The following is a 57066-nucleotide window of genomic DNA, read 5'->3' as shown; positions in this document are numbered from 1 at the left end:
ATATGGTCGACAACGTCTCGGAGCTCAAGCAGTCCAACGAGGAAATGCTCAACCGCGTTTCCAACATCGCGCAGAACGTCTATTACTCCGCACAAAACAAACAGCAGACGCCCCAGCAGTAACCCGCGCAATCCCATTGAAACGAATAACGGCCGCACGAGCGGTCGTTATTTTTTGCTTTATTTCAAAAAAACCTGTAAAGTCCTGTTTATGGGACACCGTATGCGCTATCATATACGCGTAAAATAGGCAGGACGGATGAACGGGGGCGGGATATGGACTTTCGCGACATAGACGACAGTATTGACGAAATGTGGGAAATGGAGCAAACGGAACGGTTTTCGCGCAGCGATCCGCCGCGAGGCGGATGTCCCGGCTGCTCCTACGGCTTCTGGAAGTTCGTTGCGATTGCTATTATGGTTTATTGGTTCATCGATCTCATCTTCGGCAAATAGATTTTTATATGGAGGTTGAATTATGATAAGAAAGAATGATGAGAACGGAAAACGCGTGCGCTACACCGAGGATTCCTGCCGCGCGGCGGCAAATATGCTGATCTACGGGATCCTCACTTATTACAACGACGTCCTGGATACGGATGACGACGCCGATTTTTCCGAGCTGGTCGACAGGCACGACCTGCTTGAAGATTTGTTCAACGACGTCAACGGCCCTTCGGAAACGCGCGGCGCGTTCAGGAGGTTCACCCGCAACGCCGACCGCGCTTTCGGCCGCGCGCGCGAAAGCGAGGCCGAAAGGGAAGAACTGACGGAGCGGCTGAACGCCATATTCGGCGAGCTGCTCGACGCGCTCGACTGCGGCGCGGACGGCGAGGATGACGATTTCGATCCGGACTCCGGGGACGGCTCCGATACGGAAGATTACGACGATTTCTTTTTCGGTCCGGACGGCAAGCTGCCGTTCTGACAAACGGTTTAAGGAGGATAATTCCATGGGTTTCTTTTTCGGAAACGGCGACGGGTTTGACTTCGAAGATTTTATCCTTTTCGAGATGATGCTCGACGAAGAGGAAGAGGAACGCAACAAACTCGACGTACTTGATGAGTTTGACGAGTTTGAGGAATTCGAAGACGAGTTCTGACGCGCTATTCGCCTATATAGGTAAAACGCTTGAAGGTCTTTCCGTCGCGCTCGACGGTCTCGTTCCACATCGAGAGCGGTCTCACCCAGTAGCCGCCCTCGCCGTAAAGCGCCTGATAGACGACCTCGTCCTCGAGCGTTTCGGAGTTTTTCGCGACGAAAAGGGCGCGGTATTCCCCGCCCTTGAAGTGTCTGTATCTGCCCGCTTTGAATTCGGGCGTTTTGATTTCGCTGTTGTTGCTTTTCATAGTCATTGGCTCCTTTCCGGAAATTGCCGCCGTTTTACGGCGGCTTTTTCCGTATGCGCTGCTGAATACGGCAAACAAAATCCGGCTGAAGACATGCTTCAGCCGGATTCGTCCGTTTAAGCGTTACGCACGCTTTTTGCTTTTCTTATTCGTCAGCACGAGGCCGCATCCGGAGATGAGCGCCGCGACGGAGAACGCGAAGGTCAGAGTCATGTTTCTGCCTGTATCGCCCGTCTTGGAGTTTCTGTTCATGCCCTCGGGGTTGCCGTCGGCGTCGAGCTTCTGGTACGCCTGCAGGTCGGAGACGTAGATTGAGGTGGAGCCGGAAACGTTGACCGACAGCGTGAAGGCGTCGGGCGCGGGGATCATCGGATGACTGCCGCTCATTATCGCCTGCTCGTTCTCGAGCTGCTCCTCAAAGGAGGCGGTGGGGACCTTCAGCTCGGAATACTTCTCAGCGAGCTCCATGTCGGAGATCTGCCAGTAGTACCAGTCGGGTCCGTGGTAGGTCTTGGTGGAGTTCGTCGCCGAGCTCTCCCAGGTGTAGTTGACGTTGCTCAGAGCGAGCTGCAGGTATTTGCCGCTGGCGTACTCTTCCTTCTCAACGACGACGTACATACGGATGCCGGAGATGTACTTGTACTCGCTGCCGAAGGGGTTGTTGTAAACGGCGTTGCCGTTGTAGTTCGAGAAGGAGAAGTTGGTCTTGCCGCGGTTCAGCTTGAACCGAATCCCGAAATCCGACTCGGTGCTGATGAACGCTTTGTCTTCGGTGACGCTCGCGACCGCGTTCTCAAGGGTGATACCGGGGTTGCCGGTGATGTTGTCCCAGCTCTTGAAGGAGTTGAGGTTGACGTACTTTACCTCGCCCTTTTCAAGTCCGTCAAGCGCGGTGCGGAGCTTCTTGCAGGCGGCGTCGACGTCCTCGACCTCGGCGGAGGAGGAGTTGAAGGTGGTCTGCGCGGAAAGCAGCGCGCGGTCGAGCGCCTTCATAGAGGCGGCGCTGTATTCGTACTCATCGACGTTCTGCGCCTCGCCTATCAGCTGAGCAAGCTCGGAAAGGCTGACCGCGTTGTCGTTGGTCTCCTTCTTGTAATACTCGAATCCGGAGAGATAGAAGGTCGCGCCGTCGTCGGGCATTACGACTTCAAACTGGAAGATGTAGCCGGGGTTGGGCATCTTCTCCTCGCCGGTAAGCTCGGAGAACGGAACGTAAACGTAACCGGGGCCGTCGAAGGTGATGACGTAGGGATCGCCCTTGCCCGCGCCGTCAATGGTTATCCTCTGCTCGCAGGCGGTCGTTATGTTGGCGTTGCCGCCGAGGGTGATCTTGAAACCGGTGGTCGTCTTGGTCATACTGTCGTATCTCTTGAACTTGCCGTAGTCGGGAGAGGATACGTAGAAGCGTATGCCGGTGTAGCCGGTATGCGACTTGGCTCCGAAAATATCGGACGGCATTCTGGTAAAGCTGGTGGTGTTGGGGCGGAAGTTCTGGAATATGACCGAGTTCTCCTTGCTCTTGCCGACGACCTTGATCATCTTCTTTTCCTTGCCCTGCGCGATATCTTCATCGGAGAGCGCCGCGCCGAACTTTTCGTACTCCTCGGGGTTATCCTTGTTGGAGATAAGCGTCGGAGTACCGTTGCTTGTGTACGACTTGGCGAGATCTTCCGCCGTCCAGTTATCGAAGCCGGGCAGTCCCACGCTCGAAATGGTCAGCGGAACGAGCTGGTCTATGGCTTCCTTGAGCTGAGTGGCAAACTTTTCCTTCTGAGTCGCGCTGGTGGCGGCCTTCGCCTGGTCGTAGACCTTCTTGAAGGTCTTCCACGAGCTGGAGGTGTACTCGGCCCAGCGCTTCGTAGCGCCGTCGGCCATTATCTTCGTATAGGATACGCCGCCTTCTTTGCTGAAGCAGGCAAGGTCGGTCATGGTAAGGAATCCGGTGTTGACGGTCGTTCTGCCGACGTCTACGGAGATGTAGTTGACTTCGGCGAGCTGTTCGTCGGTAATGCCGACCGTGCTGTCTTCGCTGTTTACGAAATACTTGTAGTTCTTCCGCTCCTCCTCATCCTCGGGGATGTCGAAGAAGACGTAAATGTTGTTGTTGGCTTCTCTGTCGGCGTACTTGAACTTGACGCTGGCGGTGAAGTCGTGATCGGTGTGCTGAGCGCCGATGGTCAGCGTGATGTTCTGCGTGATGCTCTTTGAATTGAGCTGTACGCGAATGCCGTCGAAAGCGGAGAGGTCAGTGCCGCCGCCGTCCGGAAGCGAGAGGGGGTTGCCGGCAAGAGCGGTGACGGTTTCGTCGAGCGAGCCGTCCGCAAGCGGAGAAAGCGCGGTGAAGATATTATCCTTCGTCGCCTTCTTCGGATAGATGGTGAAAACGCCGGTATCGCTGTTGTTGATGCTGCCGCCGTTGCCCATCGTCATACCGACCGGCATTTCGTCGGTCTTCTCGATCGTGCCCCAGGCGAGGAAGCCAGTGAGCTTCGTGGAAACGAAGGCTTCGTAATACGGCTCGTCTTCGCCTTCAGCGGACGCTCCTATCGGGAAGAGCCCGGTGAAAAGCGCTCCGACCAGGGAAATCACGAGTATGAACGTAAGTATCTTTTTCATAAGTCAGTTCCTCCTTTTCCCGACACGCGCTCAGCGACCGCTGCGCTTAGCGCGGGAGGCCTTTTTGGTCATCATCAGCATGCACGCGGCGAACGCAAGCAGGCTGACGGCTATCGTCGGCAGCAGCGACACGGGAGCCTCGGCTCCGGGCAGGTCGCCGTCGAGCGGGTTGCCTTCGTCGTCGAGGATCTTATACGCCGCTATATCGGACAGGCAGTAGAACGCTTCCTGAACAAGATAGCTGCCCTGAATGTTGATAGCGAAATAATCCAGGAACTCATAGTCGAGCGACAGATCGTTCTTGGAAAGCTTGAAGGCGTTGAAGGGGAAGTAGACGTATCCGCTCTCCTTCATATCCGACGTGTCGACCGTGCAGGTCGCCGTCAGTATCGGCATGAACGCGTTGCAGTTGCCGATCGTCATCGACATACGCGTGGGCGCGCCGCCCTTAGGCATATAGAGGTAAACGCGGATGCCGTCGTAACCGGTGGCGTTTCTGCCGCCGAACGGCGTCGTTACGGCCTCGAGGCGCTTATACTCGGCAGTCTCGCCGGAGTTCGCGTTGGAGTAGCTGTAAAGCTGGATCGCGCCGGACTTGTACTCGATAAGCAGGCCGGCGTCGGTGACGTCGTTGCCGTTCTCATCCTTGGCGAGATACGCCTGGTCTCTCGTGATCGAGAAGTTACCGCCGTTGTTGACCATCTGCTTGAGCTGGTCGGCGGTCCACGGCGCGAAGCCGGGGAAGCGGAGCAGCGCGTACTGCGGCTTCTTGAGGTTTGCGACCGCGGCGGAAAGTTTCTCGTATTCGGCGTCGATCGCTTCCTGAGTGACGTCCTTGGTACCCGCGATCTTGAGCGCGGCGTTCTTTTCTTCGATCAGCTTCGCCCAGGACTGTCTGGACCAGAAGCTCTCTTCGTATTCGTTCTCGATGTCTTCAATGAGATTGACAAGCTTCGCCTTCTGCGCCTTCGTGTCAACGTAGATGTACGCCTTGACGTCGGTGATCGCGACCTCGACGCCGTTTGTGATGTCGTTGAACCTCAGACCGAAGGTGTCGAGCTTATCCATATATTCGGGGAGCAGTTCCTGATTATCGAAGGAGGAGAACGGCACTTCATAGTAGCCGCTGTAGTTTCTCTTCTTCATCTCTTCGTTATCCGGGAGTTCCATATGCGAGGTGAAGATCTGATTGGGCTCCTGCCCGTAGGTGCCGATGATAACGTCGACCGACTTGGCGTAGCTCTCGGGGATGTTGCGGAAATTCATATAGAAGCGCAGGCCGGTGTAACCGCTCATATCCTTTCCGAAGAAGTCGTCGTTGATCGGGATAGGCTGACCGTCTTCCAGCTTCTCTTCGCGGTCGTAGTTCATAAACTCCATCCAGCCCTCGACCTCGGTGCAGACGAGCTTGAGCAGCTTCATGGAAGCGTTGGGACCGGCGACGCGCTCCCACTGCTTCGTGGTGGAGTTGTATTCGAGACTGTAAACGTCCTCGACGTCGTCGTAGTCGTAAACGTAGTCCTTGTGGTTATTCGTGATGAGCGAGGCGTTGCAGTAAAGCTGCTCGTACATCTCGTCTATGTCCTCGGTCTTGTAAGCGCGGAAGCCCTTGATGTCAAACAGCTTCAGCTGCTTCTTTCCGAGCTCTGCGATAGCCGCGTCAAGGGCGTCCTTCTTGGTGTTGACGCTCGCCTTTTTGCCGTTCAGCGTTTCCTTGATATAGGCCTCGTAGGCGGAGGTGAAATTCTCATACGCGGCGGTTTCGTATTCCTCGGGTCCGTAGAGAGCGTTGACGGCTTCCATGGCGTCAAGGTAGGACTGCGAGAAGTTGAACAGACGGAAGTCGCTGATGAGCAGCTGATTCCCCTTCTTCGCGCCGTGAAGAATCACGTCCATACGCGAGAACGCGATCGGGCTGAAGCCTTCGTCGACGTTGAAGTCGCTGAACTTGAAGTACATGTAGTCGCCGCCGTCCGCAACGGAGCCGAGAGCTCCGACGGTCGCAGCGTCCTTCATAACGGCCTTCTTATCGCCGTCGGAAAGGACGATCTCAAGCCAGCAGTTCACCGCGTCCGTACCGAGCACGTTGGTATTCACCCAAAGGCAGATACCCTCGAATTCGCCGCCGTCGGGAGAGACGATGGTGAAGTCCTTGACGTTCTTATCCTCGTTGTAGCGGTTGGTGAAATCAGCGGCGACGGGGTTGCCGTCCGCGTCAAAGTTCGAAAAAGCGGCGTCGCCGTCTTCGACCGCGGTGATCAGAAGGCTCTTCTCGGGATCCCTCTTAGTCGTACCGCTTGTGGCGACGGAAGGCTTTCTTCCTATGTCGAAGGAAAGAGTCGCGTTCGTAGCGGAGACGTTCGCAAGGTCCCCGTCGGTCCAGCTCAGGAGGGCTTTTAACTGCACGTTTTCAATGCCCCAGTCCTGCGCGGCGGAAGCGAGCATCGGTATGACCGCCGTGAACATGGTCATAATAAGCCCGGCAAGCACCGCGACCGCGACCGATTTTTTGATCGATCTCTTAATCATAATTTGACCTCCGGAATCAGGATTTCTCTGTCTCCGCGGGAAAACGGAGACAACTACCCATAGTTGCACATTATAGGTATTATTATTATATTTCCAAAAACGGCGCTTTTCTTGTCGGATTGTGATATTATTACGAATGCGTGATATTTTCAAAAAGTTTTTTATATACTTTCATATGTAATTTATTCCAAACGGACGAAAAGCGGCCTTTGAAACTCCAAACCGGTTGACTTTGAGGCGGCGACGGGGTATAATCTTTTACAGGCAGACACAGCGGGAGGTGAACGCCGTGAAACGAATCGTTACAATAATAATACTTGCGGCGCTCGCTCTGTCGCTGGCAAATCTCTCGGGCTGCAGCTGGCTCGACGGGATATTTCATCCCGAGAGCGGCAGGCTCGATTTCGGCTCCAACGAAGCGGTGGAGACTCCGGACGCGGAGTACGAGCCGCTTTATGACGTCAACGGCGACCGCCTGAGCGACGCGCCGCTGACGAGCATCGAGCTGCGCGCGCGTTCGGTCAGCTCCGCGGAGCATCTGACTTCCGAGCGCATCGCGGGCGGCACGCTCTACGCCGGCAATCTGATACGGCTCGCCCGTCTGCTCAAACGCTGCGAAGCCGCTTTCGCCGCAGAGGAGACCGCGCCGTACTTCTCGAGCGAAGACAGCGCGCCGGCCGCTTCCCGCCCCGACCCGTCGATCGACAGGTCGCCCGTTACCGTAGGCTTCTGCGGCAGCGGAGCCATGGCGGGCGAGGGCGTCGAATACATGAAGGACGCCTACCCGTTTGCGATACGGCGCTGGTTCGCCGACGCGTACGGCAGCGATAATTTCAACTTCCTCTTCAGGGGCGTTTCCGGCAGCGACTCCCGCTACGGAGCGCACGACGTAGGGCGAAACCTCATAAACGACGGAGCGGACGTCGTTTTTCTCGATTACTCGGTCGCGGATATGAAAAACCCCGAGGCGAGAGAGACCTTCGAGGTCGTCGTGCGGCGGCTGCTCACCGCCGAAAAGCCGATCGCCGTCGTGATACTCTGCACGATGGACGCCTCCTGCAACTCCGACTTCGAAACCGAGCTTGAGATCGCGCGCGCCTACGGCTGCCCGGTGATAAGCCTGCGCCACGCCGTCGCGCAGGAGCTTGCGGACGGCAAGTTCTTCTTCTCCTCGCTGACGGACGACGGCTTCAACCTCGGGCTGAACGGACACGCGCTCTTCGGCGAGCTGGTCGCGAACTTCCTCGAAAACGTGCGCCGCCAACTGGATAAGATAAACACGGACGCGGATATCCCCGTACCCGCCGTCGGGCTCACCCCCTGCCGCTATATGAACGGCTGGCTCTTCACGAACTACAAGCGCCCGGTCAGCTTCGGCAGCTTCGTCCGCTACGGCCTGCGCTACGATATCTTCGACCGCGCCGGCTGGGAATGCGCGACGCCGGGCGGCGCCCCGCTCGTATATCAGGCGGACGCGCAGTATATCACGCTGATGTACTGGCGCGTTACCGACCGCACCGGCGGGCGTATGGAGGTCTACGTCGACGGCGCGCACGCCGCGACCCTCGAATGCGACTACATCGACGGCGCCGAAAACTGCGCCGGATACGCCACCGTCTACGCCGGCAGCGAATACGCGGCGCATACGATAGAGATATATATGTCATCGGAAAAGAACAAGGGTTCCACCGGCGAGCGCGTCTGCCTGCTCGCGATCATGACGGCGTAAGGGTTCAAATCCCTTCTACCCTTCTCAAGTAAGCAAAAACGCCTCCCTCGCGGGAGGCGTTTTTATTACTTTTGCGGAAAATCAGAGAAGCATCGGCTTGATGTAATCGACGGTGTACTGTATGCCCTTCTCGCCGAGCTCGCCCTGCCATATGTATGAGTGCGGCTCCAGCGAAACGCAGCCGTTGTAGCCGCCGGCGTAGAGATAGCCCATGAAGGAATGCCAGTCGAAATCGTCGAGCCCCGCGGGCGGGAAGTCCCAGCAGTTATCGCCGAGATAGAGCGTTCCCTTGACGTGGACGTGATAGAAATGCTTCGCCCACTTGCGCATCTCCTCGCGCCAGTCCCTGCCGTGAACGACGGCGTGCGACGGGTCGAACTTGATGCCGAGGCCGGGAACTTCGGGAATGATCCTGCCCCACGCGCCGGAATTGTCGAGGAAGTTGTTCCAGTCGCAGTTGTAGAGGCAGACCTTTACGCCGATCTCGTTGCCGTATTCGACAAGGCGGCGCATATACTTCGCCGCGGCGGCGAAGTCGGCGTCGTCGTCCCAGAGACTCTTTCCGCGGTTGCAGCCGGTGATGTAAACGCCGCAGCCGACGGCGGCGGCGGAGCGCATCAGCTCCTTCTCGATCTCGATCTGCGCCTCGTTCAGCGTCCTGTCGGGCAGGAGACGCTCGGTCCCCCACTGACCGACGGCGGCGACTGAAACGCCGTACTTCTTTATCCACTCGTTTATCTGCGGAACGGCGGCGGTGAACTCGGGAACTCTGTAGTTGTCGTTGATATCGAACTCGAGCGCGGAGATGCCCTTTTCCGCCGCGTTGCGGAAGCTGTTTTCATCAAACCATCCGATAATGCCAAGATACATATCTCTACCTCGCTTTAGTCGTCGTAGGTGAAGAAGACGGGCTTTCCGGTCTCCGCGGACTTATAGATGCCCTCGAGGATGCGGGTGACGACCGCGGCCTGTTCCGGCTTGACCAGCAGCTCGTTCTCGCCGCGTACCGCGCCGTAGAAGGTGTTGGACTCCGCCTCGTCCGGGCCGAAGCCCGCGAAGCCGTCGTAGTAGGCGACGCCGCCCTCGCTGAGGTCGGGCTTCTCGATCGTCATGGCGTCGTTGACGACCTTGTTGATGCGGACGCCGTCGGTGAAGTCGATGCCGCCCTTCGTTCCGCAAAGGGTGCAGATCGCTTCGCGCGTGTCGAGCATATTGAGCGCCCAGGAGGCGTCGATGCTGATGACCGCGCCGTTCTCCATCTTGACGAAGCCGAACGCGGAATCTTCGACGGTGAATTCGGAGGCGTCGAAGCCGCCCCAGATGTTGCCGGTGTTCTTGCCGTCGCGGCAGATCTTCTTGAAGGTCTGGCCGACCGCCATGACGGGACGGTAGTTATTCATATGCCACAGCGTCAGATCGAGCGCGTGGGTGCCGATGTCGATCAGCGGTCCGCCGCCCTGCTCGTCTTCCTTGAGGAAAACGCCCCAGTTCGGGATCGCTCTGCGGCGCAGCGCGTGGGCGCGGGCGAAGTAGATCTCGCCGAGCTCGCCGTTCTCGATGCGCTTGTGAGCGTAGATCTGCTCCTTGGTCTGTCTGTTCTGATAGCCGATGGTCAGCAGCTTGCCGTTCTTCTTCGCCGCTTCGCACATCGCGACCGCTTCCTCATAGGAGGTCGCCATGGGCTTCTCGCAGATGACGTGCTTGCCGGCGTTCAGCGCGTCGATGGTGATGAACGCGTGAGAACGGTTCGGCGTGCAGACGTGTACGCAGTCGATGCTCTCGTCCTTCAGCAGCTCTTTGTAGTCGACGTACTCGGCAGCGCCCGCGATCTCGGGATATCTCTGCTTCGTTTCGGTCATTCTCTCGGGGATGATGTCGCAGATCGCGACGACCTCGACGTCCTTGACTGCTCTGAGGCCCTTGAGGTGTTTGCCGTTGGCGATACCGCCGGTGCCGATTATCGCCGTTCTGATTTTCTGTGCCATGTTGTCAGCTCCTCTTCCGCTTCCGTGGAAGCAAAATTACTTATATATCCAACCCCTTATTTCTCGGGGTCAAGATACGAACCGTAGGCGGCAACGTACTGCCAGCCCGAAATTATCGTCGCGACGACCGCCGCGGCGAGCGTTATGTATCCGATCCAGTGCTCGAAGCACATCAGCCCCCTCAATTCGCAGGCGAACTGCGTTTCGAGCAGGATGCAGATTATCGCTATCATCTGAAGCGTCGTTTTCACCTTGCCCATATAGGCGGCGGGTACGACGACTCCCCTGCTCGCGACGAGCAGGCGCAGCGACGTGACGAGGAATTCGCGCGCGACGATTATTATCGTCGCTATCGTCAGCAGCATCCGCCACGTCGGATCCTCCGTCACGCATATAATACAGAACAGCGCCGCGGTAACGAAGACCTTGTCGGCGAGCGGGTCGAGCAGCTTGCCGAAGTCGGTCACGAGTCCGCGCTTGCGCGCGATCTTCCCGTCCAGCAGGTCTGTCAGCGACGCGATCGCGAAAATCGCGGCGGCTATGAGAAAACGGTACGGTATCGCCGTGACGAATATCACCGCGACGAATATCGGTATCATTATGACTCTGAGTACCGTCAGCTTGTTCGGAAGGTTCATAGTATCACCTTTTGCGGATTATTCAGCCGGCGCGGTCATCCGAGCGCGCGGCTTATCTGGTCGTAGGTAAAGCCCCTGCGGGCGAGGAACGCGGTTATCTTCCCTTTTTGCTCCCATGAAAGCTCGCCGAGCGGGCCGAATTTCTTTTCCGCTTCGGCGCGGGCGCTTTCGGGATAGTCGAAGCTCTCCTCGAGCGCCGCCAGCGCCTCCTCCGCCGTCGCGGAATCGAAGCCGCGCCGCCGCAGCTCCGCGGAGACCTTCAGCGGTCCGCTGCCCGCCGCCGCGTAGTGCGCGGCGACGCGCGCGGCGTATTCGCCGTCGCGAACGTAGCCGAGCTCGGTAAGATGCGCCGCAGCGTGTTCCGCCGCTTTTTCGCTCACGGGCAGCTCGGTCAGTTTCTTTATCAGCTCGCCTGTGGAGTAGTCCCGCCGCGAAAGCAGGAAGTAAGCGTGAGAGCGCGCTATGCGCTTCTCGCTCTCCGCAATCTCCGCCTCGAGCTCCGTCCCGTCCGCTTCGCAGCCGTCGGAAAGCCGCAGCCGCCCCTTGCCCTCGAAGTCGACGAGCCCGAGCGGCTCGCCCTCCTCGGTCAGCACGGCGAAAAACGGCTTTTTGCCGAGGCGTTTGAGAGAGACTCTCATATCATTGATTACTCTTCTTCAACGCCGGCTCCGATCCCGCCGGAAACGGGAGCCAGCGGCGCTTTGGACTCCTCCGCCGCGGGAGAAGCCCCCTCGAGGATCTTCTCGCGGATCTTCGCTTCGACCTCGGCGGCCATATCGGGATGCTCGACGAAGAATATCCTCGCGTTGTCCTTGCCCTGGCCGATGCGGGCGCCGTTATAGGAGAACCACGTGCCGCTCTTTTCGACTACGCCGACGCGCACGCCGATATCGACAAGCTCGCTCTCCTTGGAGATTCCCTTGCCGTAGAGTATGTCGAACTCCGCGTTGCGGAACGGCGGGGCGACCTTGTTCTTGACTACCTTCACCTTCGTGTGCGCTCCGACGAGCTCGAGCCCGTTCTTTATCTGCTCGGCACGGCGGATGTCTATGCGGACGGTGGAGTAGTATTTCAGCGCGGCGCCGCCGGTCGTGACCTCGGGGTTGCCGTAGACCACGCCGACCTTAGAGCGCAGCTGATTGATGAAAATGAGTATCGTGTTCGTCTTGGAAATGACGCCGGCGAGCTTGCGGAGCGCCTGAGACATAAGCCTCGCCTGCACCGCCATGTGCGCGTCGCCCATATCTCCCTCTATCTCGGCGCGGGGAACGAGCGCGGCGACGGAGTCGACGACGATGACGTCGATCGCGCCGCTGCGGACGAGCATTTCGGCGATCTCGAGCGCCTGCTCGCCGTAGTCCGGCTGAGAAACGAGGAGGTTGTCGGTGTCGACTCCCAGCGCCTTGGCGTAAACGGGATCGAGCGCGTGCTCCGCGTCGATGAACGCCGCTTCGCCGCCCGCCTTCTGCGCGGAGGCGATGACGTGCAGCGCCAGAGTCGTTTTGCCGGAGGATTCCGGTCCGTATATCTCTATTATTCTGCCGCGGGGCATTCCGCCGACGCCGAGCGCAAGATCCAGCCCGAGCGAGCCGGTGGAAATGGCTTCAACGTTCATCGCGGGCGCGTCGCCCAGCTTCATTACGGCTCCCTTGCCGCACTTCTTCTCGATCTGCTCGAGAGTGTATTTCAACGCCTGATTCTTATCCATTTATATTCTTCCTCCTTCTTAATATCACTTATTGCGGATTGACCGAATAGTTAGGCGCTTCCTTGGTCAGATAAATATCGTGGGGATGGCTCTCTTTGAGGCCCGCTCCGGTGATGCGGACGAAGCGGCTGTCGCTGTGCAGCGCGGGGATATCCTTGCAGCCGCAGTAGCCCATGCCGGCCTTCACGCCGCCGATGAGCTGGAAGACGGTGTCCGCGACGGGTCCCTTGTAGGGAACGCGGCCCTCGACGCCCTCCGGCACGAGCTTCGTGGAGCCCTGCTGGAAGTAGCGGTCGGAGCTGCCCTTCGACATCGCCGCCATACTGCCCATGCCGCGGTAGACCTTGAAGCGTCTGCCCTGGAAGACTTCGCTCTCGCCGGGGCTCTCGTCGCAGCCCGCGAGCAGCGAGCCGATCATTACGACGGACGCGCCCGCCGCGAGCGCCTTGACGACGTCGCCGGAGTATTTGATGCCGCCGTCGGCGATGACGGGGATATCGTATTTCGCGGCGGCGCAGGCGGAATCGTAGATCGCGGTGATCTGCGGAACGCCGATGCCCGCGACGACGCGAGTGGTGCATATCGAGCCGGGGCCGATGCCGATCTTGACGCAGTCGGCGCCCGCTTTGATGAGGTCCTCGGTGCCTTCGGCGGTGGCGACGTTGCCGGCGATGAGCTGGCAGTCGGGGAAGGCTTCCTTGACCTTGCCGACGCATTCGAGAATGCCCTTGGAGTGGCCGTGCGCGGAGTCGAGCACGAGCACGTCTACGCCCGCTTCGATAAGCGCGCGGGCGCGGTCGAGCACGTCCGCGGTAACGCCGATCGCCGCGCCGCAGAGCAGTCTGCCCTGCGAATCTCTCGCGGAGTTCGGGTACTGCACCGCTTTCTCGATGTCCTTTATCGTGATAAGTCCCTTGAGTCTGCCCTTCTCGTCGACGAGGGGCAGCTTCTCGACCTTGTGTGCGCAGAGGATCTCCTGCGCCTGCTCGAGAGTCGTGCCGACGGGCGCGGTGATGAGGTTATCCTTCGTCATGACCTCCTCGATGCGCATATTGTAGTTCTTCAGGAACTTAAGGTCGCGGTTGGTGATTATGCCGACGAGCTTGCCCGCCTTGACGATGGGCACGCCGGAGATGCGGAACTTCGCCATAAGCTCGTCCGCGTCGTAAACGTAATGGTCGGGAGAGAGGTAGAACGGGTTGACGATGACGCCGTTTTCACTGCGCTTCACCTTGTCGACCTCGTCCGCCTGCTCCTCGATCGTCATATTCTTATGAATTATGCCTATGCCGCCCTCACGCGCCATGGCTATCGCCATACGCGCCTCGGTGACGGTGTCCATCGCCGCGCTGATAAGCGGCGTGTTCAGGCGGATGGCGTTGGTCAGACGCGTAGAAACGCTGACCTCCTTCGGCACCACCTCGGATTTGGCGGGTATAAGCAGAACGTCGTCGAACGTGAGCGCTTCTTTGCCGAACTTCTGCGAGAAATCCGCGTTAATCATTCCTACCATTCCCTTCTTTTGTATATTCGGTGTTTTTATTTACGCTATCGCAGCGAAGAGCCGGCGCGTGAGTTGCGCGGCCTCCTGCGAAGAGACCGTGCCCGACGGATCGAGCAGGAATCTCGCGGGGCATATGCCCGCGGCGCGGAGCGCGGATTCGACGTCCGAAGCGACGACCGAGACCGGCGCGTTCGCGTAAAGCAGCATATCGGAGAGCGTTTCCGCGTCCGAAGGCGAGTCGATCCTGACGCGGATGATCTTCTCGCCCGCGTCCACCGCGTCGAGCAGCGACATCGCGGAGTAAACTCCGCAGGCGGCGAGCTCCTCAGCGGACGGCAGCGGATATATCTGACGCTCGAGCGCGAGGTATTCACCCTCGCCCTGCGCCGTCTCTATCTCGACGTCGCAGACGGCGGCGGAGAGCGCGGAAATGTGCTCCGGAGTCGAGCCGCAGCAGCCGCCCATCGCGGCGACGCCCAGTTCGGCAAGCCGCTTCATATCGGCGGCGAACGCCTCCGGCGCGACGCTGTGCCTGACGCCGTCGGAGTCGGGGTACTCCCCGTTCGGTTTGGCGGTCAGCGGTATCTTCGCGAGCTTTATCAGCTCGGGGAAAAGCGCGTACATCTGCTCCGGCGGGAGCGAGCAGTTGAGCCCGAAGGCGTCCGCGCCGTTCGCCTGCAGCGTCACGAGCGCCGCCGAAGGCGCGCAGCCGGTCAGCGTGCGGCCGTTGGAGCCGCAGGTTATCGAGGCGTAGACGGGCAGGTCGGTGGAAGCCTTCGCGGCGAGCACCGCGGCCTTGACTTCGGTCAGCGACATCATCGTCTCAACGGCGATGAAGTCCGCGCCGCCGCGTTCGAGCGCCTTCGCCTGCTGCGCGAAGACGGAGTAGAGCGCGTCGAAATCCGCGTCGCCGAAGGGCTTGGGCAGCAGTCCGGTCGGGCCGATATCGCCTCCGACGAGCGCGGCGGAGCCGACGGCGTTCTTCGAGAGCTTCACGAGCTCCTCGTTGAGCCGCTCGCACTCGCCTTCAAGTCCGTGCGCGGCAAGCTTCACGGCGTTGCCGCCGAAGGTGAAGCTGTAGACGGCGTCGCTGCCGGCGGCGACGTAGTTCTGCTGGAGCTGCGTCAGCGCGGCGGGGTTGTCGAGCGCCCACTTTTCCGGGCAGACGCCGGCGGGCATTCCCGCCTGTATCAGACAGGCGCCGCTGCCGCCGTCAAGTATCATAGGGGTTTGTTTCATATCGTCCTCACATTTTCTCCGGCGCGTCGACCTTGAGGATGTCGAGCGCGTTGGCAAGCACCTGCCGCACCGCCGTGACGAGCGCGAGGCGCGGGAGTATCAGCTCCTTCTCGCCGCTGCGGATGCGGTGGGCGTTGTAGAAGCTGTGGAACGCGGACGCGAGCTGCGTCGCGTAGTGGGTCACGCCGGACGGGTCGCGGCTCTCCGCGCCGTCGAATATGACGGTCGGGAACTCCGCGAGCAGCATCAGCAGCGCCTTTTCCTCCGGGCTGGTCAGTCCGTCCGCCGCGGGGACTTCGCCTTCCGCGAGGACGTAGCCGTCGCCCGCGAGGGTGGCGAGCAGGCTGCATATGCGCGCGTGTGCGTACTGCACGTAGAATATCGGGTTCTGCGCCGACTGCTCGATCGCGAGGTCGAGGTCGAAATCCATGCCCGTCGCCGGCGTCTTCATATTGAAGAAGAAGCGCGCCGCGTCGACGGAGGTCTCTTCGAGCAGGTCGGAAAGCGATATCGCCTTGCCGGTGCGCTTGGACATTTTCACCGGCTTGCCGTCCTGCATCAGCCGCACGAGCTGGATGAGCACGACCTCGAGGTTTTCGCTGCCGTTCAGGCCGAGGTCGTCGAGGATGTACTTCAGACGCGCGATGTGGCCGTGGTGGTCGGCGCCCCAGACGTTGATGACCTTGTCGAAGCCGCGCAGGGCGAACTTGTTGTAGTGGTAAGCCGCGTCGGCGGCGAAGTAGGTGCAGTTGCCGTTCGTGCGGATGAGCACCTCGTCCTTCAGACGCTTGTCCTCCGGGCAGTCCTCGGGCGAATGGCGGGAGGCGGCGTACCAGAGGGCGCCGTCCTTCTCATAGGTAAGGCCCTTTTCGGTCAGTATCGAAATGACCTTGTCGGTTATCTTGTCGCGGTAAAGCGAGCTTTCGCGGAACCACACGTCGTAGTCGATGCGGTAGCCGTGGAGCGTTTCGCGTATCTGGTCGATGTTCTTCTCGAGCGCGTATGCGACGAGCGCGTCGCGGCGCAGCTGCGGCTCGGCGTTCAGCACGTCGTCGCCGTGAAGCGCGATATACTCCCCGGCGCGCGCGGTGATGTCGTCGCCGTGGTAGCCGTCCTCCGGCACCGGAACGTCCTGCCCGAAATGCTGAAGGTAGCGCGCCTCAAGCGAGAGCCCGAAGCGCTCGATCTGATTGCCAGAATCGTTGACGTAAAACTCGCGCGTCACCTCCGCGCCGCAACGCGAAAGCAGCTCCGCAAGCACGTCGCCGGCGGCTCCGCCTCTGGCGTTGCCGATGTGCATCGGGCCGGTCGGGTTGGCGGAGACGAACTCCACCATTATTTTCTGCCCTTTCATACGCTCGCTCCTGCCGTAGCCGGCGCCCTGCGTGAGCGCCTCGGCAAGCACCGCGCGGAAGAACGCGGGCGAGTAGGTGAAGTTTATGAAGCCGGCTCCGGCAACCGTTATGGTATCAAAAAACGTGTCCGATAAATCGGACTTCTCTATCAGCTTCGCGGCTATGTCGCGGGGAGACGCGTGCAGCGCCCTCGCCCACACCATCGCGGCGTTGACAGAGAGGTCGCCGAACGCGGCATTGGCGGGCTTCTCGACGGAGAACGCCGGCAGCTCCGCCGCTTCCGGGAACGCCTGCGCCGCCGCGGAGTTTATAAGCGATACCGCCTGCGCTTCAGCTTTTGAAATTGCGTTCATTGTCTCTTTCAGCCTTTCTGAGCTTTATGCTTATCCTGTTCTGCGCGCGCAGAGCGGAGTTTATGTCTATCGTGTAGCCGAGGTCGATGAAGCCGCCTTCGCCGGAAAGCTCCGACTCGACGGACTGCGTGCAGATGCCGACCATGAACGGGCCGACCGGCGTGGAGTACCAGCAGGTGTGGCGAAGGCCCTTCTCGAAGACCATCTTGCCCGCCTCGTCCGCGCCGCGCTGCATCGTGACGACGTCTCCGCGGACGGAAAACTCCGTGGTGACCTTGTCGCCGAAGGGCGCGATCTCCTCGTATCTTATGACGTAGCCGCCGTCCTCCGCCGAGAGCGAGCAGTCGGTACGCATTTCCGTCGTATCCGTGTCGCCGTCCCAGTTCTGGGCGCCGGTAAGGGTGAGTATGTAATCGTTTTTCATAGGTGTTCCTTAAGGGTAAGTTATTCCGCCGAAGCGGTGATGAGCTCGACCTCGCCGCCCATTATGCGGCAGGCAAGCTCGCGTGTTCCTCTGCCGATGTCGCTGACGTAATACTCGTCCGCGCCGCCGGCGCCGGCCTCAAGCTCGGAAGCGAGACGCCGCGCGAGGCATTCGCCGGTGCTGATAAGCTCCGTATCCGGCAGCAGCCGCGAGATGACGGGAGCGAGCAGCGGGAAGTGGGTGCAGCCGAGGATGAGCGCGTCCGGACTGCCGAGCGGAAGGATATAATCCTTCGCGATAAGCTCCACCGCGGGGCCCCCGAGCATTCCGCTCTCGACCAGCGGCACGAAGAGCGGGCAGGCAGCCGAAACGACCTCGCACTCCGGCGCGAAGCGCTTTATCAGCTTCGCGAAGCTGCCGCTTTCTACGGTGGCGGGGGTGCCGATGACGCCGACGCGTCCGCGCGGATACTTCTCCGCGGCGTACTTCGCCGCCGGCTCCGTTACGCCGTAGACGGGCACGTCCGCTTCGGCGGCGACAGCGTCGAGCGCGACCGAGCTGACGGTGCCGCAGGCGGCGACGACGGCCTTGACGGAACGCTTCATCAGAAAGCGGCAGTCCTGCCGCGCGTATTCCCTGATTATCCCGTCGCCGCGAGTGCCGTAAGGCACGCGCGCGGTATCGCCGAAGTATATTATCTTTTCGTTCGGGAGGAGCTTCTTTATCTCCGCTGCGACCGTCAGGCCGCCGATGCCGGAGTCAAACACGCCGATAGCTCTGTCGTCCATCAGTTTCTCCTGTCGTTTATTCGCCCATCGGGTCGGGGAAGTCGTATTTTGGTCTCTCGCGGCGGAGTCCCTCTTCGATTATCTCGGTTATCTGCTCCGCAAGCGGAACGCCCGCGGCGGTCCACATACGCGGATACATACTCGCGCTCGTGAAGCCGGGGATGGTGTTCAGCTCGTTGACTATGACCTGACCGCCGCGCCTGATGAAGAAGTCGACGCGCGTCATGCCCTTGCAGCCGAGCGCGGTGAAGGCGCGGACGGCGAGAGCGCGTACCTCATTCGCCTTTTCCTGCGGGATGAGCGCGGGCACGATGACCTCGGTGCCGTCGAAATACTTGGAGGCGTAGCCGTAAAGGTCGCCGGTGTTCGGCACCTGACCGCAGACGGAGGCGCGGGGCGGATCGCCCAGCACGCCGACCTCGATCTCCATGCCGTCTATCGCCTCTTCGCAGACGACGCGTTCGTTATAGGTGAAGCCCGTTTCAATCGCGGCGGCGAGCGCGGTCTCGTCCTTCGCGCAGATGACGCCGACGGAGGAGCCGCCGTTGGACGGCTTGACGAAGACCGGCAGGCCGAGCTTGTCGATAAGGCGCTTCGTTATGCCGGTATCGGCGCGCCACTCGGAGAGCGTGAAGGAATCCCACTTCGCGTGAGGAATGCCGACGCGGTCCATAACGCAGTTGGCGTAATACTTATCCATGCAGACGGCGGACGCGCCTACGCCGCAGCCGACGCAGGGGATCCCCGCGAGATCGAGCAAGCCTGCGGCGGAGCCGTCTTCGCCGCCCGAGCCGTGCAGTATCGGGAACGCAGCGTCGATGCGTATGTATTCGCCGTCCGCGGTGATGAGACCGGGCTTCGCGCTTGACATTGAGAGATTGACGGGCAGGTTGCCCTCGTCGTTTATCCAGCTCTGATCGCGGAGCTTGTCGGTGCTTCCTCTGTAGAGCAGCCAGTCGCCCTCGTGCGCGATGCCGACGGGCACGGGATTGTATCTGTCGCGCGGGAAACCGTCCAGCACGAACGCCGCCGAAAGCAGCGAGATGTGGTATTCTGTCGACCTTCCGCCGAAGAGAACGAGTACGTTTTTGAGGTTATTCATCTGTTCCACCTTCTGAATGTATACAGTAATATTTTATCATCTGCGATATAAATATGCAACCCATATTGAAGGATATTTTTGATTTTTTGAGAAGTTTTTTCGGGAGCGCGGCGCGCCTTCCCCTTGAGGGGAAGGTGTCAGCGTCGCCGCAGGCGGCGATGACGGATGAGGTGTCGCCGCCGCAGGCGCCTTGGTTCCCTGCTAGAAAACCTTTTTGCGCAATAAGTCATTGACAAAATCAAGTTATGATGTTATAGTAGTTATGCCACACAACCTAATAGTTCTTTTTCCCCCAACAGTGTGCGTTTTTATTATGGTAAAAACGCGTGCTTCTTTTCGCACCTGTTGGGGAGCGAAGGTTGTGTGGCAACAACGAAGCTTCGCGTTTTTCGTGCGTGGCTTCGTGCCACGCATTTTTTTATTGAGAAGAATGTGAAAAGGAGAGGACACAATGACAAAAAACACATTAAGAAAAACATTATCAATTCTCATCACAGCGACGCTGCTCCTCGCGCTGCTGCCGGGAAGTGTGATATCAGTTTCTGCTGACATGCAGACATCATCCGTTACGGCAGAACAAGTCATCGCCAGAGCTAATGAACTGAATGGTAAAACCGACTGGAGATACAATGACGGTCAACATACCTATTGTCTTCTGTTTGTTTCTGATTTCTGGTCGAGCACCCATCAGTTCCCTGATGGGAAATACGGATTAGGGTTTCAGGGATCATACGGTTATGGGAACGCTTATAACTACTGTGACAAATTCAGAGTATCGACCTCGATGGATAATATACCTGTAGGCGCGGATGTATTTTTTGACGATGCGGGATACAGCCTTGGCCATATAGGCATTTATCTTGGAAACGGAAAATTTCTGAATGCGTCAGGTGAAAAAATCAGGATTAGTTCTTTCTATAATGACAGCTATGAAGGGAACTTTTGGGGTAACCACTATTTAGGTTGGGGATGGCATGAGCATGTTACTGTAACTAACCACAACCCCATAGGTCACGCCGACGAGATAGTCGGTGGTGACGGAGAAGTATTCATTCGCGGATGGGCGTTCGACTATGATGATCCGGGCGCGTCGCTTCAATTACACGTGTATATCGGCGGATACGCGGATGACCCGGATGCAGAAGTCCATACAGGTATTTATGCTGACGGAGACCGTCAGGATATAAATAATTCTTATAGTGTCCCCGGGAATCACGGATATAAAACATATATTAAAACCAATAAAACCGGCGGTCAATATGTATGTATCTATGCGATAAACAAGGGCGAAGGCAACAACGTTTTGATAGGCAGAGAGTGGGTCAGTATCACAAGTAACAATCCTATCGGTCACGCTGACGAGATAGTCGGTGGTGACGGAGAAGTGTTCATTCGCGGATGGGCATTCGATTACAACGATCCGGGCGCGTCGCTCGGTTTAAACGTTTATATCGGCGGACCTGCCGGAGACGACAACGCCGAATGTCATACCGGCATTATTGCAAACGGAGATCGAAATGACATAAACAGTGCATACGGCATTTCCGGAAATCATGGATTCAAAACGTATATACAAACGGATAAAGTCGGCGGACAATATGTATATATCTACGCAGTCAACAAGGGCGCGGGTAATGATTCTTTGATCGCAAAAGAATGGGTCAATATTACTCATCATAGTCCTATAGGGCATGGCGATGAGATTAAGGGTGGTGACGGAGAAATATTCATTCGCGGATGGGCGTTCGATCCCGATGAGCCCGGGATGTCGATCCAATTACATGTATACATCGGCGGAAGCGCGGGTGACCCGACTTCTGAACCGCATACGGGTATTTATGCGAACGGAGACCGTCAGGATATAAACGATGCGTACGGCATCCCCGGGGATCACGGATTCAAGACATATATCAGCACAGATAAAAGAGGTTGGCAGAAGGTCTACATCTACGGTATAAATATAGGAGAAGGCAGCAACATTCCTCATTTCGCTGAAGCCGAGGTTTATATCAATCCACCGCACACTCATTCTTATACCTCCGCCGTGACTCCTCCGACCTGCACAAAACAGGGGTATACGACCCATACCTGTTCCTGCGGCGACAGCTATGTCGACACTTACGTTGACGCGCTCGGTCATCAATGGGATTCCGGAACGATCACCGTTGCGCCGACAACGACGACCCCCGGTATTGTAACGTATACTTGTACCGTTTGCGGCGAAGAGAGAATGGAGATCGTCCCCAAGCTTGAGGCGAGTAAGGGCGACGCCGATGGCGACGGTAAAATAACGGTCGCGGACGCGCTTTCCGCGCTGCGTATCGCAGCGAAGCTCATACCGGAAACGCCCAAAATGATAGCGATCTGCGACACCGACGGCGACGGTAGCATTACCGTATCCGACGCGCTAGCGATACTGCGCGTCGCCGCGAAACTGGTTGCTTCGCTGTAGCGCGCTGATAATCCCTTATATGCAAAAATGACAGCTCCCTCAGACGAGGGAGCTGTCCTACGTTGATATTTAATTGGGGGGTCCTTCGACTCGCGCTTACGCGCTCGCTCAGGATGACGGGCGACGCCGCTTCGCGGCTACACCTCATCCGGCGCTGCGCGCCACCTTCCCCTCAAGGGGAAGGCTTTGCGGGCGATTGATAATCGCCCCTGCGGAAACCGGCTGTGCGGCCGTCAATTGCTGATGGTCTGCTCGGTTTCTTTGTCGAAGATGTGGACGCGGTTCATATCGATCGCCATTTTGATCTTGTCGCCGGAGCGGGCCTGCGAGGTGGAGTCGACGCGCGCGGTGATCGCGTTGCCGACGACGTTGACGTAGAGATAGATCTCCGCGCCCATGAGCTCGGTGACCTCGACGTCGGCGGTAAGGAGACCGTCGGCGTGCTTCTCAAGCAGCTCGGGCTCGTCGTGGATGTGCTCCGGACGGATGCCGAGGATGATGTCCTTGTCTATGTAGGGCTTCAGGCAGTCGCGGCGGTTCTTGCTCTCCGGCAGCTTCAGGCGGTAGACGTCTCTGTCTTTGCCGAAGACGGCGTAGTAGGTGCCGTTCTCCTCGTCCAGCTTCGCGTCGATGAAGTTCATCTGCGGGGAGCCGATGAATCCGGCGACGAAGGTGTTGACCGGCTTGTCGTAGAGGTTCTGAGGAGTATCGACCTGCTGGATGAGACCGTCCTTCATGACGACGATGCGGTCCGCCATCGTCATGGCTTCGGTCTGGTCGTGGGTAACGTAGATAAAGGTCGTGCCGATGCTCTTGTGCAGCTTGGAAAGCTCGGTGCGCATCTGCGCGCGGAGCTTCGCGTCCAGGTTGGACAGCGGCTCGTCGAGAAGGAAGACCTTCGGCTCACGGACGATAGCGCGTCCGAGCGCGACTCTCTGGCGCTGACCGCCGGAAAGAGCCTTCGGCTTTCTGTCGAGCAGGTGCTCGATATCGAGGATGCGGGCGGCCTCCGCGACGCGGCGCTTGATCTCCTCCTTAGGAGTCTTGCGCAGCTTCAGGCCGAACGCCATGTTGTCGAAAACCGTCATATGCGGATAAAGGGCGTAGTTCTGGAAGACCATCGCGATGTCTCTGTCCTTCGGGGCGACGTCGTTGACGAGCTTGTTGTCGATGAGCAGCTCGCCGCTGGTGATCTCCTCGAGACCGGCGATCATACGCAGGGTGGTGGACTTTCCGCAGCCGGAGGGGCCGACGAGGATGATGAATTCCTTGTCCTTTATCTCCAGGTTGAAGTCGGAAACGGCCATAACTCCGCCGGGATACTTTTTGTAGATTTCTTTCAAGGTTACGCTTGCCATTGATTATCCTCCTATTTCGGCGCGTGAGCGCTTGTTAGCTTGGTAGCAATATTATAATAACACACTTTTCGCAAGATGTAAAACCAATCTTTTTTGATAATTTTTTCATAGTGTTGTGAAAACCGCCGTTTTCATCGTGATTTTGCACAAAATCGCGCGCGGTTTTTTGTGCATTCTGCCGATAGTCGCACCGCGGAGGCGTGAAATGACGCGTTCGCCGTTGACTTTTTCGTGCATTTGGACTAAAATGGGTTTATCGGCGCGGCGCCGAAATAAACGGCCTTTTCGGAGGAACAAACATGAAATCACTGAAAACAGTTCAGGGGCTCGCGAAAGCGGGCAGAATACTCAGCACGATAGTTTTCATCTGCTCGATCGTCGCCGGCGCGCTCTGCGCGATCGGAGCGCTGCTGACCGGGATCGTCGGCGGCGGTATGGTCGATTTCGTCAACAGATACCTCGTGAAGTTCGACGGGGGCGCGGTCGCGCTGACCGCGGACTACATGCTCACCGCGCTGATATGCGGAGTGATAATCAGCGCCGGCGAAGCGGTACTCTCGAAGTTCGCGATCAACTACTTCAAGCGCGAGCTGAAGGACGGCACGCCCTTCACCTTCGGCGGAGCCGCCGAGCTCAAACGCCTCGGACTGCTCGCGATATTCATCCCCATCGGCGCGTACGCCGCCGCGGGAATCTTCTACGGCATCATGAAGCTGACGCATCCCGACCTCGCCGAGATAAACTTCTCCGGCGCGCTGACGATACTGACCGGCGCGCTGCTTCTCACCGGCTCCTGCATCTGCAAGCTCGGCGCGGAGCAGGCGGAGGGGAACGCGGCCGCGGCCGAAGAGACTCAGCCCGAAAACGAGCTTTGATTTCAATAATGACATAACGAAACGCAAGGAGGCAGAGCCATGAAAAAAGCACTTATCGTTTACGGCGGGTGGGACGGACACGATCCCGTCGGCGTCGCGGACGTCTTTGAAGAGATACTCCGCAAAGAAGGCTTCGAGGTCGACCGCTCGGACGACCTGAAAGCGTATGAGGGCGACCTGAGGCAGTACGACCTGCTCGTGCCGGACTGGACGATGGGCGACATCTCCGGCGACGGCGCCTGGAACGTCAGCGAGGCGGTCGCCTCCGGAGTCGGCATCGCCGGATGCCACGCGGGGCTCTGCGACGCCTTCAGAAACTGCGATCTGTGGCAGTTCGTCACCGGCGCGCAGTTCGTCGCGCACCCGGGCGGCGAGGTCACCTATACGGTGAAGATTAACCGCGCCAACCCCGACCCGATAACCGACGGCATAGACGACTTCGAGATAACGAGCGAACAGTATTACCTGCACGTCGACCCCGCGGTCAACGTGCTGGCGACTACCCGCTTCCCCACCGCCGACTGGCACCACTCCGTCAACGGACCGGTGGACGTTCCCGCCTGCTTCACGAAGCGCTGGGGCGAGGGGCGCGTCTTCTATCTGAGCGTCGGGCACAACAGATACACCTTCGACATACCGCAGGCGCGGGAGCTGATGCGCCGCGGATTCCTTTACGCAGCGAGGTAACGGTATGAATATAGGCATAGTCGGATGCGGCAACATCAGCGGCATCTATCTCGATAACCTCACGGGCAGGTTCAAAAACGTCACAGTCGCCGCCGTCGCGGACCTCGACGAAGGCCGCGCGCGAGAGAAGGCGGAACGCTACGGCGTCCGCGTGATGACGCTCGACGAAATGCTCGCGGACGGCGGGATCGACCTGATACTCAACCTCACGACTCCGCTGAGCCACTACTCCATAAACAAAAAAGCCCTGCTCGCCGGCAAGCACGTCTACGTCGAAAAGCCGCTCGCGCTGACCTACGCCGAGGGCAAGGAGCTGATCGAGCTCGCCGAAAGCAAGGGGCTTTACGTCGGCTGCGCGCCGGATACCTTCCTCGGCGCGGGCATACAGACCTGCTGCGAGCAGATAAAGAGCGGCGCGATAGGCAGACCCGTCGCGGGCTCGGCGTTCATGATGTGCCACGGGCACGAGGGCTGGCATCCCTCGCCCGATTTCTACTACGACTACGGCGGCGGGCCGCTGTTCGACATGGGCCCGTACTACGTCACCGCGCTCGTGCGCATGCTCGGCAGGGCGGAGAGCGTCTTCGCCTACTGCGGACGCGGCAGCGACACCCGCGTCATCGGCAGCGAGCCGAGGCGCGGCGAGGTGATCCCGGTGAAGGTCGACACGCACGACGCGGGGCTGATCCGCTTCGCGAACGGCGCGATCGTCACGCTCGTGACCAGCTTCGACGTATGGAACCACTGGATGCCGATAATGCAGATTTACGGCACCGACGGCTCGCTGAACGCGCCCGACCCGAACAACTTCGGCGGCGACGTCAAGGTCGCGACGCTTGATAATATGGACTTCCACGACGTTCCGCTCGTCTCTGGCTACGTGGAGAATATGCGCGGGATGGGCGTTTCCGAGCTCGCGCTCGCGCTTGAGGAGGGGCGCGTGAACAACGCCTCCGGCCGCCTCGGGCTGCACGTGCTGGAGATAATGGACGGCTTCGTCCGCAGCAGCGCCGAGCGCCGCGAGGTGAAGCTCGAAAGCTCCCCCTCCGACCCCGTACCGCTCGACTGGTCCGCGCCGGTAGGTCAGCTGCGAACTAAGTGAGCAAACGCAAGCGCCGATAGGTTTGTCATCCTGAGCGGAGGCGAAGGATCTCACGGAACGCAGCGGTCGATCTGTCATCCTGAGCGGAGCGGGCGAAGCACGCGCAGCCGAAGGATCTTAAAGACGAGTTTTTGTCAAAAATATAAGTGTGCGGAAGAAAACGAACGGTAGAGTCACGTTTTCGACTGCACACTTTTTCTTTTGTTATTAACGTTACCGACAAGATCCTTCGACTTCGCAGCCCGCGGCTGCTCCGCTCAGGATGACAAAGGGCGGCGCGGGTGCGAGAATGCACGGACGAGCGGTGCTCGTCCCTACGGGCGCGATGCTTCGCATCGCTCCGCTCAGGATGACAACCCTCGCGCTCACTTCAAATTCGGGCAGTGCGAAACTATAAACCCGCGGACGAACTCGAAGTCCTCCGGCGCGGCGTAGACCTGATTGTGATTGAGCCCGGCGTTGACCTTCAGCAGTCCGCGGCGGGGGTACGCCTTGACCCTGCGCACCTTCGCGAACTCGGAATACATCTCCGTGCGCGTCGCCGCGAGCCCCGCGCCGACCGTGCCGGGACGTCCGGCGGCGGCGCCTATCACCGCGGCCGCGGCGCCGATGCCGCGCGCCTTCTTCGCCTGCTTCTCGGTCTGCCTGTGGTTGACGCCGTTATCGTCCATCTCGAACTCGACGACGTATTTGCCTCCCATGATCGCGGCGTAGATGAGGTAACCGATACCCACCAGCACGATCATTCCGGCGAAGATGATGCCGAATATCTTGAGGTTGCTCAAAAATCCGCTCCACCAGAAATCCGAATCACCCATGCCGATCAGCGTCATCAGAACGAACATCCCGAGGAAGATGAACGAAAAGATCTTGATGAGCAGCAGGAATACCGTCGGGTTTTTGAAAAGCGACATCTCGTAGACCCAGCGGTATTTGCCGTCTTCGTAAAGCCGTACTCTGTTATCCATATCGCGCGCCCCTTTCGTGTTTTCATAACGATTATAGCAGATTTTCGCGGATAAAACAAGTGTTGCCGTAATTTGTCAGTGACAAATTACGGCAACAACACGGTTTATGTATTATTACATCACAGTTTTACAGCGAATCCGTCAGCTTCGCGGCTATGCTTCTTTTCATTCTGGCTCCTTCTCTGCCGGCTTCGGTTTTGCCGACAGCCATTTTGCCGCAAGATACACGACTGCACCGAGGATAACGGGAAATGCAAGCGCGATGATAAACATTATCAGTCTCACGGTTCCCCTTGTTCCTTCATAATAACTGCCGCCCGCAACGAGCATCGTGTAAAGCCACCACAAAGCATAGGTCATAAAAGTCAGACAACATTCAAACAGATTCACATACCAAAATAGCTTAACATTAGTATTCGTCCTGCGTTCAACAAGAGACAACACGATGCCTGTGATCGAAAAAACAGCTGCCGCTGCCGAAGCATAGATCACCGTGTTTCCCAGCATCCACCGAGGGATCGAACCGGAAGCCAACATATAGATAAATATGGACAAAAATACAAACAGCAGCACGCTGAACGCACCGCATATACGGGAAAATACGCCGATATATTTCTTTTTCATAATAATCCCCCTTTGACGAACCGGCAAAACATCTGCGTATACAAGGCACTCATATCACCAACGGAGTCATTCCGCCATTTTGTTCTCCGCCCCTTCGCGGTGGAAGGACGCCCGAGCGCCGAAGCTGTCCTGAACGAATAGCGTGTCGCCGTCGAACCAAAAGATATAATAAACAATACGACCGCTGACTCCCCCGCTGCCCGTGATGACGAGATTGTCATCTTTTATGATATAAGTGAAGCCCTGCTCATAACCGTAGCATCTGTAGACTCCGGTCCCGTCTTCGTTGAAAACGAAACTGTTGTCTTTATCGCCGAGCCACTTGCCCGCGAATATCTTATACCACTCGCCGTAGATAGCGGTAAGCTTCGTCGGCTTTTCCTCTCCCTTCTTCCAACGGGTGTAACTGCGGGCGACGGGCCCGTCGTAGATCGTAAGCTTGTCGCCGTCGAGCTCAAAATGAAACACTCTCGTTAACCCGTCGCCAAAGTCAATAATCAGAACGTCGCCGTCGATCTCGTAGGCACACGTGTAATTATCGAAACAATACTTGCCGCTGTCAAAGCTGAACACGGTTCCGTATGCGTCATCCACCCACCTGCCGTCGACCGCAGCCTTTCTGCTGACGAGGAAGCCGGGCCAGACGAACGCCGCAGCCGCCGCGAGCGCGAGCAGCGTCACCGCGGCAACCGTCACGAATATCAGTTTGCCGTGCTTTTTCATCGATGCCCTCCCTGCCGCGTCAAAACCTCTCAACCGGACAGCTCCTCAACAATCGGCTCAAACGCTCGTGATCCAAAGAATCCTTCAGAAGAAACGATACTTTCAATTCGTCGTATTCCAAAAGCTCAAAGCGGTCATATTCTTTCATTATTCCGAAAACGGCGCTGCGGATCTTTTCTTTATGCTTGATTATTCTGTCGAAATCACTCAGCCTGTCGATCAGCACGATATACTCCGAATCTTCGGAGCCGGCAATGCTGTTTTCTCTCACGTTATAGTGCTTATTCATATACCTGCCGACATCCCGGCAGCCCGCCCCGTAGATCTGATTTATCCCCACGGCGGTAAAATCCCATACGCTCACTGTGATTTCATCGCAGTCTTTATACTCGTTCCCGGGTGTTTCGGAATACTCTTTCAAGAGATCGTCGGCAAGCTTACGGAAGCACTCGCCGTATTTTGACGAATTGAGGCTAAGTCCGCCGAAGCCGGATCCGATCAGCCCGCGGAGCGCCTTTACGGTATTATTGCTCGACTTTCTGCCGTCGATCAGAACGCACAGATCGCCATACGTCAGACCCTCACCGGTTTTCAGCGTATCAAACCCCGTGAGGATAACCGACATATCGTAAGGCTCGCGCAAACGGTCGGACAGCGCCGATTCAAACTCAGGCTGAACGACCTCGCCGGTTCTGAAAATACCGTACATCGTCTTATAGAATCCATCCGACACGGCAATCTCTCCTTGTCTTCGATATTTCTCCGCCTCTGCCGATATCAGGAATACGTCAATTCGTATCTCTTTGATTCATCGGCATAATAATACGTTATCGTAAGCGCAGCGGCGTCAGAACGGTTCCCGTCCGCATTTTCTTTGAAGGCTTCTATCTTTATTTCCGCCGGATACTGTTCGGTGTCGCTGTCGTCAAGATAGGCGCCGCAGAATTTTTTGAAATCATAGCAAACCGTATCGCTCTCATACAGCAGCCGGTGCGGGTTATATTCGAATGCCATGTATATGGGCGCATCCTGAAACGTCGCAGCGCAAAGCGAAACGGCGTTCGTCTGCCAGCAGACCCGCTCCGGCGAAACCAAAGGTTTCCCGTAACGGTAACGCAGAACCACATAATGCCCTTGTCTGAAAGGAGATACTATCTGCCGCCAATCGTCCGAGCCCTCGCGGACCGGATTGCCGAAAGCGCGCTTCTCCGCCTCCGTCAGCCTTCCGTCGCGGATCGATACAGTCACGGTATCCGTATAGATCTCATTATCGCACTTGTGATAACGTCTATCATCCTTGTATCTGAAAACCCGTATGCGCACGGTCGCGGTCGGATAAGAAAAACCGTCGTCGTCTTCCGGCGACCATATTACGTTTTCGTTCAGACCGGCATAGAGATAATAGGAGCTTTGGCAGGGCGCTTTATACTCCGAACCGGTGCTTGCGGAAGAAAGCGAGCCCGCGTCGCACTCCCACACCACTGTGTAATTGCCGTCCCCGAACGTATGCCCGACCGAAAGGAACTCTCCGCCGACGGTTATTTCCACCGACTGCCCCTTCGTCAGGAAATAAACGAGAAAGGCAAGAACGACAGCCGCAAAGGTTATAATAGCTAAAAATACAATAGTAGAGTTCCTTTTACCCATATCATCACCCGCAAAGGCATATGCCCAAACCGAAGCGAGGCACCACATTGCCGCACAAGCGAAAAAGATAAGACTGCAAATAGTAAGATTCACATACCACAAGACCTTCACGCCCGCGTTTTTCCTGCGCTCGGCAAAGGAAAGGATCATCCCCAACAGCGAGAACAGCGGCGCGGCAGGCAATATGAATGCTGAGAGGTTTTTGTAAAGCGAAGAATACAGCGCGTGACTGATTGCGCGGATCGGATACGCGATTATGAACGGCACCGCGAACGAGATCGCGCTGACGATCCCGCAAATCAGGGGGATCGCGAATGCCCGTTTATTCTTCTTTCTACGCGCCAGATATAACACTACAAGCGCCGCCGATAAGGCAAGCACCACCGACAACGACAGCCACGTCGGTATTACCGGACCTGCGGGAATCTCCGTCATTTCACATCCCCTGCCATTCATCATAATTGCCCGCTGCGATCTGTCTGTCGGTATAACCGCGCATCAGGTTGTACGTTTTGGTCGAAAGAAACCTATCCGCATTAAAATTAATAATGACATAATATTTTTCGGCGGAAACGGAAGCCCCGATACGGTATTCATCCGTATGGAAATACTTCCCCGACAAAGACTCTTTATCCTGCCCATCCCGCTTCGAATAGTTTGACAGTGTTTTCCTCGCCTGCGCAGGGCTGTTCACTTTGATCTTCATATGATACGTGGTTTCTCTGAAGCTTTGGTGATACTCGAAGCTTAAAAACTCGGCGGAGTCATCGACGGTAATACCAAAGCACGCGCACAGATCGTTTTTATCCTGCGCGCCGAACGACGTTATCACCATATCCCTGTGGTATACCCACGGAGACACGAACCACCATACACAAAACGCCGCCAGTGCCGCAGCGATCAGCGCGACCGCTATCCACGATATGATACCTGCTTTCGAACGTTTCTCAGCCATATCCTGCACCTCCGGGATACGATTCGGCAGTTCGGCAAACGCCGGCGAGCGTTTTATTTGAACGCCGCCTTGCGCTCGGCGACCGCCGCTTCTCTGAAATCCGCCGGAGTGGCGCCGGTGAGCTCGCCGAACTTCCTGACGAAGTGCTGCGTCGTTTTGAATCCGCAGCGCAGCGATATATCCTTGATCGGCAGGTTGGTGAACTCCAGATGCTTTTTCGCAACGTCCACCCTGTATTGCCACAGGTATCCCATCGGCGTCGTATCGAACTCCTCCTTGAAAAGCTCATTCAGAGTGGAGTGGTTCATCGACGCCGCCTTGCTGATGCTCTCCACGGTGATGCTCTCCTGATAATTGCTCTCGATATAGACGACCGCGTCTCTCAAATGCGGATCGACGATACTGTCTGTTGACGCATCGGTACCATCCTCCCCGAAAAATTCGTATACTCTCTCGAGGATAAGTATCATTTCCATAAACCATGACCTGCATCTGCACGACCAATACCAGTCCTTCTGCTCGATCAGCTCGTTCTCAATCTTCTCAAACAAGCGGCGGACGCTTTCGCCGTGCTCGTCAAACAGCGGGAAAACGAATCTGTCTCCGTCCGTGAACGGTCTCAGCAGGAACAGGTCGTGGCTCAGCGCCACCCGACTGTAGCTGCTGCTGTGGACGAGCTTGAAGGTCATATTGACGTTAAGGAACGACGGGTGAAAATAGACCGCGTCGCATTTCAGCCCGCGCTTTTTTATCAGCCGCGGGCTCTCGCGTTCGTCGAAGCAGACGAAGCAGGGGCCCGCCGCTTCAAACGATCTGTTCCCCACGCGGAAACGCGCCGCGCCTTCGCGCACGATAAGAAGCAGGAAGCAATTATCCTTTATGTCAAGGTCTTTCAGCGTATCGTCCTTCACGCACTGCACCGGCGCAAGCTTTCCGACGTCGTATTCGCGGCCTATGGTCTGCGGTATCATATTGCCCCCCGTTCGTTTTATTTCGCGTGCCGTTGTGTTCATTATAGTTTATGTTTCGATATAATTCAATCGGTTTGACGCAAAAACTGAAGCGCGGATAACAAAAACTGAAGGAGAGATAATTAAAAGCCCGCTGCGCAGACAACGAAGCCGCGGCTTCGCCGCTGTCATCCTGAGCGGAGCAGCCAACGGCTGCGAAGTCGAAGGATCTTAAAGACGAGGCAGTATTAAAAAACAAAGTGTGTGCAAAAAGCGAACTGTTATGTCCGTTTTCGACTTCACACTTTTGGGTTTATTACAGCCGTTACCTTCAAGATCCTTCGACTCGCTTCGCTCGCTCAGGATGACAACGTGCGGAACCTGCGGTGAGTCGGCGATAAAAACGGAAACGGCTGCCGGCGGCAAGGTTTGCGGGCGATTGATAATCGCCCCTACGGCGCGGCTTCGCCGCCGGACGAGCGATGCTCGTCCCTACGGTTTCGGCAGCCGACAACCCCTCAGTCTCGCCCTGCCGCGCAGGCCTCGACGGCTCCCCTTGCACATGGGAACCGCGGGCGCCGACTCCGTCGGCGGTGATATTATCGCTGACGCGATAGTGATATTGCCGCTTGCGCGGCAGTTTTCACTCCCTCCGTCATTTTTTGCGAGCAAAAAATGACACCTCCCTCGTCTGAGGGAGGTGCCCGAAGCTGTGCGTTATTTTATTACTTCGCGTAGACCTTTTTGAGCCGGACGAAGCGCGGGAGGCCGTCTTCCTTCGGGAGCTTGGTTTCGCCCTGGATCAGCGGCAGCGCGTATTCGACGAACTTCTCGTTCAGGCCGTCCTTGGTCTCGTTGAGCCAGTCGAGCGGGACCTTCTTCTCGGCGTTCGCGACCTCGGTCAGACCGAAGAGCTTGATGTTGCACTTATACTGACCGTTCTCATAGCTGCGCTCGAAGCCGACCATGCGGTCGGTCGTGCCGGCGACGGCGTATTCCACCGCGGCCTTGCCGGCGGCGAAGGACTCGTCGATGTCGGTCTGGGAGGCGCAGTGCGCGGCGCAGCGCTGCAGCAGCGAAAGCTCGATGCCGCGTACCTTCGCGCCCGTGCGCGCCTTGGCGGCGTTCGCGAGGAAGGAGGCGAGGCCGCCCAGCTGCGAGTGGCCGAAGCTGTCTTTGGCGAGGTTTTCCGCGCCGTATTCGGAGATGTATTTGCCGTTCTTATCCTTGATGCCTTCGGAAACGACGGCGATGCACTTGCCGTTCTTCTTGTAGATCTCCTCGACCTTATCAAGGAAAGCGTCGAGGTCGAAGTCGACTTCCGGCAGGTAGATGAGATCCGCGCCGTTGCCCTTGTAGTTCGCGAGGGAGGCGGCGGCGGTCAGCCAGCCGGCGTTTCTGCCCATCGCCTCGATGACGGTGATCATGCCGGTGTCGTAAACGCGGGCGTCGCGGTAGATCTCCATAACGGAGGTGGCGATGTACTTCGCCGCGGAGGCGTAGCCGGGGCAGTGATCGGTGCCGGCGAGGTCGTTGTCGATCGTCTTCGGGATGCCCATGACTCTGCATTCCCAGCCGGATTTCGCCATATACTTGGATATCTTGTTGCAGGTATCCATGGAGTCGTTGCCGCCGTTATAGAAGAAATAGCGGACGTTGTACTTCTTGAATATCTCGAGGATGCGCTTGTAGTCGGTGTCGTCGTCTTCGGCGTTCTTCAGCTTGTAGCGGCAGCTGCCGAGCGCGGAAGAGGGGGTGTATTTCATATACTCCAGCTCCTTCGGGTCCTCCTTGCCCATGTCGAGAAGCTTGTCGTCGAGCACGCCCTTGATGCCGTGCTCCGCGCCGTAGACGGCGGTGATGCACTCGGTCTCGAGCGCGGTCTTGATCGCGCCGTACGCGCTGGCGTTGATGACGGAAGTCGGTCCGCCGGACTGGCCTATGATACATGCGCCTTTGAGTTCACTCATTGTTTTTTCCTCCGTTTTTGTGTTTTTTTCGAACGCGTACATTATACAACCGAATGGCGTTTTATGTCAAGCGGAAACGGGCGTTTTTCGCAGAATAACGCCGTTTTCGGCGGTCTGCGCGTCTTGAACAAAGAAAAATATCGCAAAAAAGCTGATTTTTATTCAATTTGCATATTCCTTTTTTATTGAAAACGTGATATAATTGTGATACAAAAGTGAAAGTGTGGGGAGTTATAAGCTTTTTCCGGAAAGGATGTGGAGAAATGTTCAGCCGGGGCGAAACCGTGATTTACGGAGTCAACGGAGTCTGCCGTATCGACGGTATAACGCAGATGGATATTACGGGCGAGAAGAAGGATTATTACGTCCTCAAGCCCGTTTATAACGGACGCTCCACCCTTTTCGTGCCGACGGATAACGAGAAGCTCGTCGGCAGGATGCGCCCGCTTATTACCGAAGCCGGAATCAAGGCGCTCGCAAAGAAGTTCGCCTCCATCGAGCCGCTCTGGATCGAGGACGAGGACGAACGCAAGGCGCGCTGCGCCGCCGCGCTCGCGGATAACGACCGCGAGACCGCCCTTGCGCTGATAAAGGCGATACGCGTACACCGCGACAGGCAGTTCGATATCGGCAAGAAGCTCCACGTCGGCGACGAGCGCTTTTTGAAGGACGCCGAGAAGCTGCTGCGCGAGGAGGCCTCCTTCGTGCTCGACAGAGAGCTCGACCGCTCGCTCCCCTTCCTCGACGAGAAGGCGAAGGCGGTATAGCTTCGCGGCGGAATCCACGCGCTGACCGAAAAATAAAATTGCCGGATCGCTCCGGCAATTTTTTATTACCTATTCACTATCCGCCGCGCCTCAGGGGCGATCTTGATCGCCCGCGAAATCACGCAGCCGGCAACCGACGGAATGCGGCTTCGCCGCTGTCATCCTGAGCGGAGCAGCCAACGGCTGCGAAGCCGAAGGATCTTAAAGACGAGGCATTGTTGAATAATAAAGTGTGCGGTAGAAAGCGAACGGTCATTTCCGTTTTCGACTGCACACTTTTTGTTTTATACGTCCGTTACCGACAAGATCCTTCGACTCGCTTCGCTCGCTCAGGATGACAGGCGCCGCTTCGCGGCGACACCTCATCCGTCTTGCCGTCGTTTCACGTCGGCAAGCCACCTTCCCCTCAAGGGGAAGGCTTATAGAGTTCCCGCGCCTCAGGCGCCTACGGCGCGGGCAGCGCGAAAACGCCCCGCAGCAGCACCGAAAGCGCAAGGCGTTTCAGCGGCGGGAGCGTATCGAGAATGATATCGGCCGCGGCGACTACGGTCTCCGCGGTTTTTTCGTCCATGCTTTCGCCGATGCGGGGCGCGGAGTCAAGCGACTTCACCGCTTCGCCGAGCGTCTGCTCGACGCTCTCCGCGAGGCCGGCCTCCTGCTTAAGACAGAGCGCGCAGGCGGCGCCCGCGAGCAGGACGGCGGATATGACGAACGCCGCGAGGAACACGGCTGCGTTTCTTTTCGTTTCGGTTTCTCCTTATTTTTTCAGAACGTCCAGCATCACCCTGCCCATCAGCTCGGCGGAGTACAGCGCCTCGTCGAGCGTGTTGACGTCGCTGCCGACCTCGAAGAGCAGCGAGCCGGAGGTGAAATGCATATTGTAGCGCGCGGCGGCGACGTTCAGCGGGCGGAGCAGCCCGGGGTACATACGGTCGCCCGCGTACTGCAGCGCGGCGGCGAAGCCGAGGTTTTCGCGCCACGAGTCGAAGGTCAGGCCGCCCTTGTCGGTGCCGCTGATTATCATTATCTGCGCCGCCTTTTTGCCGTCGACGAGCACGGTCGGCTTGACGCGCGTGCCGTCGTCCTTCCAGATCGCGTCGCGGTGGACGTCGACGACGATCTTTATCGACGGGTACCGTTCGAGGTATGACTTTATGCTTTTCGCGGCGCGGTCGTAGGAGTGCGAATACGCCGGGTGGTCGTGGAAGGAGACGTCGTGAAGGCACTTCACGCCGCCCGCTTCGAGCGCGGCGATAAGGCGTTCGCCGACGGCGACCATGTTTTCGTCCGGCGAGGTGCTGCGCCGCGCCGAGGAGCCGTTGACGCCGGGCGCTTCGGCGGGCAGATACGCCTCCGTCGCGTGAGTGTGTACGATAAGCACCTGCGGCTCGTCGGTTTCCGCGAGCGCGAAGGCCGGGCCGGCGGCGACGAAGTCGTTTATGTCTATATTATAATCCGTGCGGTTTGAAAAATGCACCTTGGATGAGTCGTTTTCGCTCGTTCCGCGCAGGATGCTCATTTCGCGGACGGCGTGCTCGTAGGAGCCGGCGTCGGCGTTCGCGGGCGCGATCGCCTCCGTCTGCACGGCGGGCGGCGCGGGCGGCAGCGCGGTCTCCTCGTAGCCCTGCGCCGGCGACGGCTCGCGCGGCTCGTCCGACGGCGCGGAAAGCGGAGCCGCCGTCAGCAGCAGCTCCGCGATTATCGGCTCGCCCGTGTTTTTCGCCGCCGCGCACAGGCAGATCAGCGCCAGCAGCAGCGTCGGTATTATAGATAGCAGTTTGGTCGTTTTCATACCGCATTCTATGCGGATAGAATGGCGAATATGCAAAAAGAAAACGGACTTCGCGCTACGCAAAGTCCGTTTTGATGTTCTTACGCTCCGTTCGTGCTTATACGCCGCGCCTGACTTCGGTTATCGTGCCGCCGCCGAGGACGGCGTCGCCGTCGTAGAGGACGACCGCCTGCCCTTCCGTCAGCGCGCGCTGCGGCTGATCGAAAACGACGCTGACGCGGCCGTCTTCAAGCGGGCGGACGAGCGCGGGCGCTTCCTTCGCGGAATAGCGCGCCTTCGCGCAGGCGCGAAGCTCGCGCGGCGGGGCGTCGAACGCGATCCAGTTGAAATCCGAGGCGATAAGCTCGCGCGTGAAGAGCCCTTCGCCGCCGCAGAGGACGACGCGGTTGTTTTCCGTATCCTTACGGCAGACGTACATCGGCGCGGGCAGCGCCAGCCCCAGCCCCTTGCGCTGGCCGACGGTGTAGCGGATCATGCCCTTGTGCTCGCCGAGCACGCGCCCTTCGGTATCCACGAAGTCGCCGTGAGGATAGCTCCTGCCTGTGCGGCGTTCGATGAAGCCGGCGTAGTCGCGGTCGGGCACGAAGCAGATATCCTGACTGTCGCGCTTGGCGGCGTTGACGAAGCCGTATCGCGCCGCGAGTGCGCGCACCTCCTCCTTCGAGGCGAAGGAGCCGAGCGGGAAGCGCGTGTGCGCAAGCTGCTCCTGCGAGAGAAAATAGAGCACGTAGCTCTGGTCTTTTTCGAGGTTTTTCGCCTTTTTCAGCAGCCATCTGCCCGAGGCGGCGTCGTATTCCGTACGCGCGTAGTGGCCGGTGACGATGACGCCGCGGCCGAGCTCTTGCGCCCTCCGGTAAAGCTGCGCGAATTTCATATAGCGGTTGCAGTCGATGCAGGGGTTCGGCGTCACGCCGCGCTCGTAGGCGTCGATGAAGCGGCGGATGACGCACTCGTCGAAGCCCTCGGTGAAGTTGAAAACGTAATACTTCATCCCAAGCTTGTAAGCGACGCTGCGCGCGTCCTCGACGTCGGAAAGGGAGCAGCAGGAGCTTTCGCCGCCCGACGCTTCGCCGCCGTAAAGCTTCATCGTTACGCCGATGCAGTCGAAGCCGTCTTCGACCGTCAGCGCGGCGGCGATGGAGCTGTCCACTCCCCCGCTCATCGCGATAAGCGCTTTTTTGCTTTCATCCGGCACGGCTCCCGCCCCCCCCCTTCGTCGGTTTTCGTATATTATAGCACCTTTTTGCGCGGCGTTCAAGCGGCTGTGAAAAAAAGAAGGCGCAAAGCGCTTGAAATCGCGGCGCGCGGAGGGTATAATCGATACGGAACGGAGGCGATACGATGGACTGCGTTTATATCCTGCGCTGCGCCGACGGCACGCTTTATACCGGCTGGACGAACAATCCGGAAAGTCGCTTTGCCGCGCACAACGCCGGTACGGCGTCGAAATACACGCGTTCGCGCCTGCCGGTCGAGCCCGTCTATATCGAGCCCTGCGCCGACAAAAGCGCCGCCCTCCGACGCGAAGCCGCTATCAAGCGCCTGCCGCGCGCGGAAAAGCTCAAGCTGATAAGCGGCGGGAAAGAGTAAAAAGATAAGAAATATACCGTTATACGCTTTACTGTCCTGTTTTTCGGACACCGCGTTTGTTACAATAGCGCCAAATCAAATGAATGGCGGTTGATAAAAATGACTCACGACAACGAACTACGCTTCAGGGATCGTTGGTTTGAACTTCAAGTCAGACGCGACCTCAAAAAGCCCGAAGGCCCAATATACGCATCGGAGCTGGCGGCTATCGAAAAACTCGAGCTCGACAATGAAGATCACATTGAAGATATCGAATACATCCAGTATTGCACCGGGCTGAAAGATCTCTATATCTCATTGTCCGTAGAGCACGACGACGCCGAGTTTATAAAGGGTCTGACGAACCTGGAATATCTGTCCGTCGACGCAGTCGGCGACGGCGATTTCGATTACGGCGTCTTCGCCGGAATGCGCAATCTCAAGTGCCTTGCGATCGGATACATCTGGTTTTGGAACGTAACGCACTCGAATCTTTCGGCGCTGAAAAACCTGCCGCGCCTGAATGACCTAATGATAACAGAAGCTAAATACATCGATATCGCGCCCGTTTGCGAAATACCCGAGCTGGAATTTTTTGATTTTTCATTCATCGGAAAGGTTGAAAACGTTGACGCCATATCCCGTATCCCGAAGCTGAAAGAGCTGCGTATGTGCGACGTCAGCGTGGATAACCTCGACTTTTTGAACGCGCTCGATCCCTCGGTCGAAATCGATCTTTGCGCGCTGGACGTGAAAGAGCCGGTCAGCCGCAAAACGATCGAAAGATTCCCTAAGCGCGACATAAGCGAAATGCACTGGACGCTCGTCGATTGACCCGTCCGGACTTAAAAAAAGAGCAGGCGCTTGGCCTGCTCTTTTTTATATTCACTTTCCGAAACCGTCAATCGTCGTCGTCATCCCATGACGACGTAATATGTATCTCTCCGGTCTCCATATCCATAGCCATATTGTCCCCCATCCGCATCATCATATCGCCGTCGGAATTAAAGCGCATATCGCCCGAGCCGAAGATGAATTCCCCGTTGTCATAATCAAATATCGGTCCGCCCATTTTTTACGCCTCCTTCAATATTATCGCATATTATATCATGAGACGCCTTAAATATCAATAGTTTAATAAGAAAACCGCCGTCAATGACGGCGGTTTTCGGCGGAAAATTCAATTACATCTGGCTTCTGTAAAGCTCCGCGATCTCGGCGACGCTGGTTTCGCGCGGGTTGCCGGGGCGGCAGGCGTCCGCGTAGGCGGACTCGGAGAGGAACGCGACGTCCTCCTCCTTCAGAATGCCCGTGAGGTTCGCGGGGATGCCGACGTCCTGCGAGAGCTTGCGGACCGCCGCGATAGTCGCGTCCGCCGCTTCCGCGTCGCACATCGTGTCGATGCCCTCGACGCACATCGCCCTGCCTATGGCGCGGTAGCGTTCGCCGCTGACGGTCTTGTTGTACTCAAGGCCGACGGGCAGCAGGATCGCGCAGGCGACGCCGTGCGGCGTGTCGTAAAGCGCGGAAAGTCCGTGCGCCATGCTGTGAACGATGCCGAGGCCGACGTTCGAGAAGCCCATGCCGGCGATATACTGACCGAGCGCCATGCCTTCCCTGCCCTCGGGGGTGTTCGCGACGGCGCCGCGGAGGTTCGCGGATATCAGACGGATCGCTTCGAGGTGGAACATATCGCTGATCGCGCAGTGTCCCTTCGTGATGTAGCCCTCGATGGCGTGGGTGAGCGCGTCCATACCGGTCGCGGCGGTCAGACCCTTAGGCATAGTCGCCATCATATCGGGATCGACTACGGCGATCTCGGGGATGTCGTTGACGTCGACGCAGACGAACTTGCGCTTTTTCTCAACGTCGGTGATGACGTAGTTGATGGTGACCTCGGCGGCGGTGCCGGCGGTCGTCGGGACGGCGATGGTGAAGACGGCGTGGCGCTTCGTCGGCGCGACGCCTTCGAGCGAACGGACGTCCGCGAACTCGGGGTTGGCGACGATGACGCCGATCGCCTTGGCGGTATCCATACTCGAGCCGCCGCCGATGGCGATTATGCAGTCCGCGCCGGACGCCTTGAACGCCTCGACTCCGCCGACGACGTTTTCTATCGTGGGGTTGGGCTTGATGTCGCTGTAAACGGCGTAGGCGAAGCCGGCCTTTTCGAGCAGGTCGGTCACCTTCGCGGTCACGCCGAACTTCAGCAGGTCGGCGTCGGACGTGACGAACGCTTTTTTGAAGCCCCTCGAGGTCAGCTCGGGGACGATGTTTTCAATCGCGCCGTGTCCGTGGTAGGAGATCGTGTTGAGAACTATGCGGTTTGCCATTCGTGTTCCTCCGTTGTTTTAATTGTTTCGGGCGGCGGGCGCCGCCCTTATTTTGCGCTGTTCGTATTATATCATACGGAAACGGATTTGTAAACGGAAAAACCGCTACTTCTTCCGTTTCGGCTCGGGGAGCTCGCGCACGAGCGCTTCAACGGCGCGGCGGACGAGCTCCGCGCCGGCGCCGGAGAAATCGAGCTGCTCCTTCGCGCCGTCGTAGGGAACGGCGCGGCGCACGCCGCATTCCGACTCCGCGAGGATACGCTCCGACGAAGGCGTTCGTTTCAGCAGCAGGCGGTTGTCGTAAACGCCGCCGACGAGTTTGCCGCGGCAATAGATCATATACTCGCACATCATCTGACGGTGCGTGATCTCGCCGAGCCCTTCCAGCTTCGCGAGCGCGCGGTTAAGGTATTCTTTATCAGACGGCATCGGCTTCGCCCTCCGTGTTTCCCGTTATGTCAATCGCATCTGAAGAAAAACATATTGTCGCGGTCGAAGCAGTCGAGGACGGTGTCCGCGTTCTGGTAATCCTCGCTCTGCTCGAGCATCGTATTGTAGTAACCTATACATACGCCGTCGTACCCCTCTGGCACTATGACGTCCCACTCCACCGCGGCGACGAACGAATCCTCGTAATCGTAGTCCGCGTGAAGGAGCAGATAGATACGGCGCTCCTCGCCGTTCATCATAATGTGACCGGCGTAGTATTCGTATTCGCCGTCGGGCGAGGCGCTGATCATATCGAATTCGCTCTCGAACGCCGCGGCGTTGTAATAGTCGGTGCAGAGGTAACCCATCTCGGGGTATCCGTCCTCAAACGAAATCTCAAAGGTCACGCGGCGCGATTCGTAGCCGGTCAGATCGAGCTCCGTTTCGGCGGCGAACGCCTGCGCGGCTTTCGTAGGCTCGCTCTTTTTGTAGCTCCGCGCCGTGATGACGCCGACGAGCGAGGTGCCCTCCTCGTCGATGTCCTCGGTCATGTAGCTGTAAGGCTCGCCTTCTTCCATTAGGTACGGCGTGACGCCGTAGAGGATGAAATCGGGTATTTCGTCGACGTCGGAATACGGAACCGACGACGAGGATGAGGGCTGCGGAGCCGGCGTGCTTTCGACCGGCGCGGCGGAGGAGAACGGCGCGTACGAGCTGCCCGCGCCGCTGCGCGAACGCACGAGCCCCGGCGCGAAGAAAAGCACCACGACAAGCGCGATCACGAGCGCTATTATGCCGAGAAAGACCGGCAGAACGTACTTCGGGAGCGGCTCGTCGTCTTCGGCGTCGTCGGGGGCGTTCCCTCCCTCAGTCTCGGACGGCAGGCCGTCCTCGACAGCTCCCTCGTCTGAGGGAGCTCCGCCTTCGGCGGGGGTGTCGGCGGCGGTGCCGGAGTCGGGCGCGTCGGGGGCTTCTGTCATTCCGAGCCCTTCGGGCGAGGAATCCCCCTCCTTTTGCGGCGCGTCTGCTTGAGGTGTGGGATCCTTCGCTTCGCTCAGGATGACAGAATCCGAGGCGGCGTCTTCCGGCGCTTCCGTTTCTTCGGAGATCCCTCCCTCAGTCTCGGACGGCAGGCCGTCCTCGACAGCTCCCTCGTCTGAGGGAGCTCCGCCTTCGGCGGGGGTGTCGGCGGCGGTGCCGGAGTCGGGCGCGTCGGGCGCTTCCGTTTCTTCGGCGGGAACGGACTCCGTTTCTTCCGCTTGCGTTTCTTCCGCTTGCGTTTTTTCAAGTTCGTCTTTATCGGGCATCGTTCTCGCCTCCTTCTCTTTCAGATAACGCCCCGCGGATGCGGGACGTATTCCGTTTGTATCCTATTCCCCGCCGTAAGCGCCCGCCTCATATGCGGCGACGGTGAATACCTTTGTGTAATAATCGCCCGGCGCGGCCTCCTTCAGCGTTATCAGGCGGCAGCCGCGTATCATATCGTCCCCGTAGGACGCGAAGGACGCGCCCGGGCACTGGATTATATCTATGCCTTTCGACGAGCCGATGAACGCGTTTGCGTGGTCGTGCCCGACCGCGACGCCGACGACGCCGATTTCGGCGAGGACGTCCGTCTCGCCGCTGCTCACCGTCGGCGGACAGGGGAATTCGCCGAGGTAGCCTTCGGCTTTATCGTTCAGGCGCAGGGCGTAGTTTTTGCCGCCGTACGCCTTCGTGCCGGGGGTGCCTTCGGGAAGATCGCTCTCGCGCAGGAAATCGAATCCTTCGGGCGGGATTATGTGCTGGAACACCATCGAAGGGATAACGCCGTCCGCATTGTACTCCGCGGCAGTCGCCTTCATCCATTCGAGCTGGTCCTCGTGTACGTGGTCGTAGCCGCCGTAGACGGGGTCGTAGCTGCCGGAATCTATCATCCAGAGACAGTACGCGGTGCGGCTCCCGTCGGAAGCGGTCACCGGCAGCACGCAGTTGCCGAGTCCGCTTATCTCCGGCGCCGCGTCGACCGTGCGGCAGTCGCCGATGCCGGAATAGACCTTGTGCATGACCTCTTTCGTCATGCCGTATTCGTCGTCGTGGTTGCCGAAAACGTAGGCGTAGGGCGTTCCGCGCTCGACGACCGGCGCGAGCAGCGCTTCGGCGCCCCTGCGGAACTTCTTTTCCTCGCCCTCGATGACGTTGTCGCCGAGAAGGACGACGAGGTCGGGCTTGTTCATATCGAGCATCGCGGATATGAATTTCATCATGCGCCCGTTCGGATTCTCGCCGTCCTGGCAGTCCGCGAGGACGAGTATTCTGAATTCACCGTTATCGTTGAACTTCAATTCCTTTACCTCCTCCGCGCAGCCGGAGAACGCGGCGAGCGCGAGCGTTACCGAGAGAAGCGCGGCAATCAGACGTTTCATATGCTCACCCCAGAAGCGAATACACGGCGATGCCGCCGATTATCAGCGCGAGCGCAAGAACTTTTTTAACGTTCAGCTTCTCTTTGAATATCGTCAAGCCGAAGACCGTTACGTAGATATAGCTCGTCGCCTCGAGCACCGGCCCCATGGAAAGCGGGATCACGCGGTACGCGAAGATAGACAGGAAGGTCGTGCCGACAAAAAGCACGTAGGCGAATATAACGAGCGGGTTGAGGTATTCCTTTATGCGCGACGGATAGGTCTTCAGCGCCGCCTTTTTCAGCATAACCTGCGAGATCGCGCTGATGAAAACGCCGGCGAGCAGGATACAGGCGTAAAGCAAAGTCTTTCCGTCCGTCATTCCGCGTCACCCGCCTTTCCGTCAGGATCCGGCGCGGATCCCCGAGACGCCTCGGCGGGAGTCTCTCCCGGCTTCTCCTGAGGCTGCTCCGGCTCGCGGGCGAAGATCACGACGCCGGCGATCACCATCGCGGCGCCGGCGAGCTTGCCGACCGTCACCGGCTCGCTGAATATCAGCGCGCCCCAGATTATTCCCCAGACGACAGTAACCGCTTTGTTGGCGAACGCCGTCGTCAGCGGAAGCCTCTTTATGACCTGCTGCCAGCCAATCGCGTAGACGCCGAGCAGCAGGATTATGCACGCGTAGCACAGACAGAACTTGAAGCTCATGAACGGCTGCTTCGCCGCGAGCTTGCTCGCGATGCCGCTGAGCGAATACAGCATCAGCATGACGTGCAGTATAAGCAGGTATTTCAGATTGCCTTTTTTCATGCTTCACACCTCATTCCGCGGGAAGGTACGGCAGAAGCTCAGCCGCCGTTCCTGCGCGCATCAGGAAGTGCCCGAAGCGGTTGGAGCTATCGGTAACCTCTCCGCCGCAAGGACGTACGTCAGAGTCTACTATGAATTCCGGGTGCTCGCGCTGAAGCCGCGCGAACGCCTCCGCGTCCGCGTCCGAAAAGATAAACCGCACCGCAGAAGCCGCTTTCGGCGCGATCGATTCCGGCAGCGCGGGCTTTTCGCCGAGCGCGACCTCTGCGACTGCGCGCACGAAGTCGTAACCTGTGGAAAGCTCCACCAGATCGCTGCCTATGAAATCGCCGCCCATGCGGCCGCCGATCTCGATAATGCGTATCCTGCCGTCTTCATCGATCTTCAGTTCGCTGTGGGAAGCGCCGTTTTTCAGCCCGAGCGTGTCCAGCGCGTGAACGACCACGGCTTTGACACGCTCGAGCGTTTCCGCGTTGACCTGCGCAGGCTCGAGATGGCCGGTCTCTATGAAATGCGGAGCACCGGTTGTAAACTTCTGCGTCAACGCAAGGAAGCGGTGGTCGCCCCGGTATGAAATGAATTCAACGCTGTATTCCCGTCCGCCGGCGAACTCCTCAATCAAAACCTTTTTCTCAAAGCTCTGCCCGAGCGCCGCCTCGACTGCGGAAGATAAAAGCTCCGGCCCTTCAAGCTTGAATATGCCGCGGCTGCCGCTGCGGTCGGTCGGCTTAACGATCACCGGATACGTCAAATCGAGCGCGTCAAGATTGGTATCCGCGTCCGCGAGGATGCTTCTCGGGCTCGGATCTCCGCCTCTCTCAAACGCAGCTCGCATAAGGTGCTTGTTTGTGCTGCGTTCGACCGCGTCGGGCGTGTTGCCGACAAGCCCAAGCGCGTCCGCGACGTAGCCTACGGTTATCATCGCCAGATCGGAGGCAATGCTGCATATACCGTCGACGCCGACCTCGCGGCAAACCTCGAGTATTTTCTCTTTTTCAACTATGCTTATCGGGTAGAACACGTCGGCGCTCTTTTCGCCGACGTCTCCCGCCGCCCATGCGAAAACGTGGGTCTCAACGCCCATGCTCTTCGCCTTCCGTATCAGCGGCTCCTGAAGCTCCGAAGCGCCGATTATCGCGAGCTTACGCATTGTTTTCATTCAACACCTCGTTTATCACGCTGCAAATCCTGTCTTTTTCGCCGTCGCTTAAAAGCAGCGGGAAATTAATAATCTGTGTCTCGTGCAGATCTGCTCCGGGATAATCGCCCTCGTCGCCGAAAAGATATGTAACATTCGGATACCAGTCGCTTACCGGCAATCCTTCAGCCAGACAGCGGCGGATGATCGCGCTTTTCTTTTCCGAATCGGATATCAGCATACAGAATCTCCACGGCACAGCGCCTTCCGAAAAAGGATAAAACGCCGCGCTGTGCTGCACGAGAACTTTCTCATAGTATTTCAGCGCCTCTCTGCGCAAACGTATTACAGCGTCGGCATTTTCAAGGCCTTTCCGCAGGAATGCACGCTCGGTATCAGATATTGAAAAAATGAATTCGTCTCTGCAGGCGTTTTGAAGTTCGTCATATATTACGCGTTCGAGCTTCGTGCCGCGCCCCTCATTGCGGAGCACGCGGTAAAGCTTCGAGAACAGCGCCAACTCCCTGCCTCCCGACCTACGCGGAAGCAGCTTTTCTGCCGTTTCGAGCCCGAGGATGTCGTTTTTACCGACGACATATCCGCCGAAGCCGAGATCCACGGTCTTGGAATACCCGGTGCTGTAAACCGCGTAATCGCCCTGCTCACCGAGCGCATAACGATTTGTCTCCGCGCCCATTGCCGACGCGCAGTCCTCTATCAGCAGAATCCCGCGCTCTGAGCAGAACGAGGCAATTTCCGCTAGATCGCCGACGGGGTTGCCGTACATATGCGGCACGACTGCCGCGACGGTATCATGCCCAGCCGCAGATGAAAACGTTTCCGCAGTGGCGTTGCCGCTCACGGGATCAACATCGCAGAAGCGAACGCGCATGCCCGCATAAAGCACGGGGTATACTCCGGCATAGCAGATATTCGCGGGGACGATTACCGTTCCTGTTTTTTTCACGGCATGCTTCAGAATCAGATAGATGCCGACTGCTGCCCTACCTACAAAGAGGCGGTTGTCCGTTTTGTTCTCCATTGCTTTTTTCACAGCGTCGCGGGACGCTGTCCCTCAACGATATAGTGGTAATTATGGTAGCGCTTCGACTCCCACTCCTTCTTGTAGTCGCGGTACATAGCGTAGATGTCACTGTATTCGGGCTTCCAACCGAGCTCTCTCTCCGCCTTCGAAATATCGTAAATATAGCCGCGTGTGAGTCCGGGCTTTTCCGGACACATGATAACGCGGCTCTTGCCGCTCTCCGTTTCGAAGATTTCCGCTACCGCGAGCGCCTCCTCGTATTGGGAGTATCCGACTCCGGCGGCAATATTGTATATCCCTCTCGCTTCCGGAATCTTTGCTGCAGCGGCAAGCGCGGAAACAACGTCCTTTATATAGATATGGTCACGCTTTATCGTCTGGTCTCCCCAAACCTCTATATCGTCGCCGCGCAGCGCCTTCTCGAAGAAAATCTCGAACGTGCTCTTTTTGTAAGTGTGATCTGCGTTGAGATGGCCGAGTATCTCACCATAGCCGTGGACTCCGGTGAGTCTGAGCGCCACTGCGTTCAGGCCGAAGTCCTTGTTGTAGTACTCCACAAAGTTCTCCGCGGCAATCTTTGAGATGATATAAGGCGAGTGGTCGCCCTTGAAGCTGATTGGGTCCATCTCTGAAATAACCGTCTTGTCAACGTCGTTATACACCTTATGCGAAGATGTGACAACAACCTTTTTTATGTTGTTCTTTCTTGCATATTCAAGTGTTCTGTAGACGCCGATCGTGTTAACCTCAAAGAAGCGCTCGACCGGTGTTTCAAGTTCGGCGAGGCATGCGGCGAGGTCAATCACCGCATCCACTCCCTCGGTCGGAAGGCTGTCAAAAGAGGCTTCGTCGCCGATGTCAAAATAGCGGAACGGCACGTTGTTCTCCTCAAAAAACCGTGCAACCTTTTCGGATCTTCCGAGCGCGAGGATGTCTTCGCCCCGCGAAACCATTTCTGTGCAAAAATATCTGCCGACATATCCTGTTGCTCCGATAACGAGAATCATTCCTGTTCCTCCTTTGATTCGTTCGCGTTTTTTTTGCCGTTGACAACGCTTCTGACAACATAAAGCGGACGCCGCTTGACTTCGTCAAAAACATATCCTATATAGATACCTATAATACCAAGCGCCATCAGTATCAGACCGCCGATAAGGAATATCGACACGAAAAGGCTCGTCCATCCCGACGGCACGTTGCCGGTCACAAAGAACTGTATCACCTTCACTATTGCTACAACGAACGCTACGAACGCAATCAAAAAGCCAAGCTTCGAGGCGAATCTCAGCGGCTTGTTCGACTGAGACGTGATGAACTCGGTCGCCATATTGATTTTACGCTTGAAGTTGTACGAAGACTTGCCCTCGTAACGCTTGTCGGCGTCAATATCTATTGCGGCCTGCCTGAATCCGAGCCACTTGATAAAGAGCGTATACGCTCTGTTCTGCTCGCGCATACCGCAGTATGCATCTATAACTTCGCGGCGGGATATGCTGAAATTGCATATAGAACTGTCGAATCTTCCATCGGTAAGGCGGTTATACACCTTATAAAAGAATTGCGAGAAAAACTTGACGATCCCTTTATCCTTGCGTCCCTTGCGCTTAGCGAAGACGACATCGTAACCCTCTGCCGCCTTTGCGTAAAGATCGGCGATCCCTTCAGGGCGATCTTGAAGGTCGCAGTCCATAACCACCACCCAGTCTCCGTCACAGTAATCGAGCCCTGCGGTTATCGCGCGGATTTGACCGAAGTTCCTCGAAAGCTCCACCCCGACCACGTGGGGATTGGCGGCACAGGCTTTCTGCACCTCTTTCCATGAGCCCTTCGGACAACAATCGTTGACGAGTACAATCTCATAATCGTCCGCAAGCTGCGACACGGTTTTTGCAACGCGCTCGCAAAGCGGCACAACAGCTCCCGGACAACCGTAAACCGGCACTACAACCGATATTTTCATATGATCCCCTCCAACGTTAATTATTCGGCACCGCCGTTGAAAAAGCCAAGTACCTTTTCTATAACATATTCGCAGTCGCTTTCGCTGAGACCGTAATACATAGGCAGACGCGCAAGGCGTTCGCTCTCCTTTGTCGTGTAGACGTCTTCGCCGTGGAAACGTCCGAACTTCAGCCCTGCCGGCGCACTGTGCAGCGGGATATAATGGAAAACGCTGGTTATCCCGTATTCACGCAGATGAGCGATAAAGCGTGTGCGCTCTTCAAGGTCGCGGCATTTTATGTAAAACATATGCGCATTGTGAGTGCAGCCCTCCGGTATCGTCGGGATGTCTATGCGTCCGGCGTCCGCCAGCGGTTTGAACGCTTCATAGTACGCGTTCCATGTGCGCAGACGGTCCTTGTTTATCTCGTCCGCGACCTCGAGCTGAGCCCAGAGGTAGGCCGCGTTAAGATCGCTCGGCAGGTAGCTGTCGCCGAAGTCCACCCAGGTGTACTTATCCACCTGACCGCGGAAGAACTTCGAGCGGTTGGTGCCCTTCTCGCGCAGGATCTCGGCGCGTTCGTTGAACTCCGGACGGTTTATGACGATCGCGCCGCCCTCGCCCATCGAATAGTTCTTCGTCTCGTGGAAGGAATAGCAGCCGAAATCGCCTATCGTGCCGAGCGCTCTGCCCTTGTAGGTGCTCATGACCCCCTGCGCGGCGTCCTCCACGACGAAAAGTCCGTGCCTGTGCGCGATATCCATAACGGCGTCCATATCGCACGCCATTCCGGCGTAGTGGACGACCGCGATCGCACGCGTCCTGTCAGTTATCGCTTCTTCGATTTTCTTCTCGTCAATATTCATCGTATCCGGGCGTATATCGACGAAAACCAGCGTCGCGCCCGCGAGCACGAAGGACGTTGCGGTACTCGAGAAGGTATAACTCGGCAGTATAACCTCGTCTCCCGGCTTAATGCCGCAGAGCAGCGCGGACATATCCAGCGCCGTCGTGCCGCTGGTCGTCAGCAGCACCTTCTGCGCGCCGAAACGCTCCTCCATCCAGCGGTTGCAGCGCTTGGTGAAGTCGCCGTCGCCGCAGATCTTGTGTGAATCGACCGCCTGCTTCATATAATCAAATGCGGTTTCTACATATGGCGGATAATTGAAAGATACCATCTTTTTTCCCTCCAAAATCTCCCTTTATATTTTTACAACCTTATCAGACGTAAACGAACGCGCGAAGGCAGTTGACGAAGGCGTAAATATCAAAGACCAGCACTCCCGCCACCGCAAGGTACGCAGCGTATCTTTTGAGCTTGTCCCCCACGTGCGGAATCGCGCCGAGCAGACCGTTGACCCCGTATGCGATGATCGCGAAGAGCAGCGGCGCGGCGGTTATTACATACCGCCCCTGCGGCTGATAGTCGCTCGCCCAGGAATAGTATACCGAGATTGCCACGGTCAGCGCCGCGCAGAAAAGAGCGACAACCGCTCCCGTGACGCGTGCGGAATCGCGCTTCTTACGGTCGCGGAAAAGGGCGAAAAGCGACGCGGCGGCCGCAACGCAGAGTAATATCCAAATATAAGTGTAAACGTATTCATCGGCAAACACCGACATATATCCGAACGTATAGAACGTGCTCTTGAACGTGCGCTCGATCCAGTCTGTGCCGTGAAGCATTCCGAGAATCGAATAGCCCTGCTTCTGCATCGTCATGCGCATAGAAGGCTTCAGGTCGGCGCGGGCGTACATTTCCGCGTACGGCCGCGAGGCATTCAACGCGAATATATCTCCGTTATAAAGCACGGCGTTGCGGATGAAGTGCCAGCCGGAAACAAGCAGGACAATCCCCGCTATCAGCAGTCCCCGGAGCAGGAAGCGCTTGAAGGTCACCCGCTTGCGGTTGACTATATGCCACGCAAAGTAAAGTATCACGCTGCCGAGCGCGAACGGGTAAGCGAATTCATATGAGAGCAGGCAGAGCCCCGTCCCGACGCCGAGCCAGACACAGCTGCGGATACTCCACTCGTTCTGCATACCGTACACCCAAACGTATATCATGAACATAACGGTGAAGAGCGAGAAAGCGTCGAGATTGACGTAGCTGCCGAGAAATACTATCTGCGGAGTCAGCGCAGTCAGCGAAATGAATATCCATCGCGTCGGCTGCTTAGTCAGCCGCTTTGAAACGCAGATCGCGAAATATGCGACGCCGGTCATCGAAAGCACGCTCACCAGGCGCGCGGCAATCCACAGCGCCGAAGACGAGATCGTGAAGAAGGACGTCACCTTCATAAACAGCGCCTGAAGCAGATACGGCAGCGACATTGAAAAACCGTAGGATATCCCCCATATAGGATTGCGGATGGATTCCTCGTACCCGTAAGGCAGAGAACCGTTTACGTATATGTATTTCGGCACGTCATAACGCATTATTTCGTCCGGCGCGTACTGAGCGTGCAAGAACACGAGCGACCAGACAAAATACGAAGCGAAGCATACTAAAAGGAAAACCTTTTCGTTTACGGAAAGCTTTTCATGCGGCAGCCAGGTCGACAGCCCGTTTCTTATCTTTCCGGGAACCGGATCGGCATCCGCACGGCGTTTTTCGTCGGCGGCATATGCGCAGAACACAACTGCGGCGGTCAAAAGGATCGTGACCGCCAGCCTGCCGAAGTTCCTGCCGCTCAAGTCGCGCACGGAACTCGCGGAGGAAGCGGTGACGCCGACGCTCTTGAGCCTGAACGCGCCGTTGACGTCGAGGCGCAGGTATTCGCATCCCTCGGCGCCGACCGGAAAAACGACTCGGCTCTCACCCGCTTTAGCGACGTGCGTCTCCTTCATCGCTTCGGAGAACTGCCCGCCTGCAGGCGCGTAGTAAAACTCGATAAAGGTACCTGCTTCAAGCGGTTCGGCAAAATCCACTGCAAGCGCGGAAGTCTCCTTGCCGAGCGTTGAAAAGAGGAGCTGCGGATCGGCGTTTTCGGGCGTATAGGAATCGCCGTCTACTGAGTAACCCTCGACGTTCTTCAAACCGCCCGGATATACAGACTCAACTGCCGCGCTTTCGGAAAGCTCGTATCCGATGACGTCGAGCGAAGCGTACCAGACCGCCGCTTCGACAAGCACCAGACACAGCAGCACGGCCAACCATACAATCCTGCGTTTTTTCAGTACCATACGTTTATAGCGCGGTCACGCGGACTCGCGCATCCTCCCTTCCGTTCCTGCGCCTTCTGCGGCGCGAAAGCAGCGCGTCGGCGGTGAGGTAGACGATGAAGACTCCGGCGGCGGCCGCCGAGACCTTCGCGCCCGTGACGACGCCGGGACTGACGTATTTGAACTCCACGGTATGCTCGCCTTCTCCGACGAGCACCGCCATAAAGCCGATGTTCACGCGCTCGATCTCCGTTTCGACTCCGTCAACGTAGGCGGTCCAGCCCGCGTCGTACGGGATCGAATAGAAGACGTAGTTTTCACGCGCCATATCTATCACGGACGTGAAACTGTTTTTCCCGAACTCCCAGCTCTTAGACGCCGTGGCGCGGCGCTTCTCGGCGTTGGTCGCGTGCGAAAGCTCGCTGTATGAGAGAGTGTAGAACGGAGCGTCGTTCATGAAGCGGGAGAAATAATCGATCCGGTCGTCGTCCACCACCATGGCGGCAAGCAGAATGTGAGACTTCGATTCGTTATTAAGCGAGTCGTAGTCGCGGCGCGGGATCACGTTGTCATAGCAGAAGCCCATCGGGATGAACTGGTTGTTTTCCCACACGTCGAAGGTGCCGATCTCGCCGACGTAGTTCAGCCAGCCGCGGTCCTCAAAGAGACTGCGCTGCTTGTCGTCGTCCAGAATGTAACGCACGGAAAGCAGCGAACGCAGCGCCCCGTGCTCTATCGGCACGGCGGTGGCGACGTCGCGCTTTATGCCCATCGAATCGTAAAACCGTATCGTGGACGTCGGCACGACGCTGTGGAAACTTGAAAGGCCGGGCGTGTGCATGAAGATGGAAAGGTTGCGCACTCCGTCGTAGTTCTCGAGGCGGGAATTCTCCATCCCCTCAAGCTTGATACTGTCGTATGCGTAAAGGTAGTTCTTTTCGTAAAAGCCCGGGCTGAACGCCTTGGAATATCCGATCTGCTCGTAGAACGTCCACGCGAGGAAAGCGAACAGGCAGGTCATAGCAAGCACCGCGGCGCCGTAGCGCTTTTTCGACGACCACCTGACGATGAAGTCCTGCCCCTTGCCGCCGCGCTTGGACTTACGGCGCTTGAAGAAACGGCGCTTACGCGAGGCGGTTTCGGCGGCTTCGATTTCGGCGGCGGTTTCTGTCATTCCGAGCCCTTCGGGCGAGGAATCCCCTTCCTTTTGCGACACGTCCGCTTGAGGTGTGGGATCCTTCGCTTCGCTCAGGATGACAGCATCATGCGCGTCAGCGTCGGCTTCCGCGGCCTTCTCCGTCTTCTTTGCCCCGACCTCGAACGCCGCGGCGGTGCCGCTTTCGTCCGAGCCGAGATCGCGCAGGTACATCGGGCGCATGATGCGCGTAAGCAGTATCACCATCGCGATGCAGAGCGCGAGGAAGAATACGTAAAGCCAGAAGCGGTCGGGATACTGCTCCAGCCCCTTCAGAACGTCGCCGACGCCGTCGACCTTCTCGAAGTTCGACGGGTTCGTCAGCACCCAGACTACGCCGGAAAGTCCGACCGGCAGCGCAATCGCCGCGGAGGCGATTATCGTGCCCTTTATGCCCGCCTTCCAGTTCGTTTCGCGGCGGTCGAGCGCGATCGCGGTAGCCATCGCCATAAACAGTATCGCCATATACCACCAGCGGGTATAGTAATTCGACTTAAAGAGCAGGAACACCGAGTTGAACACCGGCACGAAAGAACACACGCAGCAGAGAACGAGAAGCATCGAGAGCCAATCGCGCTTATGCTGCTTCTTCGTGCGCAGGTACGCCCATACGCCCGTCACCGAGAAGAGCGGCAGCCATGCGGAGGTGGAGGTCCAGTTCGGTATCCAGGAGTCGCTCCCGCGGTGGAAGAAGTTCAGGTCGCCGGGTATCTCCGGCGGGAATATCATTCCGCGGGCGAGCTCGAAATACCGCTTCGTCGCGGAGAAGAACCACATATAGTAGTTGTTGCCGAAGGACTCGTTCGCGCGCGGAAAATCCGAGAGCGCCATAAGCGTCGGCATCAGTATCACCGCCGCCATCACAAGGCCGATAACGGCTTCAAACGACGCGCGGCAGAGGTTTTTGAAGGAAAACTTCAGATCCTTCCCTATCAGCCGCAGGATATAATATATGATCACGAAGACCGCGACGCCGGGGATGAAAAAGTAGCTGTAAAGCGAGCTGAGAAACACCATTATCCCGAGCCAGCCGCGCTTCCCCTCCTCGATGCAGGCGTCGAACGCCAGTATCACGAACGGGAAGAACGCCACCACGTCGTGGAAGTGGTTGAAGACGAGGTTGAACATCTGGAAGCCGGAGAAGGCGTAGAGTATGCCGCCGGTGTAGGCGAAATACTTGTTGCTCACCCGCTTGCGTATCACGAAAAATGCGCCCGTCGCGGCGAGGCCTATCTTCACGCAGTAGAGCGGCGCGATCAGGTAGGTCGTCCACGCGCTCGGGAAGAGCAGCGTTATCAGGAAAAACGGGCTGCCGAGCAGATAGAACGAATAGGACGCGATGGTATTGACGCCCATATCCGTATTCCAGTTCCAGAAGAACTCACCGTTGTGTATCGCGCGGTTTATCTCGCGGTAAAACGGTATCTGCTGAAGCTGGAAATCGCCGAAAAACAGCTGGTATCCGCCCGTCATTATCATCACGGGCAAGAAGACCGACAGTGCCAGTCCCGCGGCAAGCAGGAAGACGGTCAGTCCGTCGTGTTTTCCGAAAAAGCGTTTTTTCAGCAGCATGTTTTCTCCTTTGGAGACGGTTTCAGTGATTTATCCTGAAAAATTTCAGCGCGTTCTCAAACGTTATCTCCGCGAGCTGATCGGGCGTAACGCCCTTGACCTCCGCCATCTTCGCGGCGACGAAGCGGACGAAGGCAGGCTCGTTGCGCTCGCCGCGGTGCGGCTCAGGCGACATATACGGGCCGTCGGTTTCTATCATGAGGCGGTCGAGCGGAACGGCGGCGCACGCCTCGCGGACGCGGTGCGCGTTTTTGAAGGTTATAACTCCGGTGAAGGAAACGTGGAAGCCCATCGCGACGTATTCGCGCGCGGTCTCGGCGCTGCCGCCGAAGCAGTGCACCACTCCGCGCCTGACTCCGCTCGCGCGGACGATCTGAAGCGTATCGGCGCAGGCGTCGCGCGAGTGGATTATCACGGGCAGGTCCGCTTCCTTCGCCAGCTCGAGCTGCCGCGCGAAGGCGCGTTTCTGCGTTTCCGCGTCGGTGTCGTCGTAGTGGTAATCGAGCCCGATCTCCCCTATCGCGACCGTCTTCGGCTTCGCCGCGAGCGCAAGCAGCTCCGCGCAGTCCGCCTCGGAAAAGCCCGCCGTTTCCGACGGATGCACGCCGACGGCGGCGTAGACGAAGGGGTACTTCTCGCTCAAAGCGACGGCGGCGCGGGACTCCTCCATATTCGCGGATGGGTTGAGTATAAGCTCGACGCCCGCGGCGGCGAGACCGCGCAGAAGCTCCTCGCGGTCCGCGTCGTAGCGCGGGTCGTCCATATGTACGTGGGTATCGAATAATCTCATCGCGTTATTCTTTTTCCGCGAATATCTCCGCGAGCAGCTTCTCCTCGTCGATGCGGGCGAAGAGCATTCCGCAGTCCTCGAGGTCGGTGCCGGTCTGGAGCTGGCCGAAGCTCTCGAGGCGGTTCCAGTCCGCCTTGCAGTCGAAGATCGAGAGTATCTTCTCCGAGGTCGCGGGCATGAAGGGCGCGAGCAGGACGGCGGCGTGGCGGATAGTTTCAAGCAGGTTGTAGATGACGACGCCGAGGCGTTCGCGGCCCTCTTCGGTCTTCGCAAGCACCCAGGGGGCGGTTTCGTCGATGTATTTGTTCGCCCTGCCGAGCAGGTCGAAGACGGCGTTCACGGCGTCGGCGACGCGCAGCTCGTCCATCTTCGCGCAGACGGTGTGCGCCGTCTCGCGGCAGGCGGCGATGAGCTCGTCGTCCACCGGCTCGCCCTCGAGGATCGGGGTGGGCGTTTCGCCGCCGAAGTACTTCTTCGTCATCGCGACGGTGCGGCTGACGAGGTTGCCGAGGTTGTTCGCAAGCTCGGTGTTGTATTTGCGGATGACGGCTTCGTAGGTGATCGTGCCGTCCGCGCCGTAGGGCATTTCGCTCAGCAGATAGAGGCGGACGCCGTCGACGGTGAAGTATTTGCAGAGCTCGTCGGCGTAGATGGTGTTGCCCTTCGACTTGCTCATCTTGTCTGTGCCGTTCAGCAGCCACGGGTGGCCGAAGATCTGCTTCGGAAGCGGCTCGCCGAGCGCCATGAGGATTATCGGCCAGTAGATCGTGTGGAAGCGCAGGATGTCCTTGCCGATGACGTGGACGTCCGCCGGCCAGTACTTTTTGTAGTTCTCGCCCTGCTTATCCTTGTCGACGTCGTAGCCGAGGGCGGTGATGTAGTTGGAAAGCGCGTCGATCCAGACGTAGACGACGTGCTTCGGGTCGAACTCGACCGGCACGCCCCACGAGAACGAGGTGCGCGAAACGCAAAGGTCGCTGAGCCCGGGCAGCAGGAAGTTGTTGACCATCTCCTTGCGGCGGCTCTCAGGCATGATGAAGTCCGGATGCTCCTCGATATACTTCAGCAGGCGGTCGGCGTATTTGCTCATACGGAAGAAGTAGGCTTCCTCCTTCGCCTCGGTGACCTCGCCTCCGCAGTCGGGGCATTTGCCGTCGACGAGCTGGCTCTCGGTGAAGTAGGTCTCGCAGGCGACGCAGTATTTGCCGGAGTATTCACCCTTGTAGATGTCGCCCTGCTCGTAAAGCTTCGTGAATATCCTGGCGACGGTGCGCTCGTGGTCGGGGTCTGTCGTGCGGATGAACTTGTCGTAGCTGGTGTTCATCAGGTCCCAGACCTCTTTGACCTCGCCGGCGACGCGGTCGACGTACTCCTTCGGCGCTATGCCGGCGGCCTCGGCGGCCTCCTGGATCTTCACGCCGTGCTCGTCGGTGCCGGTCAGGAAGAAGACGTCCTTCCCGCGCAGGCGGTTATAGCGCGCGATGCAGTCGGTGAAGACCGCTTCGTAGGTGTTGCCTATATGCGGCTTGCGCGACGTATAGGCGATTGCTGTGGTGATGTAGTATTTTTCGTTCATATTTCTTTCCTCTTTCGGATTTATTCAACAGTGTATTCGATTTCTTCCTCTTCGGCGGCGCCGCCGGTGAGTATCTCGTCGGCGTAGGTCGCGTAGCACATCGACGCGAAGGGCGCGACGATTATCGTGCCCGCGCCGTAGCAGAGGAAGAAGGCGATCAGTATCAGCGGTATCAGCGAAAGCTGAAACACAAGCAGTCCTCCGGACTGCCCGCGCATTCGCTCCTTGCTCTCGCGGACCGCCTGAAACGCGCTTATATCGCCTTCCGCGTAGATATACGGCGCAAGGAAGAGGCGGTTGGTCACGTAGACGAAGAGCACCGCGCAGCCGATCGCCGCGACTATGCCGAAGCTCATAAGCATTCCGGCGACGCCTTCGCGCCCCTTCTCATAGATGAGCGAGCCGCCTATGGACATTCCGAGCGGCGCGGCGAAGATCAGCAGGCCCCACTTCAGATAGTGCAGTCCGGTATAGATATATATCCAGAGCGAACGGCCGACGTTTTTCAGCGTGCCGTATTCGTTCAGCGCGTAGCCTATTGTCTGCGGCGAGCCTTTGACGACGGCGTAGTGCCATTTCAGCGTGCCGAAGCGCAGCGGCGCCGACAGCAGGAAGGTCACAAGCAGGCCGCCGGCGAAGATAGACAGCATCTTCACGACCGCCCAGCGGTCGCTCAGCAGCTCCTTGAAATAGGCGTCTATCGCCTCGGTGGAGATAAGCTGCTGCGCCGTTATCAGCTTGACGTCGAACGCTTTGTAGACCGCGTTCTGGAGGAAGCTGACCGCGAGGCTTATCACCTCCGCGATGAGCGCGAGGACAGCCGCCGTCCAGAAGCGTCCCATAAGCCGCATTATCGCTTTTCTTCTCACAAGAGATCTGTTAATCATAGGGTTTCTCCGGTCCGTTTCGCGCCCGGGCGCAAAACTGCA

General features: G+C 57.9%; 54 protein-coding genes and 1 pseudogene (1 of these 55 cut by a window edge). 12 read left to right on the top strand and 43 right to left on the bottom strand.

The features are described from left to right. The 4 genes from J5441_01995 to J5441_01980 all read left to right on the top strand — a co-directional run. Window positions 1-122 carry the 3' end of a hypothetical protein gene (locus J5441_01995; GenBank protein MBO4933926.1) on the top strand. It extends 250 nt beyond the left edge of the window, so only the last 122 of its 372 coding nucleotides appear in the window; its start codon lies beyond the left edge, outside the window; its stop codon occupies window positions 120-122. Window positions 123-275: 153 nt separating this feature from the next. Further along, window positions 276-455, top strand: a complete 180-nt coding sequence (locus J5441_01990; protein MBO4933925.1) for a hypothetical protein — start codon at window positions 276-278, stop codon at window positions 453-455. Window positions 456-477: 22 nt separating this feature from the next. After that, window positions 478-927 carry a hypothetical protein gene (locus tag J5441_01985; GenBank protein ID MBO4933924.1) on the top strand — a complete coding sequence of 150 codons (450 nt, stop codon included), beginning with the start codon at window positions 478-480 and terminating at the stop codon, window positions 925-927. Window positions 928-952: 25 nt separating this feature from the next. Next, on the top strand, window positions 953-1102 hold the full coding sequence (locus J5441_01980; protein MBO4933923.1) for a hypothetical protein: 150 nt from the start codon (window positions 953-955) through the stop codon (window positions 1100-1102). A 4-nt stretch (window positions 1103-1106) separates the two neighbouring features. On the opposite strand, the gene J5441_01975 is transcribed toward J5441_01980, so the two are convergent. The 3 genes from J5441_01975 to J5441_01965 all read right to left on the bottom strand — a co-directional run bounded on the left by J5441_01975 (window position 1107) and on the right by J5441_01965 (window position 6494). Beyond that, the gene (locus J5441_01975) at window positions 1107-1349 is read right to left on the bottom strand and encodes a DUF1653 domain-containing protein (protein ID MBO4933922.1); all 243 of its coding nucleotides are present in this window, start codon (window positions 1347-1349) and stop codon (window positions 1107-1109) included. A 123-nt stretch (window positions 1350-1472) separates the two neighbouring features. Then, window positions 1473-3965 (bottom strand): hypothetical protein, encoded by a 2493-nt coding sequence (locus tag J5441_01970; protein MBO4933921.1) that lies wholly within the window; start codon window positions 3963-3965, stop codon window positions 1473-1475. Window positions 3966-3995: 30 nt separating this feature from the next. Next, on the bottom strand, window positions 3996-6494 hold the full coding sequence (locus tag J5441_01965) for a hypothetical protein (GenBank protein MBO4933920.1): 2499 nt from the start codon (window positions 6492-6494) through the stop codon (window positions 3996-3998). A 289-nt stretch (window positions 6495-6783) separates the two neighbouring features. Between J5441_01965 and J5441_01960 the strand changes: the two genes are divergently transcribed. Then, the gene (locus J5441_01960) at window positions 6784-8223 is read left to right on the top strand and encodes an SGNH/GDSL hydrolase family protein (protein ID MBO4933919.1); all 1440 of its coding nucleotides are present in this window, start codon (window positions 6784-6786) and stop codon (window positions 8221-8223) included. 81 nt (window positions 8224-8304) lie between these two features. Here the strand turns inward: J5441_01960 and J5441_01955 are convergent, their stop codons facing one another. Genes J5441_01955 through J5441_01905 form a run of 11 tightly spaced genes read right to left on the bottom strand, consistent with a single transcriptional unit; the run spans window position 8305 to window position 19319 of the window. Next, window positions 8305-9093, bottom strand: a complete 789-nt coding sequence (locus J5441_01955; protein ID MBO4933918.1) for a sugar phosphate isomerase/epimerase — start codon at window positions 9091-9093, stop codon at window positions 8305-8307. A gap of 14 nt (window positions 9094-9107) precedes the next feature. Further along, window positions 9108-10208, bottom strand: coding sequence for a Gfo/Idh/MocA family oxidoreductase (locus J5441_01950; GenBank protein ID MBO4933917.1), 1101 nt, complete (start codon window positions 10206-10208; stop codon window positions 9108-9110). A gap of 56 nt (window positions 10209-10264) precedes the next feature. After that, entirely contained in the window at window positions 10265-10846 is a 582-nt protein-coding gene (gene pgsA, locus J5441_01945; protein MBO4933916.1) for a CDP-diacylglycerol--glycerol-3-phosphate 3-phosphatidyltransferase, read from the bottom strand. Between the two features lie 35 nt (window positions 10847-10881). Next, window positions 10882-11484 (bottom strand): RecX family transcriptional regulator, encoded by a 603-nt coding sequence (locus J5441_01940; protein ID MBO4933915.1) that lies wholly within the window; start codon window positions 11482-11484, stop codon window positions 10882-10884. Window positions 11485-11492: 8 nt separating this feature from the next. Next, window positions 11493-12554 (bottom strand): recombinase RecA, encoded by a 1062-nt coding sequence (gene recA / locus J5441_01935; GenBank protein ID MBO4933914.1) that lies wholly within the window; start codon window positions 12552-12554, stop codon window positions 11493-11495. A gap of 28 nt (window positions 12555-12582) precedes the next feature. After that, a complete protein-coding gene (guaB, locus tag J5441_01930) occupies window positions 12583-14058 on the bottom strand; it encodes an IMP dehydrogenase (GenBank protein MBO4933913.1) in 1476 nt (491 codons plus the stop codon). A 39-nt stretch (window positions 14059-14097) separates the two neighbouring features. After that, on the bottom strand, window positions 14098-15297 hold the full coding sequence (locus tag J5441_01925) for a homocysteine S-methyltransferase family protein (protein MBO4933912.1): 1200 nt from the start codon (window positions 15295-15297) through the stop codon (window positions 14098-14100). 7 nt (window positions 15298-15304) lie between these two features. After that, on the bottom strand, window positions 15305-17005 hold the full coding sequence (locus J5441_01920; GenBank protein MBO4933911.1) for an arginine--tRNA ligase: 1701 nt from the start codon (window positions 17003-17005) through the stop codon (window positions 15305-15307). Next, window positions 16983-17429 carry a DUF1934 domain-containing protein gene (locus tag J5441_01915; GenBank protein MBO4933910.1) on the bottom strand — a complete coding sequence of 149 codons (447 nt, stop codon included), beginning with the start codon at window positions 17427-17429 and terminating at the stop codon, window positions 16983-16985. Before J5441_01915 ends, J5441_01920 begins: the two co-directional genes overlap by 23 nt. Window positions 17430-17449: 20 nt before the next feature. Continuing rightward, window positions 17450-18217, bottom strand: coding sequence for a glutamate racemase (gene murI / locus J5441_01910; protein MBO4933909.1), 768 nt, complete (start codon window positions 18215-18217; stop codon window positions 17450-17452). 16 nt (window positions 18218-18233) lie between these two features. Continuing rightward, window positions 18234-19319 (bottom strand): D-alanine--D-alanine ligase, encoded by a 1086-nt coding sequence (locus J5441_01905; protein ID MBO4933908.1) that lies wholly within the window; start codon window positions 19317-19319, stop codon window positions 18234-18236. Between the two features lie 451 nt (window positions 19320-19770). On the opposite strand from J5441_01905, the gene J5441_01900 reads away from it, so the two are divergent. Next, window positions 19771-21771, top strand: coding sequence for a C40 family peptidase (locus J5441_01900; protein MBO4933907.1), 2001 nt, complete (start codon window positions 19771-19773; stop codon window positions 21769-21771). 233 nt (window positions 21772-22004) lie between these two features. Here the strand turns inward: J5441_01900 and ugpC are convergent, their stop codons facing one another. Next, entirely contained in the window at window positions 22005-23129 is a 1125-nt protein-coding gene (gene ugpC, locus J5441_01895; GenBank protein MBO4933906.1) for a sn-glycerol-3-phosphate ABC transporter ATP-binding protein UgpC, read from the bottom strand. Window positions 23130-23428: 299 nt separating this feature from the next. Here ugpC and J5441_01890 point away from each other — a divergent pair, with 299 nt between their 5' ends. From J5441_01890 to J5441_01880, 3 genes are read left to right on the top strand one after another with little or no spacing between them, the layout of a single operon-like run. Then, window positions 23429-24004, top strand: a complete 576-nt coding sequence (locus tag J5441_01890) for a hypothetical protein (protein MBO4933905.1) — start codon at window positions 23429-23431, stop codon at window positions 24002-24004. Between the two features lie 39 nt (window positions 24005-24043). Next, the gene (locus tag J5441_01885) at window positions 24044-24691 is read left to right on the top strand and encodes a ThuA domain-containing protein (protein ID MBO4933904.1); all 648 of its coding nucleotides are present in this window, start codon (window positions 24044-24046) and stop codon (window positions 24689-24691) included. A 4-nt stretch (window positions 24692-24695) separates the two neighbouring features. Further along, a complete protein-coding gene (locus tag J5441_01880; GenBank protein MBO4933903.1) occupies window positions 24696-25793 on the top strand; it encodes a Gfo/Idh/MocA family oxidoreductase in 1098 nt (365 codons plus the stop codon). A 365-nt stretch (window positions 25794-26158) separates the two neighbouring features. Here the strand turns inward: J5441_01880 and J5441_01875 are convergent, their stop codons facing one another. From J5441_01875 to J5441_01840, 8 genes are all read right to left on the bottom strand, one after another. Beyond that, window positions 26159-26761 (bottom strand): hypothetical protein, encoded by a 603-nt coding sequence (locus tag J5441_01875; protein MBO4933902.1) that lies wholly within the window; start codon window positions 26759-26761, stop codon window positions 26159-26161. A 165-nt stretch (window positions 26762-26926) separates the two neighbouring features. Further along, window positions 26927-27385: a hypothetical protein gene (locus tag J5441_01870; GenBank protein MBO4933901.1), complete on the bottom strand. Its 459-nt coding sequence runs from the start codon at window positions 27383-27385 to the stop codon at window positions 26927-26929. A 66-nt stretch (window positions 27386-27451) separates the two neighbouring features. Then, window positions 27452-28108 (bottom strand): hypothetical protein, encoded by a 657-nt coding sequence (locus J5441_01865; protein ID MBO4933900.1) that lies wholly within the window; start codon window positions 28106-28108, stop codon window positions 27452-27454. Window positions 28109-28127: 19 nt separating this feature from the next. Beyond that, on the bottom strand, window positions 28128-28841 hold the full coding sequence (locus tag J5441_01860; protein MBO4933899.1) for a hypothetical protein: 714 nt from the start codon (window positions 28839-28841) through the stop codon (window positions 28128-28130). A gap of 44 nt (window positions 28842-28885) precedes the next feature. Next, window positions 28886-29755 (bottom strand): hypothetical protein, encoded by an 870-nt coding sequence (locus J5441_01855; GenBank protein ID MBO4933898.1) that lies wholly within the window; start codon window positions 29753-29755, stop codon window positions 28886-28888. Window positions 29756-30191: 436 nt separating this feature from the next. After that, on the bottom strand, window positions 30192-30710 hold the full coding sequence (locus J5441_01850; GenBank protein ID MBO4933897.1) for a hypothetical protein: 519 nt from the start codon (window positions 30708-30710) through the stop codon (window positions 30192-30194). Between the two features lie 53 nt (window positions 30711-30763). Continuing rightward, window positions 30764-31681: a helix-turn-helix transcriptional regulator gene (locus J5441_01845; protein ID MBO4933896.1), complete on the bottom strand. Its 918-nt coding sequence runs from the start codon at window positions 31679-31681 to the stop codon at window positions 30764-30766. Between the two features lie 704 nt (window positions 31682-32385). Further along, window positions 32386-33630, bottom strand: coding sequence for a 6-phosphofructokinase (locus tag J5441_01840; GenBank protein ID MBO4933895.1), 1245 nt, complete (start codon window positions 33628-33630; stop codon window positions 32386-32388). Window positions 33631-33893: 263 nt separating this feature from the next. Here J5441_01840 and J5441_01835 point away from each other — a divergent pair, with 263 nt between their 5' ends. After that, window positions 33894-34397: a CarD family transcriptional regulator gene (locus J5441_01835; GenBank protein ID MBO4933894.1), complete on the top strand. Its 504-nt coding sequence runs from the start codon at window positions 33894-33896 to the stop codon at window positions 34395-34397. A 445-nt stretch (window positions 34398-34842) separates the two neighbouring features. Here the strand turns inward: J5441_01835 and J5441_01830 are convergent, their stop codons facing one another. The 3 genes from J5441_01830 to mnmA form a co-directional block, all read right to left on the bottom strand. Next, window positions 34843-35124 carry a hypothetical protein gene (locus J5441_01830; protein ID MBO4933893.1) on the bottom strand — a complete coding sequence of 94 codons (282 nt, stop codon included), beginning with the start codon at window positions 35122-35124 and terminating at the stop codon, window positions 34843-34845. A gap of 30 nt (window positions 35125-35154) precedes the next feature. Further along, the gene (locus J5441_01825) at window positions 35155-36189 is read right to left on the bottom strand and encodes a stage II sporulation protein P (GenBank protein MBO4933892.1); all 1035 of its coding nucleotides are present in this window, start codon (window positions 36187-36189) and stop codon (window positions 35155-35157) included. Between the two features lie 97 nt (window positions 36190-36286). After that, on the bottom strand, window positions 36287-37351 hold the full coding sequence (mnmA, locus tag J5441_01820) for a tRNA 2-thiouridine(34) synthase MnmA (GenBank protein ID MBO4933891.1): 1065 nt from the start codon (window positions 37349-37351) through the stop codon (window positions 36287-36289). Between the two features lie 179 nt (window positions 37352-37530). On the opposite strand from mnmA, the gene J5441_01815 reads away from it, so the two are divergent. Further along, window positions 37531-37779 carry a GIY-YIG nuclease family protein gene (locus tag J5441_01815; GenBank protein ID MBO4933890.1) on the top strand — a complete coding sequence of 83 codons (249 nt, stop codon included), beginning with the start codon at window positions 37531-37533 and terminating at the stop codon, window positions 37777-37779. 99 nt (window positions 37780-37878) lie between these two features. Further along, on the top strand, window positions 37879-38592 hold the full coding sequence (locus J5441_01810) for a hypothetical protein (GenBank protein ID MBO4933889.1): 714 nt from the start codon (window positions 37879-37881) through the stop codon (window positions 38590-38592). A gap of 67 nt (window positions 38593-38659) precedes the next feature. Here the strand turns inward: J5441_01810 and J5441_01805 are convergent, their stop codons facing one another. The 17 genes and pseudogenes from J5441_01805 to J5441_01725 form a co-directional block, all read right to left on the bottom strand. Beyond that, a complete protein-coding gene (locus J5441_01805; GenBank protein MBO4933888.1) occupies window positions 38660-38830 on the bottom strand; it encodes a hypothetical protein in 171 nt (56 codons plus the stop codon). A gap of 112 nt (window positions 38831-38942) precedes the next feature. Then, complete coding sequence (gene fucO, locus J5441_01800) at window positions 38943-40091, bottom strand: lactaldehyde reductase (protein ID MBO4933887.1); 1149 nt, start codon at window positions 40089-40091, stop codon at window positions 38943-38945. Window positions 40092-40196: 105 nt separating this feature from the next. Further along, window positions 40197-40520 carry a TfoX/Sxy family protein gene (locus J5441_01795; protein ID MBO4933886.1) on the bottom strand — a complete coding sequence of 108 codons (324 nt, stop codon included), beginning with the start codon at window positions 40518-40520 and terminating at the stop codon, window positions 40197-40199. Window positions 40521-40549: 29 nt separating this feature from the next. Then, entirely contained in the window at window positions 40550-41827 is a 1278-nt protein-coding gene (locus J5441_01790) for a hypothetical protein (GenBank protein MBO4933885.1), read from the bottom strand. Window positions 41828-41890: 63 nt separating this feature from the next. Continuing rightward, window positions 41891-42925 carry a metallophosphoesterase gene (locus tag J5441_01785; GenBank protein MBO4933884.1) on the bottom strand — a complete coding sequence of 345 codons (1035 nt, stop codon included), beginning with the start codon at window positions 42923-42925 and terminating at the stop codon, window positions 41891-41893. Window positions 42926-42929: 4 nt separating this feature from the next. Then, window positions 42930-43286 (bottom strand): multidrug ABC transporter, encoded by a 357-nt coding sequence (locus J5441_01780; GenBank protein MBO4933883.1) that lies wholly within the window; start codon window positions 43284-43286, stop codon window positions 42930-42932. A 98-nt stretch (window positions 43287-43384) separates the two neighbouring features. Then, window positions 43385-43717, bottom strand: a pseudogene (locus J5441_01775) (transporter). Between the two features lie 10 nt (window positions 43718-43727). Continuing rightward, complete coding sequence (locus tag J5441_01770) at window positions 43728-44867, bottom strand: ATP-grasp domain-containing protein (GenBank protein MBO4933882.1); 1140 nt, start codon at window positions 44865-44867, stop codon at window positions 43728-43730. Then, a complete protein-coding gene (locus J5441_01765) occupies window positions 44860-45897 on the bottom strand; it encodes a DegT/DnrJ/EryC1/StrS family aminotransferase (protein MBO4933881.1) in 1038 nt (345 codons plus the stop codon). The genes J5441_01770 and J5441_01765 overlap by 8 nt, the downstream gene beginning before the upstream one ends. Before the next feature lie 8 nt (window positions 45898-45905). Continuing rightward, on the bottom strand, window positions 45906-46907 hold the full coding sequence (locus J5441_01760) for an NAD(P)-dependent oxidoreductase (protein MBO4933880.1): 1002 nt from the start codon (window positions 46905-46907) through the stop codon (window positions 45906-45908). Next, entirely contained in the window at window positions 46904-47860 is a 957-nt protein-coding gene (locus J5441_01755; protein ID MBO4933879.1) for a glycosyltransferase family 2 protein, read from the bottom strand. The genes J5441_01760 and J5441_01755 overlap by 4 nt, the downstream gene beginning before the upstream one ends. A 20-nt stretch (window positions 47861-47880) precedes the next feature. After that, the gene (gene rffA, locus J5441_01750) at window positions 47881-49020 is read right to left on the bottom strand and encodes a dTDP-4-amino-4,6-dideoxygalactose transaminase (GenBank protein MBO4933878.1); all 1140 of its coding nucleotides are present in this window, start codon (window positions 49018-49020) and stop codon (window positions 47881-47883) included. Window positions 49021-49063: 43 nt separating this feature from the next. Continuing rightward, window positions 49064-51025: a glycosyltransferase family 39 protein gene (locus J5441_01745; protein ID MBO4933877.1), complete on the bottom strand. Its 1962-nt coding sequence runs from the start codon at window positions 51023-51025 to the stop codon at window positions 49064-49066. Between the two features lie 4 nt (window positions 51026-51029). Continuing rightward, window positions 51030-53771 (bottom strand): YfhO family protein, encoded by a 2742-nt coding sequence (locus tag J5441_01740; protein ID MBO4933876.1) that lies wholly within the window; start codon window positions 53769-53771, stop codon window positions 51030-51032. A 22-nt stretch (window positions 53772-53793) separates the two neighbouring features. Next, window positions 53794-54561, bottom strand: coding sequence for a TatD family hydrolase (locus tag J5441_01735; protein MBO4933875.1), 768 nt, complete (start codon window positions 54559-54561; stop codon window positions 53794-53796). A 4-nt stretch (window positions 54562-54565) separates the two neighbouring features. Further along, window positions 54566-56137, bottom strand: coding sequence for a methionine--tRNA ligase (gene metG, locus J5441_01730; protein MBO4933874.1), 1572 nt, complete (start codon window positions 56135-56137; stop codon window positions 54566-54568). Between the two features lie 20 nt (window positions 56138-56157). Continuing rightward, entirely contained in the window at window positions 56158-57024 is an 867-nt protein-coding gene (locus J5441_01725; protein MBO4933873.1) for a hypothetical protein, read from the bottom strand. Between the last annotated feature and the right edge of the window lie 42 nt (window positions 57025-57066).

The organism is Clostridia bacterium (assembly GCA_017620395.1).
Taxonomy (GTDB): Bacteria; Bacillota; Clostridia; order Oscillospirales; family RGIG8002; genus RGIG8002.
This window is presented reverse-complemented; position numbering and strand designations above follow the sequence as displayed.

What these genes read in the sequence shown, in the direction of transcription:
- fucO (MBO4933887.1), bottom strand. Translation starts at nt 40,091, where the DNA reads ATGGCAAACCGCATAGTTCTCAACACGATCTCCTACCACGGACACGGC.
- ugpC (MBO4933906.1), bottom strand. Translation starts at nt 23,129, where the DNA reads ATGGCAAGCGTAACCTTGAAAGAAATCTACAAAAAGTATCCCGGCGGA.
- J5441_01795 (MBO4933886.1), bottom strand. Translation starts at nt 40,520, where the DNA reads ATGCCGTCTGATAAAGAATACCTTAACCGCGCGCTCGCGAAGCTGGAA.
- J5441_01745 (MBO4933877.1), bottom strand. Translation starts at nt 51,025, where the DNA reads ATGGTACTGAAAAAACGCAGGATTGTATGGTTGGCCGTGCTGCTGTGT.
- J5441_01840 (MBO4933895.1), bottom strand. Translation starts at nt 33,630, where the DNA reads ATGAGTGAACTCAAAGGCGCATGTATCATAGGCCAGTCCGGCGGACCG.
- J5441_01740 (MBO4933876.1), bottom strand. Translation starts at nt 53,771, where the DNA reads ATGCTGCTGAAAAAACGCTTTTTCGGAAAACACGACGGACTGACCGTC.
- J5441_01855 (MBO4933898.1), bottom strand. Translation starts at nt 29,755, where the DNA reads ATGGGTAAAAGGAACTCTACTATTGTATTTTTAGCTATTATAACCTTT.
- J5441_01915 (MBO4933910.1), bottom strand. Translation starts at nt 17,429, where the DNA reads ATGAAAAACGATTACATACTCACCCTTACCGGCGCCCAGAACTGGGAC.
- J5441_01845 (MBO4933896.1), bottom strand. Translation starts at nt 31,681, where the DNA reads ATGATACCGCAGACCATAGGCCGCGAATACGACGTCGGAAAGCTTGCG.
- J5441_01825 (MBO4933892.1), bottom strand. Translation starts at nt 36,189, where the DNA reads ATGAAAACGACCAAACTGCTATCTATAATACCGACGCTGCTGCTGGCG.
- J5441_01985 (MBO4933924.1), top strand. Translation starts at nt 478, where the DNA reads ATGATAAGAAAGAATGATGAGAACGGAAAACGCGTGCGCTACACCGAG.
- J5441_01965 (MBO4933920.1), bottom strand. Translation starts at nt 6,494, where the DNA reads ATGATTAAGAGATCGATCAAAAAATCGGTCGCGGTCGCGGTGCTTGCC.
- murI (MBO4933909.1), bottom strand. Translation starts at nt 18,217, where the DNA reads ATGGACGACAGAGCTATCGGCGTGTTTGACTCCGGCATCGGCGGCCTG.
- J5441_01770 (MBO4933882.1), bottom strand. Translation starts at nt 44,867, where the DNA reads ATGCGTAAGCTCGCGATAATCGGCGCTTCGGAGCTTCAGGAGCCGCTG.
- J5441_01920 (MBO4933911.1), bottom strand. Translation starts at nt 17,005, where the DNA reads ATGAACGCAATTTCAAAAGCTGAAGCGCAGGCGGTATCGCTTATAAAC.
- J5441_01815 (MBO4933890.1), top strand. Translation starts at nt 37,531, where the DNA reads ATGGACTGCGTTTATATCCTGCGCTGCGCCGACGGCACGCTTTATACC.
- mnmA (MBO4933891.1), bottom strand. Translation starts at nt 37,351, where the DNA reads ATGAGCGGGGGAGTGGACAGCTCCATCGCCGCCGCGCTGACGGTCGAA.
- guaB (MBO4933913.1), bottom strand. Translation starts at nt 14,058, where the DNA reads ATGATTAACGCGGATTTCTCGCAGAAGTTCGGCAAAGAAGCGCTCACG.
- J5441_01790 (MBO4933885.1), bottom strand. Translation starts at nt 41,827, where the DNA reads ATGCCCGATAAAGACGAACTTGAAAAAACGCAAGCGGAAGAAACGCAA.
- J5441_01835 (MBO4933894.1), top strand. Translation starts at nt 33,894, where the DNA reads ATGTTCAGCCGGGGCGAAACCGTGATTTACGGAGTCAACGGAGTCTGC.
- J5441_01925 (MBO4933912.1), bottom strand. Translation starts at nt 15,297, where the DNA reads ATGAAACAAACCCCTATGATACTTGACGGCGGCAGCGGCGCCTGTCTG.
- J5441_01885 (MBO4933904.1), top strand. Translation starts at nt 24,044, where the DNA reads ATGAAAAAAGCACTTATCGTTTACGGCGGGTGGGACGGACACGATCCC.
- J5441_01900 (MBO4933907.1), top strand. Translation starts at nt 19,771, where the DNA reads ATGACAAAAAACACATTAAGAAAAACATTATCAATTCTCATCACAGCG.
- J5441_01880 (MBO4933903.1), top strand. Translation starts at nt 24,696, where the DNA reads ATGAATATAGGCATAGTCGGATGCGGCAACATCAGCGGCATCTATCTC.
- J5441_01980 (MBO4933923.1), top strand. Translation starts at nt 953, where the DNA reads ATGGGTTTCTTTTTCGGAAACGGCGACGGGTTTGACTTCGAAGATTTT.
- J5441_01875 (MBO4933902.1), bottom strand. Translation starts at nt 26,761, where the DNA reads ATGGATAACAGAGTACGGCTTTACGAAGACGGCAAATACCGCTGGGTC.
- J5441_01940 (MBO4933915.1), bottom strand. Translation starts at nt 11,484, where the DNA reads ATGAGAGTCTCTCTCAAACGCCTCGGCAAAAAGCCGTTTTTCGCCGTG.
- J5441_01890 (MBO4933905.1), top strand. Translation starts at nt 23,429, where the DNA reads ATGAAATCACTGAAAACAGTTCAGGGGCTCGCGAAAGCGGGCAGAATA.
- J5441_01810 (MBO4933889.1), top strand. Translation starts at nt 37,879, where the DNA reads ATGACTCACGACAACGAACTACGCTTCAGGGATCGTTGGTTTGAACTT.
- J5441_01765 (MBO4933881.1), bottom strand. Translation starts at nt 45,897, where the DNA reads ATGGAGAACAAAACGGACAACCGCCTCTTTGTAGGTAGGGCAGCAGTC.
- J5441_01955 (MBO4933918.1), bottom strand. Translation starts at nt 9,093, where the DNA reads ATGTATCTTGGCATTATCGGATGGTTTGATGAAAACAGCTTCCGCAAC.
- J5441_01975 (MBO4933922.1), bottom strand. Translation starts at nt 1,349, where the DNA reads ATGAAAAGCAACAACAGCGAAATCAAAACGCCCGAATTCAAAGCGGGC.
- J5441_01865 (MBO4933900.1), bottom strand. Translation starts at nt 28,108, where the DNA reads ATGAAAAAGCACGGCAAACTGATATTCGTGACGGTTGCCGCGGTGACG.
- J5441_01805 (MBO4933888.1), bottom strand. Translation starts at nt 38,830, where the DNA reads ATGGGCGGACCGATATTTGATTATGACAACGGGGAATTCATCTTCGGC.
- J5441_01785 (MBO4933884.1), bottom strand. Translation starts at nt 42,925, where the DNA reads ATGAAACGTCTGATTGCCGCGCTTCTCTCGGTAACGCTCGCGCTCGCC.
- J5441_01755 (MBO4933879.1), bottom strand. Translation starts at nt 47,860, where the DNA reads ATGAAAATATCGGTTGTAGTGCCGGTTTACGGTTGTCCGGGAGCTGTT.
- J5441_01850 (MBO4933897.1), bottom strand. Translation starts at nt 30,710, where the DNA reads ATGGCTGAGAAACGTTCGAAAGCAGGTATCATATCGTGGATAGCGGTC.
- pgsA (MBO4933916.1), bottom strand. Translation starts at nt 10,846, where the DNA reads ATGAACCTTCCGAACAAGCTGACGGTACTCAGAGTCATAATGATACCG.
- J5441_01970 (MBO4933921.1), bottom strand. Translation starts at nt 3,965, where the DNA reads ATGAAAAAGATACTTACGTTCATACTCGTGATTTCCCTGGTCGGAGCG.
- rffA (MBO4933878.1), bottom strand. Translation starts at nt 49,020, where the DNA reads ATGGTATCTTTCAATTATCCGCCATATGTAGAAACCGCATTTGATTAT.
- J5441_01870 (MBO4933901.1), bottom strand. Translation starts at nt 27,385, where the DNA reads ATGAAAAAGAAATATATCGGCGTATTTTCCCGTATATGCGGTGCGTTC.
- J5441_01950 (MBO4933917.1), bottom strand. Translation starts at nt 10,208, where the DNA reads ATGGCACAGAAAATCAGAACGGCGATAATCGGCACCGGCGGTATCGCC.
- J5441_01990 (MBO4933925.1), top strand. Translation starts at nt 276, where the DNA reads ATGGACTTTCGCGACATAGACGACAGTATTGACGAAATGTGGGAAATG.
- metG (MBO4933874.1), bottom strand. Translation starts at nt 56,137, where the DNA reads ATGAACGAAAAATACTACATCACCACAGCAATCGCCTATACGTCGCGC.
- J5441_01725 (MBO4933873.1), bottom strand. Translation starts at nt 57,024, where the DNA reads ATGATTAACAGATCTCTTGTGAGAAGAAAAGCGATAATGCGGCTTATG.
- J5441_01780 (MBO4933883.1), bottom strand. Translation starts at nt 43,286, where the DNA reads ATGACGGACGGAAAGACTTTGCTTTACGCCTGTATCCTGCTCGCCGGC.
- J5441_01735 (MBO4933875.1), bottom strand. Translation starts at nt 54,561, where the DNA reads ATGAGATTATTCGATACCCACGTACATATGGACGACCCGCGCTACGAC.
- J5441_01760 (MBO4933880.1), bottom strand. Translation starts at nt 46,907, where the DNA reads ATGATTCTCGTTATCGGAGCAACAGGATATGTCGGCAGATATTTTTGC.
- recA (MBO4933914.1), bottom strand. Translation starts at nt 12,554, where the DNA reads ATGGATAAGAATCAGGCGTTGAAATACACTCTCGAGCAGATCGAGAAG.
- J5441_01905 (MBO4933908.1), bottom strand. Translation starts at nt 19,319, where the DNA reads ATGAATAACCTCAAAAACGTACTCGTTCTCTTCGGCGGAAGGTCGACA.